This is a genomic window from Paenibacillus sp. V4I7 (assembly GCF_030817275.1).
Classification (GTDB): domain Bacteria; phylum Bacillota; class Bacilli; order Paenibacillales; family NBRC-103111; genus Paenibacillus_E.
Genome location: NZ_JAUSZD010000002.1, coordinates 2709572 through 2767242, shown reverse-complemented (window position 1 = coordinate 2767242; position 57671 = coordinate 2709572). Strand labels below are relative to the sequence as shown.

At 44.8% G+C, this 57671-nt stretch carries 49 protein-coding genes (2 of these 49 running past the window's edge); 4 read left to right on the top strand and 45 right to left on the bottom strand.

What is annotated here, in order from left to right:
- From QFZ80_RS13735 to QFZ80_RS13720, 4 genes are all read right to left on the bottom strand, one after another.
- Window positions 1-211 carry the beginning of an ABC transporter permease gene (locus tag QFZ80_RS13735; protein ID WP_307559395.1) on the bottom strand. The gene continues 551 nt to the left of window position 1, outside the view, so only the first 211 of its 762 coding nucleotides appear in the window; the start codon lies at window positions 209-211; its stop codon lies off the left edge, out of view.
- A complete protein-coding gene (locus tag QFZ80_RS13730; protein WP_307546119.1) occupies window positions 204-1127 on the bottom strand; it encodes an ABC transporter ATP-binding protein in 924 nt (307 codons plus the stop codon). Before QFZ80_RS13730 ends, QFZ80_RS13735 begins: the two co-directional genes overlap by 8 nt.
- A gap of 88 nt (window positions 1128-1215) precedes the next feature.
- Window positions 1216-1905, bottom strand: a complete 690-nt coding sequence (locus QFZ80_RS13725) for a response regulator transcription factor (RefSeq protein ID WP_307555512.1) — start codon at window positions 1903-1905, stop codon at window positions 1216-1218.
- A gap of 100 nt (window positions 1906-2005) precedes the next feature.
- Entirely contained in the window at window positions 2006-2893 is an 888-nt protein-coding gene (locus QFZ80_RS13720) for a LysR family transcriptional regulator (RefSeq protein WP_307559394.1), read from the bottom strand.
- Window positions 2894-3005: 112 nt separating this feature from the next.
- Here QFZ80_RS13720 and QFZ80_RS13715 point away from each other — a divergent pair, with 112 nt between their 5' ends.
- Window positions 3006-4391, top strand: a complete 1386-nt coding sequence (locus tag QFZ80_RS13715; RefSeq protein WP_307559392.1) for an MFS transporter — start codon at window positions 3006-3008, stop codon at window positions 4389-4391.
- 137 nt (window positions 4392-4528) lie between these two features.
- Here QFZ80_RS13715 and QFZ80_RS13710 read toward each other — a convergent pair whose 3' ends face one another.
- From QFZ80_RS13710 to QFZ80_RS13675, 8 genes are all read right to left on the bottom strand, one after another.
- Window positions 4529-12154, bottom strand: coding sequence for an S-layer homology domain-containing protein (locus QFZ80_RS13710; protein WP_307559390.1), 7626 nt, complete (start codon window positions 12152-12154; stop codon window positions 4529-4531).
- A 238-nt stretch (window positions 12155-12392) separates the two neighbouring features.
- Window positions 12393-13325 carry a GNAT family N-acetyltransferase gene (locus QFZ80_RS13705; protein ID WP_307559388.1) on the bottom strand — a complete coding sequence of 311 codons (933 nt, stop codon included), beginning with the start codon at window positions 13323-13325 and terminating at the stop codon, window positions 12393-12395.
- A gap of 863 nt (window positions 13326-14188) precedes the next feature.
- The gene (locus tag QFZ80_RS13700) at window positions 14189-14722 is read right to left on the bottom strand and encodes a DinB family protein (protein ID WP_307559386.1); all 534 of its coding nucleotides are present in this window, start codon (window positions 14720-14722) and stop codon (window positions 14189-14191) included.
- A gap of 284 nt (window positions 14723-15006) precedes the next feature.
- A complete protein-coding gene (locus QFZ80_RS13695; protein WP_307546126.1) occupies window positions 15007-16536 on the bottom strand; it encodes an AMP-binding protein in 1530 nt (509 codons plus the stop codon).
- Window positions 16523-17446 (bottom strand): SDR family NAD(P)-dependent oxidoreductase, encoded by a 924-nt coding sequence (locus QFZ80_RS13690; protein WP_307559384.1) that lies wholly within the window; start codon window positions 17444-17446, stop codon window positions 16523-16525. The genes QFZ80_RS13695 and QFZ80_RS13690 overlap by 14 nt, the downstream gene beginning before the upstream one ends.
- A 249-nt stretch (window positions 17447-17695) precedes the next feature.
- Window positions 17696-19012, bottom strand: a complete 1317-nt coding sequence (locus QFZ80_RS13685; RefSeq protein WP_307559382.1) for a PASTA domain-containing protein — start codon at window positions 19010-19012, stop codon at window positions 17696-17698.
- 440 nt (window positions 19013-19452) lie between these two features.
- Window positions 19453-19971, bottom strand: coding sequence for an SRPBCC domain-containing protein (locus QFZ80_RS13680; protein WP_307546129.1), 519 nt, complete (start codon window positions 19969-19971; stop codon window positions 19453-19455).
- Window positions 19972-20041: 70 nt separating this feature from the next.
- Window positions 20042-20380, bottom strand: a complete 339-nt coding sequence (locus QFZ80_RS13675; protein WP_307564112.1) for an ArsR/SmtB family transcription factor — start codon at window positions 20378-20380, stop codon at window positions 20042-20044.
- 385 nt (window positions 20381-20765) lie between these two features.
- On the opposite strand from QFZ80_RS13675, the gene QFZ80_RS13670 reads away from it, so the two are divergent.
- Window positions 20766-22412, top strand: a complete 1647-nt coding sequence (locus QFZ80_RS13670) for a stalk domain-containing protein (protein ID WP_307546131.1) — start codon at window positions 20766-20768, stop codon at window positions 22410-22412.
- 142 nt (window positions 22413-22554) lie between these two features.
- On the opposite strand, the gene QFZ80_RS13665 is transcribed toward QFZ80_RS13670, so the two are convergent.
- From QFZ80_RS13665 to QFZ80_RS13615, 11 genes are all read right to left on the bottom strand, one after another.
- Window positions 22555-23097 (bottom strand): GyrI-like domain-containing protein, encoded by a 543-nt coding sequence (locus tag QFZ80_RS13665; RefSeq protein ID WP_307546132.1) that lies wholly within the window; start codon window positions 23095-23097, stop codon window positions 22555-22557.
- Between the two features lie 196 nt (window positions 23098-23293).
- Window positions 23294-24496 carry a multidrug effflux MFS transporter gene (locus QFZ80_RS13660; protein WP_307546133.1) on the bottom strand — a complete coding sequence of 401 codons (1203 nt, stop codon included), beginning with the start codon at window positions 24494-24496 and terminating at the stop codon, window positions 23294-23296.
- Window positions 24497-24832: 336 nt separating this feature from the next.
- On the bottom strand, window positions 24833-25033 hold the full coding sequence (locus tag QFZ80_RS13655; RefSeq protein WP_307559379.1) for a tautomerase family protein: 201 nt from the start codon (window positions 25031-25033) through the stop codon (window positions 24833-24835).
- Between the two features lie 138 nt (window positions 25034-25171).
- A complete protein-coding gene (locus QFZ80_RS13650; RefSeq protein ID WP_373460078.1) occupies window positions 25172-25690 on the bottom strand; it encodes a cupin domain-containing protein in 519 nt (172 codons plus the stop codon).
- Between the two features lie 126 nt (window positions 25691-25816).
- A complete protein-coding gene (locus tag QFZ80_RS13645) occupies window positions 25817-27493 on the bottom strand; it encodes a glycosyl hydrolase family 18 protein (protein ID WP_307559377.1) in 1677 nt (558 codons plus the stop codon).
- Between the two features lie 47 nt (window positions 27494-27540).
- The gene (locus QFZ80_RS13640; RefSeq protein ID WP_307559375.1) at window positions 27541-27999 is read right to left on the bottom strand and encodes a hypothetical protein; all 459 of its coding nucleotides are present in this window, start codon (window positions 27997-27999) and stop codon (window positions 27541-27543) included.
- 13 nt (window positions 28000-28012) lie between these two features.
- Entirely contained in the window at window positions 28013-28315 is a 303-nt protein-coding gene (locus tag QFZ80_RS13635; protein ID WP_307559373.1) for a hypothetical protein, read from the bottom strand.
- A gap of 254 nt (window positions 28316-28569) precedes the next feature.
- Window positions 28570-29316, bottom strand: coding sequence for a WecB/TagA/CpsF family glycosyltransferase (locus tag QFZ80_RS13630; RefSeq protein ID WP_307559371.1), 747 nt, complete (start codon window positions 29314-29316; stop codon window positions 28570-28572).
- A 96-nt stretch (window positions 29317-29412) separates the two neighbouring features.
- Window positions 29413-30201, bottom strand: a complete 789-nt coding sequence (locus QFZ80_RS13625; protein ID WP_307546140.1) for an ABC transporter permease — start codon at window positions 30199-30201, stop codon at window positions 29413-29415.
- On the bottom strand, window positions 30198-31103 hold the full coding sequence (locus QFZ80_RS13620) for an ABC transporter ATP-binding protein (protein ID WP_307559370.1): 906 nt from the start codon (window positions 31101-31103) through the stop codon (window positions 30198-30200). The genes QFZ80_RS13625 and QFZ80_RS13620 overlap by 4 nt, the downstream gene beginning before the upstream one ends.
- Complete coding sequence (locus QFZ80_RS13615) at window positions 31100-31339, bottom strand: PLD nuclease N-terminal domain-containing protein (RefSeq protein ID WP_307546142.1); 240 nt, start codon at window positions 31337-31339, stop codon at window positions 31100-31102. Before QFZ80_RS13615 ends, QFZ80_RS13620 begins: the two co-directional genes overlap by 4 nt.
- Before the next feature lie 190 nt (window positions 31340-31529).
- Between QFZ80_RS13615 and QFZ80_RS13610 the strand changes: the two genes are divergently transcribed.
- A complete protein-coding gene (locus QFZ80_RS13610) occupies window positions 31530-32075 on the top strand; it encodes a helix-turn-helix domain-containing protein (RefSeq protein WP_307559368.1) in 546 nt (181 codons plus the stop codon).
- Window positions 32076-32217: 142 nt separating this feature from the next.
- On the opposite strand, the gene QFZ80_RS13605 is transcribed toward QFZ80_RS13610, so the two are convergent.
- The 20 genes from QFZ80_RS13605 to QFZ80_RS13510 form a co-directional block, all read right to left on the bottom strand.
- Window positions 32218-32709, bottom strand: a complete 492-nt coding sequence (locus tag QFZ80_RS13605) for a cysteine hydrolase family protein (protein ID WP_373460077.1) — start codon at window positions 32707-32709, stop codon at window positions 32218-32220.
- Window positions 32710-32733: 24 nt separating this feature from the next.
- Entirely contained in the window at window positions 32734-33192 is a 459-nt protein-coding gene (gene tsaA / locus QFZ80_RS13600) for a tRNA (N6-threonylcarbamoyladenosine(37)-N6)-methyltransferase TrmO (RefSeq protein ID WP_307546144.1), read from the bottom strand.
- Window positions 33193-33391: 199 nt separating this feature from the next.
- Window positions 33392-34891, bottom strand: a complete 1500-nt coding sequence (locus tag QFZ80_RS13595) for a malate:quinone oxidoreductase (protein WP_307546145.1) — start codon at window positions 34889-34891, stop codon at window positions 33392-33394.
- Between the two features lie 448 nt (window positions 34892-35339).
- Window positions 35340-36572 carry an MFS transporter gene (locus QFZ80_RS13590; RefSeq protein ID WP_307559366.1) on the bottom strand — a complete coding sequence of 411 codons (1233 nt, stop codon included), beginning with the start codon at window positions 36570-36572 and terminating at the stop codon, window positions 35340-35342.
- 34 nt (window positions 36573-36606) lie between these two features.
- The gene (locus tag QFZ80_RS13585) at window positions 36607-37809 is read right to left on the bottom strand and encodes an enolase C-terminal domain-like protein (RefSeq protein ID WP_307559364.1); all 1203 of its coding nucleotides are present in this window, start codon (window positions 37807-37809) and stop codon (window positions 36607-36609) included.
- Between the two features lie 63 nt (window positions 37810-37872).
- Window positions 37873-38646: an SDR family NAD(P)-dependent oxidoreductase gene (locus QFZ80_RS13580; protein WP_307559361.1), complete on the bottom strand. Its 774-nt coding sequence runs from the start codon at window positions 38644-38646 to the stop codon at window positions 37873-37875.
- A complete protein-coding gene (locus QFZ80_RS13575; protein ID WP_307559359.1) occupies window positions 38643-39542 on the bottom strand; it encodes a hypothetical protein in 900 nt (299 codons plus the stop codon). Before QFZ80_RS13575 ends, QFZ80_RS13580 begins: the two co-directional genes overlap by 4 nt.
- Window positions 39536-41026 (bottom strand): glycoside hydrolase family 32 protein, encoded by a 1491-nt coding sequence (locus QFZ80_RS13570; RefSeq protein WP_307559357.1) that lies wholly within the window; start codon window positions 41024-41026, stop codon window positions 39536-39538. The genes QFZ80_RS13575 and QFZ80_RS13570 overlap by 7 nt, the downstream gene beginning before the upstream one ends.
- 319 nt (window positions 41027-41345) lie before the next feature.
- Window positions 41346-42752, bottom strand: a complete 1407-nt coding sequence (locus QFZ80_RS13565; protein ID WP_373460399.1) for an MATE family efflux transporter — start codon at window positions 42750-42752, stop codon at window positions 41346-41348.
- Between the two features lie 490 nt (window positions 42753-43242).
- On the bottom strand, window positions 43243-44004 hold the full coding sequence (locus QFZ80_RS13560) for an SDR family oxidoreductase (RefSeq protein WP_307546152.1): 762 nt from the start codon (window positions 44002-44004) through the stop codon (window positions 43243-43245).
- Window positions 44005-44031: 27 nt separating this feature from the next.
- Window positions 44032-44511 (bottom strand): carboxymuconolactone decarboxylase family protein, encoded by a 480-nt coding sequence (locus tag QFZ80_RS13555; protein WP_307546153.1) that lies wholly within the window; start codon window positions 44509-44511, stop codon window positions 44032-44034.
- Window positions 44512-44651: 140 nt separating this feature from the next.
- A complete protein-coding gene (locus tag QFZ80_RS13550; protein WP_307546154.1) occupies window positions 44652-45131 on the bottom strand; it encodes a carboxymuconolactone decarboxylase family protein in 480 nt (159 codons plus the stop codon).
- A 764-nt stretch (window positions 45132-45895) separates the two neighbouring features.
- Entirely contained in the window at window positions 45896-46801 is a 906-nt protein-coding gene (locus QFZ80_RS13545) for an RNA polymerase sigma-70 factor (protein WP_307559353.1), read from the bottom strand.
- A gap of 696 nt (window positions 46802-47497) precedes the next feature.
- Window positions 47498-49138 carry a sensor histidine kinase gene (locus QFZ80_RS13540; protein ID WP_307559350.1) on the bottom strand — a complete coding sequence of 547 codons (1641 nt, stop codon included), beginning with the start codon at window positions 49136-49138 and terminating at the stop codon, window positions 47498-47500.
- Window positions 49135-50712, bottom strand: a complete 1578-nt coding sequence (locus QFZ80_RS13535) for a response regulator (RefSeq protein ID WP_307559348.1) — start codon at window positions 50710-50712, stop codon at window positions 49135-49137. Before QFZ80_RS13535 ends, QFZ80_RS13540 begins: the two co-directional genes overlap by 4 nt.
- 115 nt (window positions 50713-50827) lie before the next feature.
- Window positions 50828-51646 carry a carbohydrate ABC transporter permease gene (locus QFZ80_RS13530; RefSeq protein ID WP_307546158.1) on the bottom strand — a complete coding sequence of 273 codons (819 nt, stop codon included), beginning with the start codon at window positions 51644-51646 and terminating at the stop codon, window positions 50828-50830.
- Window positions 51647-51685: 39 nt separating this feature from the next.
- Window positions 51686-52549 carry a carbohydrate ABC transporter permease gene (locus QFZ80_RS13525; RefSeq protein WP_307546159.1) on the bottom strand — a complete coding sequence of 288 codons (864 nt, stop codon included), beginning with the start codon at window positions 52547-52549 and terminating at the stop codon, window positions 51686-51688.
- Between the two features lie 105 nt (window positions 52550-52654).
- Entirely contained in the window at window positions 52655-53986 is a 1332-nt protein-coding gene (locus tag QFZ80_RS13520; RefSeq protein ID WP_307559346.1) for an ABC transporter substrate-binding protein, read from the bottom strand.
- A 255-nt stretch (window positions 53987-54241) separates the two neighbouring features.
- On the bottom strand, window positions 54242-54709 hold the full coding sequence (locus tag QFZ80_RS13515; protein WP_307546161.1) for a NanQ anomerase/TabA/YiaL family protein: 468 nt from the start codon (window positions 54707-54709) through the stop codon (window positions 54242-54244).
- Window positions 54706-55659, bottom strand: a complete 954-nt coding sequence (locus QFZ80_RS13510; protein ID WP_307546162.1) for an N-acetylneuraminate lyase — start codon at window positions 55657-55659, stop codon at window positions 54706-54708. The genes QFZ80_RS13515 and QFZ80_RS13510 overlap by 4 nt, the downstream gene beginning before the upstream one ends.
- A 165-nt stretch (window positions 55660-55824) precedes the next feature.
- Between QFZ80_RS13510 and QFZ80_RS13505 the strand changes: the two genes are divergently transcribed.
- Window positions 55825-56694, top strand: a complete 870-nt coding sequence (locus tag QFZ80_RS13505; RefSeq protein ID WP_307546163.1) for an AraC family transcriptional regulator — start codon at window positions 55825-55827, stop codon at window positions 56692-56694.
- Here QFZ80_RS13505 and QFZ80_RS13500 read toward each other — a convergent pair.
- Window positions 56679-56906: a hypothetical protein gene (locus tag QFZ80_RS13500; RefSeq protein ID WP_307559344.1), complete on the bottom strand. Its 228-nt coding sequence runs from the start codon at window positions 56904-56906 to the stop codon at window positions 56679-56681. The genes QFZ80_RS13505 and QFZ80_RS13500 overlap by 16 nt on opposite strands.
- A 705-nt stretch (window positions 56907-57611) precedes the next feature.
- On the bottom strand, window positions 57612-57671 hold the 3' portion of the coding sequence (locus QFZ80_RS13495) for a dihydrodipicolinate synthase family protein (protein ID WP_307559342.1). The gene runs 873 nt beyond the window's last position; the window shows 60 of its 933 coding nt (coding positions 874-933); its start codon lies beyond the right edge, outside the window; it ends in the stop codon at window positions 57612-57614.

Here is a 57671-nt window from a genome sequence, read left to right as displayed (position 1 = left end):
CGCAGAGCGCTATTTTAAAAATATTCGGGTTCCCTGAAATGGCATCCATGAACATCTCAATTCCTGTTGCTTGTGTCTCCCCATCCGCAATATGGTCAAAGTACTGGAACAATGGCCAAAATAAAGAGAGGCTCACTATAATAAGAATGAGCGTTCGGAACGACGGATCCATTCGCAGCTTATACCATTCTGATTGAATGAGATTATTCATTCTGCTCACCTCCAATTCGGCTGGTAAAGTAACCTTCCAAATCTTCACCCATCGGCATGAATTGTTCGATGACCAGTCCTGCAGCTGTTAATAGCACAGAAACTTTGCCAGGCGTATCTACAAATTGGTATAGCTTGATCGTCCCATCCGGCATAACCTCAAATTCAGAAGTAGCTAGCTCCTCTTCGATAACGGCAGCTGCTTTCCCAATATCATTCACTTTAATATGCAGGTAATGCTGACATTTCTCATTCAGATCTTTGGCTGATAACTGTTCTAGGAGCTTCCCTTTATGAATGATACCAAAGTGGGTAGCCAGTAGATGAAGCTCGCTTAGTATATGGCTGGAGATTAAAATGGTAATCCCGTTTTCGCGATTGAGCTTTTTGAGGAGCTCTCGCATTTCAACAACCCCCATCGGATCTAAGCCATTCGTCGGTTCGTCTAGAATCAGGAACTCCGGATCTCCAAGTAGGGCAATTGCCAGTCCTAGACGCTGCTTCATCCCTAAAGAGAAGTTTTTTGCTTTCTTCCTCCCCGTATCTTGGAGTCCGACTAATGTTAGGGTTTTCTCGATGCAAGCTTTGCCCGGAATCCCTTTTAGAAGCCTATGCGTCTCTAAATTTTCTCGAGCTGTCATATGCGGATATAAAGCCGGACTTTCAATGATCGATCCGATTCGTTTCCTCGCCTCGCTCAGTTCCTCTGCTTCCCTCCTACCAAACAATTCGATGGAACCCTCTGTCGGAAAAGCCAACCCACTGGCGATACGGATCAAAGTCGATTTGCCCGCACCATTTTGACCAATAAAACCGTAAATGGCACCTTTTTTAATGGACATATTCACTCGATTAAGCGCATGTTCCGCCTTGTAGATCTTAGTCAAATTATTGGACTGTAATACATATTCACTCATGATCTCACGACCTCTCTATGTAATAGCTTCATTATCGGAGGCAAGACATAAGTGATCATAAAGGGATTATTAAGAAAACCTTAAGTCTTCATTTGAGGCGGTACCCCATTCCCCATAATGTTTCTATGTAGTCCTCTTCGGGATTCGCTTTGGATAGTTTGTTTCTTAGATTGCTGATATGTACGTTGATGGTGTTGTCATCCCCCACAAAGGTGTCCTCCCATACGCTCTCGAATAAATTCGCTTTAGAGAATACTTTTTTCGGAAAGGATATGAAAAGCTCTAGAATTGAAAATTCTCTTGCGGTTAGTAACACTTCATTGTGGTTGATGGTTACGACCTTCGTATCTTTGTCCAAACTAATGTCCTTGTACTTGATTCGATTGCTTGGAGCAATGCTGGCCAAACGTTTGTACCTTCTTAAATGAGAATCAATTCTAGCCGATACCTCTTCGATATCAAATGGCTTCGTTATATAATCATCTGCCCCGATGCGAAGGGTTGCAACTTTCGTCTGTTGCTCTTCTTTAGCCGAGATTACGATAACAGGTATCGAATTCTGTTCGAGTATTTTAACAAGGAGCTCCTCTCCTGTCAGACCCGGAAGCATTAAATCAAGCAATACCATGTCCCATTCCTGTCTTTCCAAATAAATCAGGGCTTCCGTTCCGGAATAGGCAGCTTGAGGGAAATAACCGCTTTTCTTTAAAATTTTGCATAGTAGTTGGTTAATGTCATTATCATCTTCAACTACTAAAATGTGAATGATCTTATCCATCATTTACACCTTCTATCAGTAAGTTTACTTTCATTTATTTTACCATAAGCCATGTTAATCAGAAATTCCTCCAAAAACTGAAAGGAGTTGTGCAGCATGATTAAATTGTCTGTTTGGATAACGTCTCAAAATATTCTACAACGACTTCACGGAACTCCAGAGCAGCCCGCGAAATATATCGACTCCTGTGCCATAATAAAGCTATTTCCCGTACCAATTCGTGATTCTCTACTTGGAGATATATGATATGTTCCTGTGAAAACCTTGCCGTGCTTGGTATGAAGGCTATGCCAATTTCGGCTTCCACAAGAGTGCTTAGCCTTGCAGGTTCATCTCCCTCATACACATATTTAGGTACAAATCCAACCGATTTGCATATAGAGTCCACTAGATCGCGAGTACCGTAGCCTCTTTTTACACCGACAAACCATTCATCCCTTAGTTCTGTCAAGGATACGCTACGTCGGTCTGCCAGCCGATGCCCTTTTGGAACAGCTACAAGGATCGGGTCGATGAACACGATTTGACATTCAATGTCGTCCCCTTGTATAGGAGGTGAGGACAAGCAGAAATCGACCTCTCCTCTATGGAGAAGCGTAACCATTTCCAGAGTGGTCAGCATTTGCACATGAAATTGGATATAGGGCTGCTTTTTCCGAAACTCTCGAAGGATATTTGGTAACGTGCTTGCTGTGGTCACCGCCAATTCGAGTGTGCCGTATTCCGGGCTAGATAAATCGCTAAGCTCCTGCTTCCCCTGTTCTAATTCAAACAAAGCCTTTTCTGCACGCCGAAGGAATCTGCTTCCGAACTCATTCAAACGTAGCTTCCTCCCTATTCGATCGAAAAGAGGGACCCCTAAATCCTCCTCCAAGCGTTGAATCGTTTTGCTTAGTGACGATTGAGTAACGTGCAGACTTCGTGCAGCTTCGGTCACATGTTCCAAACGAGCTACCGCGAGAAAATATTTCAGTTGAAGAAGTTCCATTTTGCACCCTCCATTCATTCCCTCAAGTCAATGATATCATAACATAAAATGCGTTGGAATAAATAAACGATTTCAAGTACGATGACTTTAATACGCTTTGGGGGGACCAAAAATGAGTGTTCACAGCAGGTGGTTGATGACTTCCGTTGGACTGGGGGTACTATTGAACCCATTAAATTCTTCGATGATTGCTGTTGCTATTACAAGGCTGCAAAATGTGTTCCAACTTGACTTTACAGGTGTTTCCTGGATTATTTTTTCTTTCTACATTGCAAGTAGCATCGCTCAACCTGTCATGGGAAAGGCTAGCGATTTATTCGGTCGTAGGAAGATATTTCTTACTGGGCTTGTTGTAGCCTTCATTTCATCATTATTAGCTCCACTATCACCAAACTTTGGCTGGCTTATCGTGTTCCGCATTGTGCAATCCATCGGAACTAGCATGATGGTTGGGGTTGGAATGGCCATTGTTCGAATTCATATTACGGAGAAACAAGCGACTGCGCTGTCTGTTTTATCCATATTCCTATCAGGAGCGGCAGCAATTGGACCCTTTATTGGCGGGGTCTTGATTCACTGGTGGGATTGGCCTGCTATTTTTTTCGTCAATATTCCGTTCGTGGTGGCTAGCTTTCTATTGGCTTGGAGGACTATTCCAAAGGACGAACCGCCAACATCCGTTGCACTAGCCATGTCCTTTCGTAAATGGTTCGATTTGATTGATGCGTCAGGGATCCTGCTCTTCACAGTGGGTCTGGTTGCTCTGCTCGCTTCCTTACTCTCAGCAAAATCATCTGGGCATATCTCATTAGGAAATGTCATTGTCGGGCTGATAGGCCTCGTGCTACTTGTGGCTTTCGTACGACATGAGTTAAAAGCGACGTCACCCTTTATTCCTTTGCGCACATTCGCCAAATATCCTGCGATGACTTGGGTTAATGTCGAATTCATGCTCGTTAACGTACTTTTTTACTCACTCTTTTTCGGGCTTCCGTCCTACTTGCAAATGGTACGTCATGTCAGCGAGTTCCAAACAGGGATTCTCATGCTAAGCTTAGGCTTGTCCTCGCTAGTTACTTCTCCAATAGCAGGACGATGGATCGATAAATCAGGACCCAGGCCGGCATTGCTGGTGTCCGCAATGCTGATGACATTTGGGTCGGTGTGGCTCGTGACATTGAATCAAACTTCACCGGTTATCAGTGTGTGTTTGGCTTTGGCTGCATTCGGTATTAGCAACGGGTTGAACAATGTCGGTATGCAAGCGGCCTTGTTCCAAAGTACTCCAATAGAAATCATCGGTGTAGCATCCGGATTATTTAATACATCCAGATACCTGGGAACCATTCTCTCTTCCTTGTTGATTGGCATCGTAATGGGAAATAAGTTCAGCTTCGAGGGATTTCAAGTGCTTGGAATTATCCTCACGGTAATTGCATTGTCTTTGGTATTCATGAGTCGGCGGCTCCGGAAGTCAGGGCAATTGCAAGAGTCTTAGGTTCACCAAGTTCAAATTAAAAGGAGTATCGATCATATTCTAGACAGGTGAGAATGAGTTCCCATTCGAATTCACGCAGTTAAACGAATAAGCGTTCACCCCATAGAGTGAACGCCTAATTACTTCAAATTGTCTTCTTATTTGTCGGATTTACCCCACCGCTCAAGCAGTCTAACTAGGATAACAGCAGCTTGTGCTCTCGTTGTTGTTCCTTTCGGCATCAGAGTTGTCTCGGTAACTCCATTCATTATGCCTTCTTGAACCATAAGGCTCATAGCTTCCTCTCCCCAGCTTGCCGTATCCTCGCTATCTGCAAACTTACTGAGCAAGGAAGTTGGAGCAGGCGATGTCTCTGCTTTCAGAATTCGCTGTATGATAACAGCCAACTCTTCACGGGTAATTGGAGCATCGGGACGGAACTTTCCATCTTCACCTTCAACTAGTCCAAAAGCTGCAGCATCTCGAACGGGCTCGGCATACCAAGCTGTATCGAATACATCGCTGAAAGAATGCTCACTGTCATGCTGCTCCGGCAAGCGGCCCTCATGACGTAATAAATTGGTTAACAGCTTCGTTACTTGAGCCCGTGTGACTGGTGAATCCGGTGAAAAATGATGCTCATCCACCCCATCCACAAGATGGCGGCTGATCAGAACTTCCAACTCCTTTCGACTCCAGTGTACATTCAAGTCATTGAAACGCTTATCATAGGTCATTACTGTGTAAGTGCCCCAGCCATCAAGTTTTACCGATATCTCGTTCTGCCCTTGGCGTGCCGCTCCGCCCAAATAACGCCAACCGCCAGGCACTGTACGATCTAGTTTATAAACGGCAAGCTTTCGGGAATCGAAATCCTTCTTCTCGACCTGCGAGTACTTCCATGTCAGCTGCAGCGGTTTGGATAGCTGAGCCTCGGAGGTAATCGTTATATAATCAGAGTGTGCTTCATACCCTGCCGGCAAGGGGCTGGGAGATGTTTGAACACGGTTTAAATGGATCCTAGATCCTTCCTTTAGCGCACCCTTCGTCAAACGGATTCGAAGCAGCCCTTCAAAGGCATCATAGTGCTCTTGACCTTCCTTAATTTGTAGGGTCGCCGTATCTGGATCCTCCGTTGGCATTGGACCGCCGCCACCACCGTTGCCTGGGTTGTCACCTTCGTCTCTAATCGTCGCTGACACTGATACTCCATCAGCTAGCTTCCCTGATGCATCAATGGCTTTCAGCTCCACTTTATACTCGCCAGGCGCAGTTAAGCCTTCATACCGATACAGTTGAACACCTTTATCGACTTCAACCGAAGGCCCGAAAACAACTTCACCTGGTTTCTTAATAGAAACCTTAACCCCTCTTAAATCTGCATCGCTCGGATCTGTCCAAGCTAGTGTTAAGCCACCGTTTTCGATTTTAAGAGAAGCGTTTTTAACGATCCCTGGAGCTGGATTCTGCGAGACTTCAGGCTTAGTAAGCGTACTAACTGTCAACAGTTCACCCTCCGATACTCTGCCATCCAAGTCAACAGTGAGAAGCTTTACTTCATAATTCTTGCCGGGCTCAAGTCCCGTAATGGAACTAAGACCAATACCTGGCCCTACTTCTTCGAAGCCGAGCGGTTCTCCCGCTCCCGCCTCTTTCCACTCCATCTTTAAGTGGTCATAACGTGCAACGGCGTTCTCTTCCCAGCTTAGGGCAAGGGCATCCTGCCCGTGAATCAATTTCATACTTCCAGCCTTCACAGCTTCTGCCACAGGCCCAGGTGCTGTGATGTTCACTACCTGCATGTAAGGTTGTGTCATTGCCGTACCTGAGTAGCTTTGTACCATTGCATCCACATCCACACGATAACTCTGCCCAGCAAGAAGCGGCGTCTCAGGTACGATTCGGAATTGCTTAGCCAGCGGTTCCCCGCCTGGGCTGTTCTCCGGCTGTATAGGTTCGATTCGAATTGTAATCTGTTCAGCATCGACTCCATTTACAATGTGGGTCAGTGTAACATGGTCCGGTGTAAGGGTTGCCGGAATCATATACTTGGTGAAATATAGCTGAAGACCGGTTCTGTCGGCTTGTGGTATCAAGGCGTGAACAGTTGGGGCTGCTTTCGATACGATGCCGACGTTGACATCATAATGAGGCGGCAATACTTCAAGCACTTCGCTGCGTGCAGTTTCATAGCCTTCCTTTTCATATAGCACCTGCCATTTGCCCTCAGGCACATCCCATGCATATTTCCCTGCACGATCTGTCAGGAGAGGGTTTTGCTGTCCATAAATGCCTGCATCCCAAACCTTCCACGTTTGATCGTTAGGATCAAGGAACAAAGCCGTCGTTTTTACGCCTTTCATACGATTCGATTCAACAGCCTCGAAAACATAACCGCTTGGATCATAGATCCAATAAGGATCAACGATATCCTTTTCATCGGGATCACGAGGATCTTTCGGACGTTTTGGCGGCTGCTCATCTTCGTCCTCACACTCTGCATTGTTTTGATCAGTGGTGAATTGCTGCTGAAGATCAGCCAAATCACTTTCCCACGCTTCATTAAACGCATAATTAATCGCGAAGGATGTAGCTACGACACCTACGCCGGCGAAAAATCCGATTCCCACGCCTGCCAGCCCCATTGCCGCCATCTGTAAAGAATATTTTAAAAGTAATTGCTGAAAAAGTCGTTCGGCTAGATTCTGCAGCTCGTCATTATAATGTTTGATCGAGCTCGCCGATGTGCAACCTCCACCGACTTGATCCATAAAAGCATTCAATTCATTCATTTTTTGTTGATAATCATATCCAGCGTATATAGCTGAGGCAAGACCAAGTGCGCTTGGAGAACCTGGAGTCTTAAGTTCAAAACGGAAGTTAGCGCCGATTTCAACGTAAGGAGCTCCTGACAGACTTTGCAAATCACCTTGCAGGCTTTGTACAAATGGCTTTGCTTGCTCTACAGGAACAATCGCACTTACATGCATCGTCCCAAGCTGAGCATTGAACTGAGTCTTGAGGTTATACACAACCGGACCTTTCGCTGGAGGAGGTCCCGGATCATACCCGACAGGCATCGGAGCATAGAAAAACTGGGTCTCGATCTTTTCATCAGGTGAATCCGCACTTGTTAATACGACCTTATTGACATAAGTACGATCAGGCGCAGCCATTTCCTTATTCTCTGAAGCCACTTCCGCAAGTGGCAGCACCTCTTGCTTCAAGCTGCGAAATGCAGGAGGCATAGATTTCAGAATATTTTCATGCGAATCGACCGTTTGATACGGTTTAGGAAGGACGTCATAGCTTACCGCGATAGGACCCAGATGTCTTTGGCTTGTTGATTTTAACCCCTCATAGCGCTCCGTCAACGCATTGAAGGCTAGCGGAATTTCTTCACCTGCCAAACGAACCCGAACATGTTGGGCCCGCTTCGGCTCCCGGAATTGAAGTGAGAATGAAATCGGCTTTTGGGGATTTACGGCTAATGGAAATCGAGCGATCCCGTTGGTCAAATCGACATCCACACGATGATCAATCGCAGTAATACTCAAATGAATTGGCATAGGTTCATCAACATCCGTATATTCAACAAACACTTGCTTTGAACGCCATTCATTAGCTCCAAGAACCGCGACGGCCGAGAGAGCATGCGTGCGTCCTTGTGCTTGCTCATCGATCAGCGTAATACGTTGATTCCAATAGCCTCCTGGTGACGCTAATGTTTCAGCAGCCACCCTTACTCCATCGTATAGAATTACTCTGCTGCCGGGAACTGCCCGACCGCTAACCATAAAGGTGGTTTTATCCACTTTTGGCGGTGCATCCATGCTGATTTGCGTGGTCTGAACCAAAACTCTGGCGATTTCCTCTTCGTCAAAATCATCTGTTACTGATTGTTTGAATTTCATCCCTATATCAGCCGTCAAGAATTCGGATTTAATCACATTCACCTGCAGTTGGTACAGGACCGTTCCCTCTTCCCCTACGGCAAAATCACTAGGCAGCTTCACCTTGGCATGCGAATCGCTACCTACAGCTACATCTTCTACCGCGCTGCCATTCATTACGACACTATTAGGCACCAAAGAAGTACCTTCCGGAATTCGTATCAACAGGGTAGGTGTGATAATGGGTTCATGTGAGCCATTGCGATACGTGCCTCGCATGGTGACATGACTTCCTTCAGCAACGGGACTATCCAAAGCCTCGAGCCCGTTCCCGCCGGCTTGATTAAAATATCCAGACGGAGTAAGCACCAGGTCGCCTAGTTCCGTTAACTCTCCCTCGCGGACAGTGATGGTCTTCGTCACTTTCCGAACCTGGTTCTTTTCCCCTATTGCAGTAAAAGTAACGAAATAGCTTCCTGCTTTTGGAAGACTCAGATGGAACTTACCTGGCTGAAGCGTAGAGTACGTAACCGAATGACCGGTTTTCCCTTGATCATCCTTCTCGAAAAAGCCTGCATGGATGGTCCAGATTCCTTTTTCATCAAGTACGGTTCTGCCCGTAACCGCCAATTTCTCCTGTAAGCGCAGTTCAGCGGTCGCCTGCATGTGTTCATCGATCGTAACAAGCTCACAGACTGATCCTAATTGTCCCAAACGGTCTCGTAAGCAGACACGGAATTTTTCACCTTCGGCGGCTTTAAGGGTCAGACCATTATCAAAATAAGTAGGGGATAACGTAATTCCCCTCTCCGTTGAAATAGTCGGAACAAACAAATTTAGTTCGGAAATACTCAAATTACGAGCGATCCAATCCCCGCCAACAAGCTTGGTAAACAATTTCAGATGAATGGTGGCCGTTGACTCTTTGTACAGTGTCAGATGAAAAGTTTTCTCCTTCGATGCTTCCACCTGGAAAGCCTCAACATTAAGAGTACGACGGACAGTCTCTCCACCCAAATATCCGCTAATAATGGTTTTTCCCTCTGGCAATTGCTCGCTGAAAGCACCGTTCCCATCTGAAATTGCTTCGATTGATCGGTCTTCTTGCTTAATAGAAACAATCGCGTTCGGAAGCGGCAAACCGCTCGGAGCCTTGACTTGCCCGCTTACCGTGCCATAGTGAATCGTTGCTTGCAGAGAAACGTCTGTTTGTCTTCTCTCGAGTTTCAGTGATATAGGCTCAATCGCAGCATACGGACGAGGAACTTGGATTTTTACAACAATGTTATCACCTATGAAACCGGCAGGAAGCCCAATTTCTCCTTGCGCGTTCGTTATTCCTGAGGCAATCACATCTTTTTGCTCTGCACGTTGAATCCAGACCGCAACATAAGGTAAGGGTTTATCCCCTTCTGCTTTTAAGACTTTTATAGTCACTTTTGCAGGTACAATAACTTTCATAGAGATGGAAAGAATTTCCCCTTTGGCCGCAATAACCTCGGGTTTCTCTGCTAGAAGTGTACCATCACTTGCAAGGAGCGATAGCCTATAATCCTCTGCATCCGGCACTATGAGAGTGAATGACTCATTAGGGTGATAAGCAGCCTGCGTGCCTGTCTTCTTGCTTGGACTCCAAGCCACCAGACGACTGCCAATAAGTGCAGCACTCACATCCACATTTACTGTATGATCAGGATTCAGCAAGTTCGATAAATCAACCTTTATGCCGGCCGACACCGAAATCGGCAACCCCTCAGCCGAAAGAGAAATCATCTTCCCGTCTGCGTCCGCTACTTTACCGACAATGGAATTCAGGACAGTCATACCTACTTGAACCTCAAACTCACCTGTATACTTCCCTGGTGACTGTTCTACTAAAGTTAGCTCCCGGGATTGTGCTGTACCTCCTTGTAGATAGGTAATCGTTGCAGCAGCGTTTCGGTTCTCCACCCCTTCCACCGCGACAGTAAGTTGGCTACCCAGCTTGATATGTGCCCTTGACGCCATTGGCGCCTTCCAAGTCACCTTGTGAATCGGCTTATCCTGAGGGACCTCTTGACAAGTATTCGGACAAACGACGAAGCTTCCTGTACGAAAAAATCCCTGTTCATCAAAGCTATTCGTAGCTGTTGCAATAAAACCAACCTTACTGCCATCTCCATTGATGGTGCCCGACTTTGCTTCGGTTGCCGGATTGCTAAGCAGCCTTGGCGTCCTATTTGGGTCATTCAAGTCTACGACATATATACGGTAGCCTTGAAACGCATAACCCTGTGAAGGTTGAAACTCAAAAGCTGTAAAAATCAAATGCTTTCCATCACTGCTTATTTGAGGCTCAAAGTATATGGTCTCCCCGCTTACTCCTTGCACAATACGAGTATGCTTGTTTTCCTCACTTGCTTCGCGGTCGTAAATATATATCCCTTCATCCTTACTGTAAGCAATAAATCGGCCGTTCCCGCTGATGCTTCTTTCAAAGTAACCATCGGCAAGAAGAACCGTACCCCCATCCAAAGAAAGATCTTGAAGATAGAGCCTCTGAGTGTTACACTCCCCGCAACCGATGTAAAAAAGAACATATCTGCCATCACCAGAAAGGATAGGGTTCTGAATTTCCTGTCCATATAGCTCTTCGGTCAGCTTAACACGGGTTATTTGGTTCAAACTCCGATGATAAACGAAAATATCTGCATGATTATTCGTATCATCCACTGTCAAATTACTGGCCAAAGCGTTGAAAACAATATGCTCACCATCTTCACTCATGGAGGGCGGTCCCACATATTCGTTTGGTTTTTCCCCATCTATAGTGGGCATGCGCTTCGCTGCAGGAGCCCCTTCTTCGACGAACAGATTGTCATAGGTTCCCAGCACATCGGCATGGAAAGCAATGACTCTGCCATTCTCACTTATGTTTAGCGAGTTTATGCTGTCGACACCAGCAGGAAGCGGGAGATTTTTTACGTTTCCACTTTTCAAGTCTTTGACAAATAACGCGCCAATCTCTTTATTCCCCGCGCCTTCCACTAGATTGGTCGCGTTGGAAATAAAGACAGCTTTGGTTCCATCTCCGCTTAGTTTCACATCCCTCGAACCCTCATTACCCAATTCTCCTGATGAGGAAGTGTTTAAATTCTTTTGAGTGTGATGCGCTGTACCTGCAATAAATTCTAAAGGATATGAAAGATTGCCAGCAAGATCCTTCGCATAGATGCTATACGATAGAGCACTAAGCTCCCCTACCTCTCGATCCGTAAATTCCGTGTCTGCGGTTTCTTCGACAAACACACCGTTTCGTTCAATTCGATACTGCAAAGGTTCCGTTCCAGATTCTCCTGATGCCCACATCACTTTTACTTCATCGAGTCCTACAGTTTGCCATCGAAAATCCGATGGAGTTGATGGCCTTGTTTGATCTATTCGAACTTGAACTGCCGTCGATTCACTGCTTACCTCACCACCCAGCGTGGCAGTTGCCGTAATAAGATAGGTCCCTTCCCCTGTGAAAATAACCTGCGCGAGAAACTCACCCTTTGCATCAGCAATGACCTTTCCGCCTTCTGCTTTAGATCCATGAGCTTTAGTGACATAAATGGTAACCTCTGAGCCTGGCAGAGCAGTCCCTTTTACATCTAATGTTTCCGTATTTACTGCTTCTGGCAAAGGAGCAATGACAGGAGTCAAGCTTGCATTCTTATCGATGGCATATACAGCCTGAGTTACGGATTCTTTAAGGAAGGTTTCTGCGGAAATGACCGTTTTCAAATAATCAGATATGGCATCTTGCTCTTGAGCATACACAGCAGGAGATAACGACGCCGTTACCATGGATAAAATGATTGAGGTATTCACCGCCTTTCTGTACATACGTTTTAGAGTTCCAGTTTTCATTGGATACATCTCCTTGAAAAAAAATTTCACAAATTGAAAATGATACATTTTGTATCAGATCATGTATATACTAGCTCCGCTTTCAACTCTGCTCTCTGTTGTCAGCAATAAGCTTATTATATCAAGGTTTCTTTCCCGCTGGTTTGGGAATTCAATCCCAAAAATCGGGAAATTTAAGGGATAAAGTTATGTTAGTATCGTCCGAAACGTTGCTATCCAATTGGATGTGAAATGCTCATTATCCTTTGACGGTAAGCTCTTTCTGATATAGGGCCTGTTGAAAGACCGCCCTCATACCTAATTTCTCGTACAGCCGGTTGGCGCCTGTTAGACTGGATTCATCGACGCTAAGCCGGATATTACGGATCCCAAGTTTGTAAGCCTCCCGGAAAACATGCAGTAGTAGCGCGGAGGCAACCCCTTGTTTCCTCCAAGAGCGGCGAACTCCTAGTAGATCAACATATACATGATCCTTAAAATTTTTACTGATGATAAATCCGGCAAGCTCATTACCATCCCAAGCGGTAAACCAGAGATTCCACTCATAATGTTCTCCGCTCTTCCCTTCCATCCATTCCTCGTAACTTGTATCGTAAAACCGGTTTGTATCCTGGAAGGATTCTCGGTATGCTCGATAGACGATTTCTTCCATACCTGATTGAAAAGGTCTGATCTCAATACCTGCAGATGGCGGACTAATAACAGGCTCTTCTCTAAGGTCAATCATCATCCGACTATATAAGCGCTTAAAAGCATAGTTGTGTTCTTCCACGATGGATTGGGCCGATTCATTATTGGCAGGTATCACATTACATAACACCCAACCGTGCTCCGGATGGTCTGCAGCGTACTGCTTTGCTCTCTCTTCAATGCGTTGGACCAATTCTGTCCCAACATTCCTGCCTACATAGTCGGGATGGACATATCCAAACGACGTGAGCGCGCCTTCCCCTGTCACTTCCACAAAGGCAAACCCGATGATTCGTTCCCCGGAACGAGCTACCCAGGTATCCTTTTCCAAATCCAAAGGTCCTAGAATGTCCAAGAGATCTTCTAATACAAAATCAGGCTGGCCGAAGTCCGCAATATCGCAGGTGATGACGAGTGCGGTAATCTCCGCAGCTTTATCCATAGTTGCAGGAATGATTTCAAACGATTTATTTTTTGTCATAAGTTGTTTTCAACCCTCTCTATTTCTTCTTGCGATTCTCATAAATCCACTGAACCATTTCATCATGTTGATTCTATTCCAATCCACTACGCCACCATCATTATGCAAATTCTGCGGCAATAACACCATAATTTGATTGCCTTGGGGGTCGGGGAAACGAAAAAAGATCCCGTCTGGCTGAACATACAGCCTCCGCGCAGGGATACCACTGGATTTGACCTTCTCCCAGCCTTTCTACTTCTATAATCCTAAGATATCACGGAGTACGAAGGCGCATAATTATCCCATTAGATACAAATAGGGTATACAAAAGTATACCCCCAACCAAATTTGCATCTATACTACTGAAGAAGCTTCTGGACAGAACTCCCATCCTGGCACAAAATACGCTGTTCTTGATTGGGTACGGTCGTAAGGCACAGAAAAGATAAATAACCCGTACTGGATTGCACCAGTAGAAGGTTATTTCCACATTATATGCCATATGAAATCATCTTTTTCATAGGATTTACCGTAATATGATCAGGTTAACAAATGGATCAAACAAAAGATGCCTCCGGCTTCACAGATCCCACGTTTACGAATAGGGTTGCTGTCATTGCCGTTCCCAAAATCCATTTTCTACGATTGTTTCTTACCAATTTCTTTTCCTCCAATATTAAATAATATTTTGCTTTGATTCGTTTTGATATCTAAGGGATCAATTCTTGGTTGGCCCCTATAAGAACTATAAAACAAAAATAAAAATCTCTATATTATCCTTATGGATATATTTTGGCATCCTTTGGTTTCCTGTCAAACAAATTAGGTAATGCATCTGCTGAGAGATGACAAATAAACCTCGCGTATTTCCACTTTATTAATCAATGATACTGTCTTGTTATGTGTTCATTCGAATCTTTCATTAATTTGGAGAGTAGCACTATTTGCCCAGCATGATACCCGTAGTGTACAGCAACCTGAACAAGAAGCCGACTGATTACTCTCACTTCATAGGTTTCATCTTCTGAAGCGTTAACCCGAAGCATTCTGTTCCAATCCTCCAAGTCATAGCGGATTATGACTTCCCTTTTTAAATCCTCCTCGGACAAAACGGATAGTATACTTTCCGATTCGGATCGAGTCCTCAAAAGAAGACTACTCAATTCATCCTTCGATATGCGACTTTTAGAATTAAATTCTCGAGTGCGTTCCCGAATGAAAGGTTTGTTTCCGATTGCACTTATGAGGTTCTGATACTCGTTTCCTGCTAAATGTAAGCAAAGGTTTCCAATGCTGTTCATGGAATCCTTCATTTTTTTCCAAATCAAATCATCATCAAGTTGGTCTAAGCTCTTTATGATTCGATCGAGCTGCTTGTTCATGTCTTCGATTACGTTTTTTGTCAGGTCTGGCACGACTATTTCCCCTCTGCAATTTAGTAAAAATGCACGTATCACTTTTTTAATAATTCGCTTAACTCATATAAATGTCTACGCAGATCCCAGCCTCATAACAAACTAATTCTTCCTTTTCTAAAAAAAACCTTCATCTGATTACTAACTCTACTTCACTGAAATCAAAAAAGGAGCTGCTTCAATGCAGCTCCTGAGTTCTTCGTTAGCTTAACAACAACTCCGTTACTTTTGATGCATATCCTTCTCTCCTATTTAGATCCTGCATGGTTTTATCGACTCCTACTTCATTTAAGCAGCTTTTTATCCAGTTTACCTAAAGGGGTATAGGGCAAATGATCGACGAAGATGATTTCTTTTGGTAGCTGAAATCGTGCCAATCTGGAGCGCAGCCATTCAAAGAGCTCCTCTCTTGTCGTATCATTATAAGGGGCCAGAAGGACAAAAGCTTTCAACCGCTGTCCAAAATGCTCGTCACGAATCCCGATCACGGCCGCATCCTCTACCCCCGGGTGAGTGAGTAGAACCTGTTCCACTTCAAGAGGATAAACATTTTCCCCCGCTGAAACAATCATACTATCCGCTCTCCCACACAAAAAGTAATAGCCCTTCTCATCTCGATAGCCCAAATCACCGGTTTCGATCCAGGCAACGTTTCTCATGGACCACTTGTTCTTAATGCAAAATTGACCTACCCTGCCGATTTCAACTTCCTCTTTAAGATCATCCACAATTACTAAGCGAACGCCCTCAATCTTTCTGCCGATCGTGTGTGCGGAATAGATCAAATCCTGTGGATCCGCGATGATATTCAAGCCCGCTTCTGAAGTACCATACAGATTGTACAACACATCTCCCAATTGTCTCAAAGTCTCTTTTGCCAGTTTGGGATTGAGCTCTGCACCGCCTGAGGCTATACAAGAAAGGGATTTCAAATCTTCCGCATTGCTTTTTAACATTTTATGTAACATTAAGGGGACAACCGTTACGACATCAACCTGGTGCTCCCGAATCAAACGGCAAGCTTTCTCTGCATCGAATCCACGATGAATAACCATTTTCTTTCCCAAAGCGCAGAATAAGAGCAGTACCGCTACTCCATAACCGTGATAAATAGGCGTCGCAATATACGCAGTATGATAATTTAGAATTTTTAATCGAGTAAGGAAGCCGGAAAAAGGATCCAAATAATTGAATAGCGAAGGTTTATGCGCTGCTTCTTTGGCATTTCCAGTGGTCCCGCCGGTCAGAAGCACAAGTTTCCCCGAGGAAGTCCGATGTCGTTTTTGTTTTTCGTAAATGCTTGCAGAAAGTAAGTTGTTTATCGCTGGAAATGTATCATGATAACTCAACATTTTGGCTTTCGTATACGAAGTTTGCTCAAGCAAGGAACTTAGTTCCTCATCATAGATCAGGAGGTCAAAATGATGGCGCTCTAGGATGTTATTCAACTGCCCCTTGCTCATTTCTGCATTAAGCAGATATAGATCCGCCCCCGATAAAGAAACCGCAAAAATGGCTCTCACCAAAGAAGCATGGTTCTTACACAAAAAACCCGCTTTCTTGCCCCTCGCAAGATGGTACCTTCCCCTCAAAACTACCGAAAGCCCTTCGGATTGTGCAAACAATTGTTTATAGGTTAGGGTCTCTTGCTCATCTACTAACGCGACATTTTCCCCGTAGGTTCTGGCTGAAAAATTCAGCAGAGCCATCAGATTGATCCCATATTTATAGATGGCGGAAGTTAACTGGAACAAGGCTAAGGGGGAAAGAAGTCGGATTTTATATAAAACATAGATCAGTTTATACGCCTTCATTGCCGTTACCCTTTTTCCTTAACATTCTCGGTATTGAATATTCCCAACACCTTCTGAAAAGTACGGAGGCCAACTGTCCGAAAATCAACCACCACGGTTTGTATGTTCTCCTTTTGGTATAGATGGAGCTGCATATAATCTTTGCAACGTGTTGTGGGGTCATGGCCGGTAAGTTTTGATAAGCAGCGGTTGGCAGGATCATGGGTGTTCTAACTAACGGAAGATAGATCGAGGTGGTAGAGATCCCCATCATGTTCAGCTCGGGAGCTGCAGACCGAAACCAGGTGTCAGAAGCAGCCTTCGAAGCCTGATAAGCTGCCCAATGGGGAAGGGGAAGCAAAAGAGCATTTACTGTTGAGACGTTAATGATATGCCCTTTCTTTTTTTCAAGAAGAAGAAGGGTAGACAAGAGCAGCTGAACCGGCGCAAAATAATTGATCGCCATCGTGCGAGTAAAATCATGATAGCGGTCCAAGGAATGATAAATCGATCTGCTGATGGAATGACCCGCATTGCTTATGATGATATCCAACCCATCCGGAAGCTGATGGAGAAAGGTGAGCAATCCCTCCATCTCCTTCTGATTTCGAAGATCGGCCGGGAACACACTTATTTGAGCTGCTTTCGTTTCGATTTCGCTTTTCATGGCTAAAAGCTTGTCCTCTCGTCTGGCCACTAATATCAGATGAACCTTTATCTCGGACAGTAGATAAGCAAGCTGTTCCCCTATTCCGGAACTTGCGCCCGTTATAAGAACAATCTTTCCTTCCAGTTGATGCCCTAGCTTCTCTCTATTCAAGAATGTCGGAGGGAATAAGAGATGTTCGAAAAGGCTATAGGTATGCATTTGAGCTCCTTTCTTGCCTGAAGGACGACCAAACAGGCTAGCTCTCATGTTCTTCGACAGCACAGGAGATATCTCCTTTTTACTGTATGGCAGATCGACACAACAATCCTACCCGGGAGTTCACAAAACGGCAGCCATGAATGAGCTGCCGTTTCTTCGTATTTATTCAGCTATAGTTCGTCGCTTGCGTAACGATCAATCTCGTTTGCCAGACAATAAACTCAACCAAAAACTTATCTTATCTGGTTCTAACTTCTCAACTCTTTTGCTAAATAACTGCATTTGTGACAGGACTGGACTCTTGCCTTCGAATTAATTTCCTTTGCTCACCCAAAACGTGATCCGGTCACCATTTTTGACGGCAGTTCCGGGAGTGAGGTCTTGCTTGAACACGACCCCCTTAGCTGCGGCGTTCGATTCCAAGAAAAACTGGTATCGAAGTCCGGAGGCAATTGCCATTTTCGCGGCATCCTCCCTTGTATGAGTAAGCAAATCCGGGACGACGCCAGCCTTGGCTTGTTCCGCGCCATCGACTGTTGCGTCTAAAGGCTTAGGCATCGGCGCGGCCGTTTGAGTCGGCATCGCGGATGCCGATGCGGAAGTCTCAGAAGTCTCGTTACGATTCACCGATACCTCTGTGGAAGCGGGCGTCGGAATTGTCTGCGGCCTAGAACCGTTCACTTGGTCCAAGTGCGGACGCAGCGACAGACTGAGCAGTAGTACGAGCACACCGAAGGCAGCGGCAGAATACAGATGCCATTTGCGCAGCTGGTACGATCTGCGGAACAGCTCGCTAAGTTCCGACATTTTGCGGCCAGCAGCCCCGGTTTTAGGTTCTACAAAATCATGTGACTCATGTACGGCGGATTTCCGCTTTAGTCCCCTTGACGACATCCTATCGTAAGCCGGTACTGCCGCTGTAAGAAGTGGTATCTTCCTATCGCCACTGATACCGAGCAGTACTTCCAGCTCCTGTTGAAAATCGGCAAGCGTGCATATCCCTTCATACGCTCTGCAGGCCAAAGCTACGGCACGTTCCCGAGTTACATCCGACAAATCCGCAAACGACCGATTCAAATCAAATGAGTATGCACTAATAGAAGATGTCGGGATATCCGTTTTGGCACACAGTTGGTACAGAAGTAGAGCGAGCCCCGGAACACCGCGTCGTCCATTCTTCCCTTCCGTCCAATAATTCATGATCCGCAACCGGCCATTATCTTCAATCCATAGATTTTCCGCGTCAACCGAGCATTCTAACAGTCGATTGCGGCGAGTTTCTCGAATTCCCTTGGCCAGCTCGTACACATACGTGAGCGCCTTGTGACCCGTTATGTCCAAATCGTTCAGCCGATCGGACAAAGGACTTCCCGTTAACGCTTGAAGAACAACGAACAATGTTCCGTCTTCTGAACCTGCATCTAGAATGTGCATGAAATGCTCGTCGGACATCTGAGACGCTTTTCTCATCCATCGCAAAGTTTCCTGATGCAACGAATCGTCGATCTCATGGAATGTATACAGGAGTACTTCACGTTTGAAGGTTAGATCCATCCCTCTTAACCACTGCCCGTTCGCCATCCTCTTAAGCGGTTGATCGAGCATGTAGCGGTTTCTGATGTTATCCATGGACGTTTCCCCCTTATACGCATAGTTATTCGCCTATCATCCATTTTTTGCGTCACTAAAGGTTGTAATTCCCAAAAATTATTCGCGTGGCTAGCCATTTTGATAAACGGGTTGGTGGTTTTACGATTTAAGCCGTTATATTATTGGAAAGAGATTCTGATGGTTACCATTTTCTGCTAAAGCTTCTCTAGCGGTCTTTTAGAATTTGGAACTACCTATCTGTTCCATCATCAGAGAAAACAATAAAAAAAGGTCTGTCTGCTAGAGCAAACTGACCCTTTATATTCAACAATAGTTGCTCGTTATCGTTATTGTCACGTGTTCATGCCATAGTTCCATATAAAAATAATCAGAGAAAAGATCAATCACCCTAAGTGGAATGATCTTTTTCTCTTTTCCTTGATGCCTGTGCTTCGCGTTTCCGCCAGATACTTTCCCCTTTAACCGCTCTTCTGGATCGATTCCAGATGCTCGACCAGTCTGTTCCAAGTATCTGTGATGCCCTCCAGCATGCCCATATCTAACACCTGCTGCAGTCCTTCAGCCGTTGCATATTCCGCGCGGTTAATGAGCTTTGTTCCGTTATCCGTTTCGATGAAGGTCAGCGTGACTAATGTTTCCGGCATATTTTCCGCCACGTTGCCTTCCGCATCGGAGAAATAATCCACATACACGATCTGCTCCGGCACGACGATTTCACGGTACACACCCTTGCCCCATGATTCCATGCCATAGTAATCGCCTTGGTTCTTATCCTCGCACTTCATGCAATAATGCCAAACTCCGTCTACGCGGAAATCAACATGGCATACCGGAAGCGTCCAGCCTCTCGGACCCCACCAATGCCTCAGATGCTCCGCCTGCGAGAACGCCTGGAACACCAGCTCGCGAGGGGCATTGAATTCACGCTCCAGAATAAGCACTTTTTCCTCTACATTGGATACCATTTGATTTGTCATCTTTAACTTCCTCCTCGATTTCATTACTTGGTCAAAATAGTGCTGTCACAGCGTTCACATAATCCCAAACTCAGTCTTGCTGCTCTTTCCGTATTTCATTGCCCTGCAGCTTCTGTAAATAGTCATCCAGTCGGTCGAACCGCTTCTCCCAGATGACGCGGTAGCTCTCCAACCAATCGTCCAGCTCCCGGAAAGGATCCGGCCGCAGCCTGTAGATCCGGCGATTCGCGTCTACCTGGGCTTCTACGATTCCAGCCTCACTTAAGACACGCAAATGCTTCGATGCTTGAGGCTGGCGCAGTTGCAGCCGTTCGGCGATTTCCCCTACGGTGAGCGGACGTTCGCGCAAAAGCTCAACAATCTGCATGCGGTTAGGCTCTGCCAAGGCACTCATGACGTTAGCATTCATGCTCTTCATCCGTTCTCTTGCTGTAATTGTAGGCGTCCTAAGTTAGTGTTTAGAGGTTGTATTTTTTTGCTGAAATCAATATACCACATTAGGAATATTCCTGTAAAGGAATATTTATAACGATTTTCGCCGCATAGATTCACTACCGTGGTGTCCTTCTATTTTAGTATTTCACACTTTGCCTATTAGCTTATTAAAGAAAGTGAGCAGCTGTGGTAGCAAAATGCTCCTTGTTGTTCAACTATAGATCTACGTTTGTTTAATAATGGAAATAGAGGCTTTTTTCGAAAATATCTTTTAAAATTCCATATTTCCCCAAGGAAAAAGATGACAATATGGCGAAAGATAACTTGTAAGATATTAGATTGGTGGGAGGATCAACGAAATGCGAAACATGAAATGGTTAACAAACATCGCGACGATCACCTGCAGCCTGCTGCTGTCGTCCTCAGTGGTGCTCGCTGCCGAAACGGTCAAATCTGACATGATGCTGCAGATTAATGGAAAGGATGCCACATTTGCAAGCCAAAGCTTACTGGTTGACAGCAATTTATATGCACCTTATGAAGCGGTAGCCAAGCAACTCGGCGCGGATGCGAATTGGAATGCTGATACAAAGACGCTGAAGCTCCAGAAGGAAAGTAACTCCCTAGAGATGAAAGACGGTGCCAATTCATATAAGGTCAATGGGCTTGAACTCACCGCGACCACTTCTCTGCAGATTATTGACGGTGCAGTGCTCGTTCCTGTACGCACTGTGTTTGAGGCATTCGACTACCAGATCAAGTATGACAGCAAAACCCGGTCTGTAAGCATGCTATCAAATACCGATAAGAAGCCTATGATTAAGGTACATGGGGTATCCCAGGACGGTTACGTCATAGGTAATGAGCTAAAGGTTTCCGTCTATGCTTTCAACCATGCACTGAAGGATTTCGCGCTAGCGAAGGACGCTAAGGCCGGAGAGGGACATATTCATCTGTGGCTTGACACCGATAAGTTGGAGGAACAGACAGCGGTTGAGGCTTTTAAGAATGAGCCGGTAGTCTTCAAGGATCTGAAGCCGGGTGAGCATACGTTGACCGTTCAACTTGTCGGAAACGACCACAAGCCGGTGCAACCGGAAGTGAAGCAGGTCATCAGGTTCAATTCCGCCATCTTGTCCATCCTGAAAGATTTGGATCCGAACAGTGCGACGGGCCTACGCATTGAGGGCGTTATTGCAGACGAGAAGCATCGCGTATACACGGTGGAGACGACGAGCAAGAAGCTGTATCGAATTATGAGCGATAGCGGCAAAATGGAAGTGCTGACCGAGTTGCCACGTCCTGCGACAGGTATGGCATTTGATGCTGACGGAAATCTGTTTATTGCGAGCGGCGGTATGGAAGGCGTTATTTTCAAGATCAATGCGAAGGATCTAGTAGGTGGACCTTTCGATACGTCGAAGGTCGAGACTTATGTCAGCGGCACGCAAGGAGCAAACGGACTGGCGTTCGACTCCAAGGGCAATTTGTATGTCAGCGGTGGTGCAAACGGCAACATCTATATGGTGACGAAGGACGGCAAGCTGAGCACCTTCAAGAGCGGCATTATTCCGGAACGTCAGGTGCAGACGATTACAGTGAACGGCATTGCCTTCGGCAAGGACGGTAAGCTTTACGTTGCCAACACGAGCTCAGGCGAAGTCAACCGCTTTGCGATGAACTCAGACGGCTCTCTCGGTGCAATAGAACTCGTAGCCCAAAGCCCACTGATGTACGGCGCAGATGGTCTGAACTTCGGTCCGGACGGTGCGATATATATCGCTGCGAATGAGCGCAACGCCATCGTGCGTATATCCGTAGACGGTACGATTACGGAGGTTGCTCATAACGGCAACAATGGGCCGCTTGAGTTCCCAGCAAGCCTTCATTTTGTAAGCAATATGCTGTATATCAGCAATTTCGACCAACCACGCGGCGCTAACCTTCCTAATGAACCGGGCATTGGGGCTTCCATAGTGAAGATGGAGTTTGGTACTAAGAAATAACGCGTTAGAAGCGAGGAGCTTTTGCTCCTCGCTTATTCGTTGTGCCTTAATTTGTTTCCTGCCCGTCCCTTGTTTATAAGGGTTTATCTCACATATACTCTTTATGATATTTATTCCGAAAGTTTTAAATCCATAGTTAAAACTAACTACTTTTTATGACTTGTGCATTAAGCCCCGACTTCTTGCGCACCGGGTATAGCATCGTAAAGTCGAATGTCTCGATTTCCGTATAGGGGATTGTGAGAGCGTTCAACGGTTCAAGCGGAACCGTCTCCATCCCGAGTACTCCTTCACGCCGATCGAGCTCATAATCTGGCGACTGCTCTAGCCACGCAAACATCGCATCATATACGCGCCACATGTGTATCTCATTCCCGTATACGCGGGCGCTCGCACAGAGCCCTCCGCGTACCTCCAGAGTCTCAACGCCATCCGGTACATCTCCGAACTCGCAAACCGCCAGTCCGACCCAGAGCGTATCGACTTGCTTGCTCCATTGCTCCTGTGGAATGAACACATACGCAGAAGGCCCATTAGTGAGTCTCGCATCCTTAAGGGGGACCTGCGCTGTAAGTGTGCTCCACGCCGCCCGCGTCCCGCTCTTGTCAGGTGTCATACCCGTCCGTACTGCCAAGGCCTTGAAAGGCGCCACTTCAACTAACTCAACAGCTATCGTCTTCTGCAAAATACCCTCTCCTCTCTTCACGATTATCCATGATGAAGACATCCTGCTACATATATTCGCAATTTGCCAGAAAAAACCTTTTTTATAAAAAAGATTAGGCTAGTATGATTGTATTAAGCCATGTCAAAAAATCAAAACCAGTCCATCACTAAGTTACAGTGCCAGACTGGTTTTCCATTTACCGCATGCTACTAACTTAAGCTGTTCCACGCGTGCTTCTTCTTACCAGAAAGAAGTAGGCCAGCATCGCTACGGTGCTCGTCAATAAAATAATTACGCCCAGCGGAACGGCAGTGTCTTCACCCGCGATGCCAACTAGCGGAGAGACGACCGCTCCGAGCAAGAAGGGAATGACACCAAGTAACGCAGCAGCGCTGCCCGCCATATGACCCTGGCTCTCCATTGCAAGCGGGAATGCTGCCGTGGATGTAATGCCGATTGCCGCTACGAAGAAAAATAACGGAATCACCAATGCGAAAAGCGGTCCATGGACGGTGGCCACCACTAAGACAACGACGCTTGCCAAGCAGGCAAGCCATAGGCCGAATAACAGAAAGGTGTGTTCGGATACGCGATGCGACATCCGCCCGACCAGTTGGGAGCCGATGATCAGGCTGATGCCGTTCGATCCGAACAAAAGAGCGAAAACGGTCGGCGTGGCCCCGTAAATATTTTGATAAATAAAGGGCGTTCCCGAAACATACGCGAAGACCCCCGCGATCATAATGCCCTGAGCCAGCATATAGCCGACAAACTGGCGATCTCGCAAGAGCGATCCGTAGTTCCGCAGCTGCTGCACGAAATTGCTGGGCCTGCGGCGATCAGATGGCAGAGTCTCCCGCAGCCTCCATTTTGTCATCGACAATAGGTAGATTCCCAGCAGTGCCAGCGCTATAAAGACTCCGATCCAAGTAGTGAAAGAAAGAACCCCACTACCGGCAACCGGTGCTACAAGCGGACCCAAATTACCGACAAGCAAGAGCAGCGAGAAAAATTTTGTGAGCTCGTTACCGCTGTACAGGTCGCGTGCGATCGCGCGGGAAATGACAATGCCCGCCGAAGCGGCAAATCCCTGCACGAACCGGAATGCGATCAACAGCCAGATATTTGGCGAGAATGCGCAAGCTAACGAGGCAGCGACATAAACGGCCATGGAGATAAGCAGCGGATTGCGTCTACCGTAGACGTCGCTCAGCGAACCCATGACGACCTGGCCGATGCCCAGTCCGAGTAAACAAGCGGTCAGGCTGAGCTGTACCAGCGAAGCCGTTGTATCGAATTGCTTCACAATCTCCGGGAACGCCGGTAGATACATATCGATAGTAAAAGGCCCGAGTGTCGAAAATAAACCGAGCAGCATAGCTAGTCTAAACACATGCAGATTGTTCTTGTTGGTCATAAGTAAGAGAATCTCCTATTCTTCATTCCATATCCAAGACTCTTCATCTCTATTTGTCGCTTCAAATTTGCACAAGATCCGGAAGCTGGCTTGTACGTTTCGAAGCAAAGAGTCTTTTTTCAGCCTATCACAACTGTACGGATTCCGACAACAAATTATGTGCGTGCGAGCTGAATCCTAATCTACGTTTATCCGCATCATATATCATCCATGAATCTTTTAAATTTCATACAAAAACCTCCGAATTCATCTCTTAGTCCATAGCTTCACTTGAATTGTGAGGTTTTAATCAATTTGATTTTTCACCGTGCTATCGTTCTCCGTTAGTCTAGTAACTCATCCTTCTCTTTTACGAAAGTCATCAGTTAGAATACCGCTGAAACCCCAATTCTCATCTTCAATTTCTTGAATAACAATGTGGATATGTTCAGGCTTTTTACCGAGTACAGTGACAAGTGTCTCAGTAAAATCCTTGACTATTCGGGCTTTTTGTTCACGGTTGGCACCCTTAGTTATTTGTAGATTGATATACGGCATCTTGATCCTCCTCAATAATTATGAAGCACGTCCGAATTACTTTTTCTCAATAAAGTATCCATGGGTCTCTATATGTTCTTCAAATTCTTTATAGATGTCTTCGATACTACTAGCTGGAGGGCTTAGCCTTCGAGATTATCATATTCGATATCGAAGAAACTCGGCTAGCCGTGCCAAGCCACCCAATAATACCGTTTGTACTCTTCGCGGTGGACCCACTATGTAACCATCGATACATTTCCAAGCGACTCCAAGCCATAATGGGTTTATCGGAACTCCCTTCTTGTTTAACTTACCCTCACATTCTAATTTATGAATTAACTTAAACATCTTCCAATGTTGTCCCGGGGGACGAACTTCGTGCAGTGCAATTAGCCGATTATCACTAACATTCCAGAACTGATGAGTCTCATTGGGATGAATGCTGACCCGACCTCCTTGTTCCACAATCGTTTCTTTGCCGTCTATCACAAATCGCATTCGTCCCTCCTTCACCGTGAATTTTTCTTGAAGAACAGGATGCCAATGGGGACCATTCATCGCACCTTGCTGAATAATCATGTGCTCAACTAACAGGTATTGTCCTTGGTCGTCTGTGCCACTGTCCAGTAATGTTACAGTTCTACCATCAAGATGAATGAGGGACTCTTTTCTCACACGCATCAACTCTGCCTTTCCGCTCTCAATTATTGTTCCTACAAAGGTTCGTATCCATAGCTTAATTATACTAAAAACAAAACGAAAAACGTCACCTTCTTTTCCAGAAGGCGACGTTATATGACGTTATCTTTTGGCTATCGTATCCCAGTCGGATGCGGTGAAATTGCCCATATGCCAGAGAGAAATGCCTTTAAGGTTATAGACTTTGGCGAGCCAGATTTTTTTGGCGATGCTTTGCGTGTCTTCATAATAAATTTCGTTCGCAGTGCTGCCATCCTGGTAATGAATTAACTTCAGGAAATACGGCAAACTCCAGGTTTTGGAAGCATTCGGGTCCGCGAGGCGTTTTTCCACCAGATCAATGCTCGGCCCGGCGGTTGTCGTTTTGCCATTCGTTGTAATCCACTGGTTCGCCTGCTTGGAAATGCCGAGCACAAGCTTGCTGGCAGGCACGCCCTGCCTGAGCGCTCTCTCCACCCCATCCCTGACGAGCGGCAGCGGCGCCGAAGGAAGGTTCGAATCATCGTGCGTAAAATCGTACGCCATCAGGTTAAGGGTGTCAGCCGTTTCGCTGAGCCCTTTTAAATCGTAGCCTTTATAATAATAATCCGTTGGTACGGAAACGGAGAGGGTTTTACTCCCTATGGCCGCATTCACGTCCCGGACAAATTGCAAGTAATTCGGCGCATCTGATGCATCCATCAACCCTTCAAAATCCAAGGAAACGCCGGAAAGCCCGAATGCCGGATCTCCGAGTTTGGTGACGAGCTGGTCGATAAACGCCATCTGCGCTGGCACGTCTCGCAAAAATGCTGACAGTTTCTTGCCATCGTTGTAAAAAACCATCAGTTCTTTATGGACATGGGCCTGATCGGCAGACTTCACCACGTCCGAGTACCCATCCGGAACTTTGAAGACGGTCGTATCCGTACCCAGTTTTGCCGTCCCCTCCGTATCGTATTCGAGATGGGACCATCCCATTACGACGTTGTCGACGAGCGGCATGCGGCCGATGGCAGGGCTCGATTTGATTGCATAGAATCCAGTCACTTCCAATTCCTTCTCTGCCGCTTCGATATCGACAAGGCGGTTGATCACGGCGGCTGCCTCGCTGCGGATCAATCCGCTTTTCGGACGGAAACCTTGGTTATCACCTTCCATGACGGTCCGGTTTACCGTATAAAACACGTACGGTGCTAGATTATCATTAATTTTTGAGCTGTCGGCAAACGCTCGTTCATCCCGTTCCTTCGACCAATCTCCCGATGTCCACTGAGAGCCGGCTGTTCCCACCTTGTCCAATAGATACTTACCGACGACGGCGGCCACTTCTTCGCGCGTAATCGGCTGCTCCGGCTTCAATTCGCCGGCCTCGTTCACCATAAAATCGATCCAGTGCCGCTCCGAAGCGGCCGCTATATATGGAGCCGACCAACGGCCGGTCGCGTCTGTAGGCACGATCCCCGAAGTATGGGAAATATCCAGTTTAGCCGTAGCGACCAAGAGCTTGATAAAGGCTTCCCGGGACAACGCTTCTTCGGAATGATAACGGGAATCCGGATACCCCTCAATAATACCGAGCGCTGATAAAGTGTACACGTAATCTTTTTCCCAAGCTTGGTCCGCCACATCCTTATATGTAACCATTGGGACATCGTAGGCATAAGTGTTTCCGGCTGTTGCGAACAGGAACACAACGGCAAACCCTATCATTTTCTTGTACATGTTTCTCTCCTTCTCTGTGACATCAACTCTACTAATTCGAGATAAACTATTATCTATCCTGCTGCAACGAAACAAATACAGCCGGCCTCTTAAGAGGGCAGGCTGTATTTGTTAATAGGATTTTAATTGGATGGAATGATTCGAATATCCTTATCCAAATTGGCAAGCATGATGAAATTGCGATTGAAAGTAAAGATGCGTTTTACCTGATAATAGGACATGGTCACAGCAGTGAATGCTTCGCTGAGCGAGAAACGGAGCTCGGGTCTGTCCATAAGCAGTCTGCGCGATTCCCCCTCCAATTCGGGGCCGCTGGAGACTAGCGCCAGCCTTCCTTTACTCACTGCTTTATCAATTGCATTCAGAAAATATTCCGCCTGCTGATAGCTGTATTCATTGCGAAGCCATTCGTGAAGATCAAATATAATGGAGTTGGTCGTCATGTAATTACGTTCAAGATCATGCAAATCCAGAAACAGGGAACGGGCCTTCGCGTAGTGGGGGTCTTCAGGGTTCATTAAAGCAGCTAAAGCTGTTTCATCCAGAAAAATTGCATCCTGAACGTTCAAGTGGTTATCCATATGTCAGCACTCCTTAATCCTCTAGTTTGCAAATACCAACCAAATACAGAAGTGGGTTATCTTCCTTTTGATCCACTGAGATGGGGGTTGATTCGTATGGGGCGCTTGCCAGGTATTGGACAATGATTCCATTGACGATCGCTTGCACCGTCGTATGCTGCATATCGGCGATTGCTTTCAGTTCAACATAATATTGCGGATTGAGTTCTATAGTGCCTTCTTCTTGTTCTTCACTTCTTGAAGAAATGAATTCGGAAGCGGTAGACTTCGCTTTTTCGAATTGATTTTGAATGAAGCGTTTGTAATTATTCGCCATCGTGATTCACTCCTTATGCATAGCTTTTATAACAATTCGTCGAATTTCGTCGATTTCAGGGGGTAATGTCTTTTTCAAAGTCCATCCCAATCACATCCCAATAATTCATACTTATATTATTCGGAGTATGTTTTAATTCCCTTTTTCTTGTTGAAGTATAATTGCCGTTCTTTCAATGAAAAAAGAGGATCTGCCTCACGGCAAGCTCCTCCACTATCGTTTTCCCGTTAGTTAGATTTTTATTTCTTGAACAATTATTGTAAACGGTTATTTTCTTTAAACAACAATGCTTTCATTGCAAAACGAGGCAAAATTAATTGTCTTCGCCATCTAGAAGGTTGATTTATTAATCGGTACAGCCATTCCAAATTTAACTTTTGCCATATAGCTGGTGCTCTTTTTACTGTTCCGGCAATGATGTCAATACTTCCTCCTACGCCAATAGCAACCCTAACATTTAATTTATTTTTATACTTATGTATCCAAAATTCAGCTTTGGGGGCTCCGAGTGCAACTACTAAAACATCGGGACTCAAGGTCGCAATTTCATCTACAATTTGTTCCTCAACCTTCTGATCAAAAAAGCCATGTTGTCTACCTAAAACAGATACGTTTGGGTATCTCTTACTTATTTCTTCTGCAGCCTTTTTACTAGTTACCTCATTCGCGCCAAGAAGATAAAACGACCATCTTTTTTCGTTCCCTATCTCCAATAAATGGATTAGAAGATCACATCCTGTAACACGTTCGGGAAGTGGATTTCCTTTTAAACGGGAGACCATAACAATACCTGCACCATCCGCGGTTAGGTGACCAGCCTCATCAATTATGGAGCGGAGCAATAAATCATGTTGACTAGACATGGTGATTTCTGGATTTATTGTTACCACATGGAACAGTTCCGCTTTTTTTTCCGTTATTACTTGGTCAATTATAGTTACTGTTTCTTCCATAGTTACTTTTGGTACTGGAATTCCCATTATTTGCGAACAGTTCTCCATTGAATCCACCTTTGATTTTTAACCATATACTAACATAAAGGATTACTTCAGACTATCCTGTCCATCGTATTTTGAGGTCAAGGATTATCAACTGGGTTATTCATTGTTAAACTTTTTACTAGAAATCCAAAAGATCGTTACAATGATTGTTAGTACAATCCATATAAGTACCACTAAACCATTCCATATGACATTGGGGTTGACTGCTCCTGTAATTAATACTTCCATCGCATGTTTACTCATACTTGCGGGATTCATAAAATCTGTAAGAGTACTCAAACCAAGTACAATTCTACAACCTAGTAGGAAAACAATTGAAATTAATGCAATAATACCTTGGCTATTAAAAATAGTGCTTATCATCGTAGTGAAGGTTACCATAAACAGAACCCATAACAAGTAGAACAACGAAGCTATTATCACGTCCACAAAATTAACATTAGTAAACAACAAATTAACATACACATACGAAATCAAGTAACCTAACACCACAGAACAAGCAACAAATATGTAATTGGCAATTATTTTCCCACCTATGTACGATATTATAGCGACCGGTCTTGTAAGAATAAAAGCTAACATACCATTTGCTTTATCTGTCTGTAAGACTCCCATCATCGAAATTGCAATAATGATAACCCCCAACTGATCAAATTGAGCAGCTAAAGTACTTGCGAGTACTTCCCCACCTTGTTGAGCAGCCATACTAGGATCAATTGTGATACCTTGTGCTCCACCGAGTGTTTTTAATATAGAAGGTAAATAATGGCTAACAACGGGTTGAGTTACTCCTAAAAATATAAATACGAGAGGCAGCCAAATAACTTTAAATTCACGCCACATTTGAACAAACTCTTTTTTCATTAGCACATTTAAATGATTCATTTTTCCACCACCAATTTTATGAATATCTCTTCTAATGTATCGTTGGTGATTTCAAACTTTACGAGATCAACCTGATGTTCCATAGCACTTCTTAATAACATGTTCTTATTCAAACCTATATGTTCCACTTCTATTTTTATTTTGTTTCCTACTGCCTCTACATCCTTTACATAGTTCAAATTTCTCAAAACTTCCATCCATTTTTGATTGATAGACGTAACTTCAAAAATCATTTTATTTTGGCTATTGCTGTTTAACAAGTCGGAAATGGTAGTATCTTCAATTTTTTGACCATTCTTGATTATAATAAATCTTTCACATATTTCTTCAGCATCACTTAATATATGCGTCGACAATAAAATCGTCGTCTCTCTTTTGATTTCTTCGATTAGATTCAGTACTTCTCTTCGACCAATTGGGTCTAATGCCGATACCGGCTCATCCATTACAATCAATGATGGTTTGTGTAACAACGCCTGTGCAATTCCAAGTCTCTGTTTCATGCCACCTGAAAATGTTCCAACTTTTGAATTCTCTTCTCCACTTAACCCTACTTTAGATAATATCTCTGGGATAGCTTTTGTTAAATCTTCTTTTCTTAATCCTGATAGTTCCCCCATGAAAGCAAGAGTTTCTTGTGCAGTCATCCAATGATAAAAGTTAGGGTACTGTGGTAAGTAGCCAATTTCCTTTTTCATTTGCGAAATTTTCTTCCCGTTAAGCAATATTTCTCCCATGGTAGGATTAATAATATCTGAAATAACTTTGATGAGTGTAGATTTACCGGCCCCATTCGGCCCTATCAATCCCACACATTCTCCAGATTGCAGAACCATTGAAAAGTCATTTACAGCCGTTTTTTCTTTATATGTTTTAGTAACATTTTTGACTTCTAATTTCATGTTCTTTCACGGTCCTTTCTGCCAATAACAAAGTATAGTATCGGACCAAACGTGTTTAGAAAAATAATAATGAGACTCCACAGCAGTACATTTTTCCTCGTTTTCCTGTGCTTGTATAAATCCATTAATGCTATTAGGATCAAAATCACCCCTACAATAAGTACCGGTAAAATAACCGGTAACACAGACATGAAATCAATATCTTTTAATTCGTTCCACCCGTAATGCATTTGCAAATTAACCACTCCCCTAAAGTCATTATGAATAACATTATGTTATCATTATCGATAATGATAACATAAGAATGTAAAATGTTACACTTATTTTTTCTTTAAAGAATATTGTTTTAACTTTCATTGTTATTTACAATGAGAATATTATCATTATAGATAATTACGAAATCTTTTTATGATTGGGGAGAAAAAAATGATTAATAAAGCTGAAATTATCCTGCACCCAGTAAGGATGAAGATTTCTCAAGCTTTAATGAGAAACAAAGAAAATGGACTGACCCCACTAGAAATGGTAAAAATCATAAAAGATGTGCCTCAGGCAACACTATATAGACATATTCAAGTTTTGTTAGATGCTGGAGTTATCCGCATTATTAAAGAAAAAAAAGTGAGATCCATTTCCGAAAAATACTACACTTTAAATGAAGAAGAAGCCCGACTTAGTGCAGATGATTGGAAAAAGTCTTCTACTAAGGAAAAGCTGAATTATATTTCGTATTACCAATTATCGCTTATGACTCAATATCAAAACTATCTTACCAAATTAGAAGAACAAGATTGCTCAGATGATGGTTCTACTTTTTCACTTGTAGAATTAAAGCTTGATGATGAAAATTTTAAAAAGTTTCAAACTGAATTAAACGACCTGGTGATAAAATACTACAACACTGCTAACAAAAGTAATGATCTGGATGCACCCATTCGAACTATTGCGTTTACCATTATTCCAGAATCCTAAAATAGAAAATTTAAAAAAACATGATGCCGCCCTACAAAATTTAGGATACAGCATCCCAAATCCTTCAATGTCATAATAAAAACCCTTCCCAATATAAGTTATCTCTAGCTTTGCTAGAACTGGGAGGGTTTATTCTTTGTTTCTATAACTGAACCATGAACTCTATTACCGGATAAGAAATCACATGGCGGTCGCGGTATGCAAGGGCAATAAGATCTTCTTTTGCACTCAATATTCCACGCTGTAAAATGGCTGCCTTAAACCCGCGTTCTATCGCTCCATTGTATGTAAATAAGACGCAATTCCCGGCGTCAAAGCCTGCTACCACGACAAGGCCAATCTGACGATTGAGCAGAATTTGTTCTAATTCCGTTTTCCAGAAAGCATTGGAGAAGGTCTTCTTCACAATGAGGTCATCATTCTCCACTTGAATCTCTGGAATGAAATCCAGCAGTTCTGGACTAACAGCTTCGGCATCTTCTACATCTTGTATATGAATGACGTGATGTCCGCTTGATCGCAGAGTTTGAGCAACATGATTAATATACTCGCATGCGCTTGCCACGGGATGGTCTTGCAGGGAATTTTTTTGCATATCGACGATCAAAAGTGCAATTTTCATCGGTTTATCCATATTAAATGCTCCCTTCTTCACAAATTATTCCCAGTATTCTTTCATAAGGTCTGATACCCAGTCTGGCTGCTTGATCTCTCCTTTCGGGGCAAATTCCTTCATTACAGGCTTCAAGTCCAATACTGGTGTCCCGTTTATTGCATCAAGACCTTTTATGTAAATAATTTTTCCCTCGCGCTTTAAAACCTCTACTGTAGTTAACCCCAGTTTGTTCGGTCTATTCTTACCCCGCTGTGCAAAAATCCCTACTTTAGGGTACTCTATATTATTTCGAGGGTGTCTGGCATCGAATTGAATATGATCATCTTGCACTTGATTAAAGTAGAAAATGACTTCTAGATGGGAAAAATCTTCGATCCCCTGAACGCTCTCTTCGCTAAATTCGCTAGTAAGTTCAATAGTCGATACAATATTACCCCAATAATCATCTTCTATTGCTTCTCTACTGTTTCTGATATATGCGATGGGTTTAACGCTGTACATAGATTTCCTCCTATACACTGGATAATTGCGCGCGTTTGTCCGACTCCTTCGAGCCTTTCTTTTTTAAATTTAAAAGCGCGATGCTAAAATAACATCGCGCTTTTAATGTTTGGGCCAGTTCCTATTCAATCCTGGAATGCCGCCTGTTGAAAAATATTGCTTAAACTTTATCATCAAACACCTTTGTTTCTCCAAAGAATTAACTATAGACTAGCTCTTTTTCGTTTAGACCAAGCGTCTTTGTTGTTGAAGTATGAATTTCGTGCAGAAGCTCTGGATTTTCCATAAGTGACACGCCATATGAAGGAATCATTTCTTTAATTTTCGGTTCCCACTCTTTCATATGTTGCGGGAAGCATTTTTTAATTACCTCAAGCATAACGTGAACAGCAGTAGAAGCACCTGGAGAAGCACCTAGTAATGCTGCAATCGAGCCATCAGTGGCACTAATAACTTCTGTACCGAATTGAAGTGTACCTTTGCCGCCAGCTTCAGTATCTTTGATAACTTGCACACGTTGGCCCGCTACTACTAAATCCCAATCCTCACTTTTGGCGCTTGGGATAAACTCTCGCAACTCTTCCATGCGCTTTTCTTTCGATAACATGACTTGCTCGATCAGGTATTTTGTCAATGACATATTTTTTGCACCTGCCGATAACATAGTTACGAGATTATCCGGTTTTACGGAAGTTACCAAATCAAACATGGAACCGGTTTTTAAAAACTTTGGTGAGAAGCCGGCAAACGGTCCAAATAGCAACGATTTTTTATTGTCGATAAATCTTGTGTCAAGATGCGGAACAGACATTGGAGGAGCTCCAACCTTAGCTTTTCCGTATACTTTGGCATGATGCTGCGCTACAACATCCGGATTTTTACACACCATAAATATTCCGCTTACCGGGAATCCTCCAATATGTTTTCCTTCAGGAATACCGGATTTTTGCAGTAAATGCAGGCTTCCTCCCCCGCCACCGATAAAGACGAATTTTGCAGTATGGCGTTCGACGTTACCGCTGTCGTTTCGTACTTTCAATTCCCACGAGCCATCGCTAGTACGTTTAATATTATCAACGCTATGTTTGTATTTAATATCGACGTTTTTACTCTTTAAGTGGTCAAACAAATTGCGCGTTAAAGCACCAAAGTTGACATCAGTTCCAGAGTCAATTTTGGTTGCCGCTATAGGTTCATTCGATGGACGATCTTGTATAATAAGCGGAATCCATTCCATCAGTTTTTCAGGGTCATCGGAAAATTCCATCCCTTGAAATAAAGGATTATTAGACATCGCTTCAAAACGTTTCTTTAAAAACGTTACATTTTGTTCCCCTTGTACCAAACTCATATGAGGCAATGGCATGATAAAATTCTGCGGATCACGTATCAGCTTGCTGTTTACAAGATAAGACCAAAATTGCATTGAAAGCTGAAACTGTTCATTAATTTTGATAGCTTTGCTAATATCTATAGATCCATCAGATTTTTCGTCAGTGTAGTTAAGCTCGCACAGTGCCGCATGCCCTGTTCCTGCATTATTCCATTCGTTAGAGCTTTCCTCTCCTGCATTTTCGAGCTTCTCAAACACTGTAATTTTCCATTCCGGTACTAATTCTTTGAGAAGTGTCCCTAAAGTCGCACTCATGATTCCGGAACCAATTAAAATGACGTCTGTTTTAGTTTCTCTGTTGCTCATTTTTACCATCCTTATACCCTGAAATTTGCAGAAAGGATGTAGGCGCTCCTGCTAGAGCGTCACACCAAGATAAGGCGCGACCAAGTCACACACCTTTTCTGTTTAATTATAACAATATCATCGTGTTTTACAATTATTTATAGATTAAAATATCTACTATTATATGATAATTATAAGCTATTTAAAAGCTGTAAAAAGTGAGAATGGCATAGTCTGTCATTTCAGCACTCATCTTTACGCAAATTCTGCAAATTTGGGTAAATATTCGGTTACTCAAATTGAACTCATCTCCTTTTACCTCTTTTATAAATCTATCAAATAACGGATATTTATAATCGCAAAACGATTTGGAAAAAATTTTCGGAACCCAATTCCCCGGATGCAAAAACGCCATTAGCGGTTAGGCCAATAGCGTCTTTATGAGATTTCCGAACAATGGTCGGAGATTTCATCTTCTCTTCGTAGATTGTTCCAATTCATCCATCAGAAAGAATAATAAGAATTGCGACGCACATGATCCAATGACGACCCAAGGCAACCATGGGGCATTCAAATTGCTAGAAAGAGAAATCAGTAGAAAAACTGTCGCTATCCTACCTGCATCCCAGCTTATTTCACGGACGACCATCGACTCGATTCGCAGCTTGCCCTTCAGAGGTAAGGTGCCAATTAACCGATAAAAATAGGAATCAAATGCATTGGACTTCAGAGGTCCGAACAGCGTCTGCAGGATCATAAAGCTGATTACAATAACTGGCGACAGTTTGAACAACAGAAGAGAAGCCGCAATCATATAGCCAATGACGGACCAAAGTAAATATTTTCGCTCGTGACGTTCCCTTGCCAGTTTGGAGAATAATATATTGATTAAAATTGTCAGCATCGAGAGGAAAGCTCCAAAATAACTGACGAAAGACTCTTTTTGAAAGACTGCTATCAGAAGGATTTGCGGCAGAAACAAAAAGACTCCCTGCATAATTCCTGTGATTAAATTGCCGTACATCGCTTTACGCCATGTTTTGTTTTTACGCAGCAGCAGCCCCATATGCCCGAGATAGTAAGCTTTGCGGTGGCTTGGAGCTTTCGGCACCAGCAGGCTCAAGACAGCCGTCAATAAAAATACAACAAAAGCGATACCAAATACGATTGTATAGCCGCGCAAGCCTCCTACCGCGTTGAAGATCACCCCCGATAATAGCGGCCCGGACATCGCAGCAGCAGTCGAGAACGCTGAGCTGAGCCCCAAGAACCGCATGCGGTTCCCATCGTTCGAAACATCATATAGCAGTGTCCAATAACCTATCCAATAAAACCCGCTGCCAATCCCGGAGAATACGGCGAAAAGTATATAATATTCGGCTACATGCACCTTCGCCAGCAGGATACAAAGGTAAAACAAAGCAATGAGTGTGATTCCGATTCGGTACACGACCATACGGTCCAACTTCTTTGCCAGTTTACCGCCGATTACGAAGCATACGGCAATGAAAGCATTGGAAACAATGTTGTAAATCCCGTTAATCCATAAACTTTCCGTCAACCGCCACAGATACAGGTTCAGAAAAATGCTGGACAGTGATGAACCGAAGGTGAATAGTGACTGAAGAGCTAAGGTGATCGCTGCCTCTCTGTCCAGACGTTTATCTGGTGGTATGCGATTGAACAAAATGGGAATCGCCATGTCGGTTTAAACTCCTACTCGAAGGACTTGAGTTTTATGGTCGCACTGGAGAACCGTCGGGAATGCGAGAAAGCGTCCACTCTGGCAGACGATTATGGCAGGGATAAAGCGATGCTTTGCTCTCGTCCAGATCGACACCCAAACCAGGCTTCTCATTCAGATATACATAGCCGTTTCGAACCACTGGACAGCCCGGAAACACTTCGCGCATTTTGTCGGAAAATTCACTCCACTCCTGAACGCCAAAATTCGGGCTGCTCAAGTCAAGATGAATATTAGCAGCCTGACCCACCGGAGAGATATCATTCGGTCCATGCCAAGCTGTTCGTATACCAAACGCCTCACATAGCGTCGCCAGCTTCTTGGCAGGCGTCATCCCGCCGATGGCACTGATGTGGCAGCGAATGAAATCGATCAATCTTTCTGTCACAAGCGGCATCCATTCCGCAGAATTGACGAACAGTTCGCCCATAGCGAGCGGCGTAGCGCACTGACTGCGGATTTGCCGGAACCAATCCAACTGCTCGGGTGGAAGAGCATCCTCTAAGAAAAACAATCGATATGGCTCAAGCTGTTTGGCCAACCGTACCGCTTCAATAGGCACAAGACGCTCATGAATGTCGTGCAGCAGCTCAATTTCATTACCGAGCTTGCTGCGCAAATGCTCAAACAACCGCGGCACACTTCGTGTGTATGCATCTGGGTCGAAATAGGACCCTTGCTGCGCGTTCTCCGGTGAATGAAACTTATGGCCTTTCCCGCCATACCCACCCATTTGACAGCGTAGGATGCGGTAGCCCTGCTCGATATACTTGCGTACATTTTCTTCTACTTCTTGTTCATCCCGACCGTCAGTATGCCGGTAAACGACCGCCGCTTCTCGGAGCTTTCCGCCAAGCATCTCATACACGGGCATGTTCGCGAGCTTGCCCTTAATATCCCACAGTGCCATGTCCACACCTGAAACAGCATTATTCAGCACTGGTCCGTTGCGCCAGTAGGCACTGACCATTGAGGTTTGCCAAATGTCCTCGATTCGGAGAGGATCCTTTCCGATGAGGAATGGTTTCAAGTATTGATCTACAGCGGTTGCCACGGCCAAATGACGCTGTGTAAAGGTTGCACAGCCCAAACCGTACAAGCCGGGCTCATTCGTTTCTATTTTAACGACAACAAGGTTAACACCATCTGGTGCAGTTAAAATCGTCCGCACATCTCGGATTTGTAATTGTGACATGTTAGGCGCATCTCCCATTTCTGAAGAATTTATATAAGCTGATTGCTGTGGTTTAGAACTCCTCTAGCTCCAACCGATACCTTCCTCCGTTTCTGGCATCCCTGGCAGAATGAGTCCGCCATCGACGCGAATGGTCGTTCCCGTTATATAGGACGCCTCATCTGAGGTAAGCCATACAGCGGCCTTTCCTATATCTTCCGGTGTACCAGGACGTTCCAGAGGAATTCGCTGACCGAACTTGCGATAATAGTCACTTCGATTGTCATTTGTTTGAATTGCCCCTGGAGCAATGCAGTTCACGCGGATCCCATATGGCGCCAAATCCAGTGCAATCGAAGCTGTTACTCGAGTCAGCGCCGCCTTGACACCGCCGTATACAGCATCTCCCGGATAAGCCCTCTCTCCCCGAGTTGAGGTGATATTGAGTATGCTTCCACGGACCCCATGTTCGATCATATGACTAGACACCGACTGCATAAGAAGTAATGGAGCGCGTAAATCGAGGTGGAGTAATCGATTGATTTTTTCTAGCTCCATATTGGCCGCATTCTGAAAAATCGTAACACCGGCATTATTAACGAGAACGTCGAGATGACCCAGCGTTCGAATGGCTTCCTTCGCTAATTTAAGAGGCTCCTCCTCCTCCTCTAAGTTCCCTTCAAATACAACGCATTGGCGGTTTAGTTGGTTTTCAATCTCCCTTGCCGTGAGATGAGCGTTATCTGCATCCTTCCAATGACAGATCGCGATATCATAACCCCTGGTTGCCATGGCCAGCGCAATCCCGCGACCGATTCCACGACTTCCCCCTGTAACGAGTGCTGTTTTCCCGCTCATCCGCCCGTCCCTCCATCCATATGGCGCTCGAAAAAATCAAACTGCCTTACCCAACGAATCGTTTGACCCGAATGCGCGGCAATCTCCATAAATACCTCCGGCGAGATCACATGAGCGTCCCCCCAAAGCGCGATGAATGCAGGGGAAAAATCAACGGATTCACGCATCCCTACACCGGACTTATGCGTCAATTCCCATTGCAAGCCTGGAGGAAAAGGTCCGCTTAAGCGTGAGTAAAACGGTTGTTCCGGCGTATAAGCCCAGGTCATATGCCCATCTTTGAAATCAAATAGAGAACTAGGCTCGCTGGGGAACGTAGGTGTCATTGGCAACTTCAGCCGATAGTCTGGTCCGAGAGGATTTCCGTTTAATGCTACGAAATTATGGCAGTATTCATGCGTTACAATTGTTTTTTCACCCAAATTGACTAACTCGTACGCAATGGAAAGCAAGTTATCTTTCACAGATAAGGTTTTAACGAGCTTTGCCGCGTATCCATTACATGGGTGCGCGTGAACGGTGAACGTCACTTTCGAATCGTCTGCCTTTGTTTCTATGAAGAAAGGTTCAACCATGTACGGACGGGAGAATTTATAGCTCGCTTCATCCGGACGGGTCAAGAGACCGACACCCAGCTTCGGGAACCGCCCTCCTGGAAGCGTTTCCTCGTAACCAATCGGCTGAAAAATGCCAAATTCATTGCAGAGTCCAGAACCACCCGTTCCCTCACCTGGCGTCAACGATTCATCCTCACAAAAAGTGTGGCGATTGTGCAACGTAATGCTAGAGACCCAACCGGTCCAATCAAATCTCGAACCGTTGTAATTGGTACCTGGCTTTCGAACTGTGACCTCCAGACTATGGGAGCGCAGCACGATCGGTGCAACTTCTACCATATCGCGTTTAACTTCCAGATCGCCAAGGATTCAAACTGGATGCATCCTTCCTCGGCAAAAACGCTGATTCCTAAGCTTTGCGGATCTGGGTAAATACGGAAGGAAGCCGTCGTTTGACCGTCATTCGCGAATAACTCCAAAGAGGAACGATCCAGGAATATTTGCAGCTTCAGTTTTCCATTCGCCGCCGGCATCGCCTGAATAACTCTTATGCCCCCGTCTACAATACCCGATCTCGTTCGATCCACGATCAGTTCGCCGTTCATCAGACAGCAGGTAATAACAGTCTCTTGTGAGCTATCTGCAGAACGCCGCAACCGAAATCCGAAGCGATTGGCATCGCTTTCATTTATATGTATAATGGCTTCTATTTCAAGACAATCTCCCTTGACCTCATCGAGCAGATCCGTTTGCTCAGGCGACAAGCGGAAGGCACCAAATTGTTGCTCGTTGCTCCGAAGCTGCTGAAGCTCTGGCGCTGGCGTGAATGCAAGCTTTCCATTCCCGTCAAGTGTAACGACACGCGGAATGGTCATAGCCCCCGTCCATCCGTAGGCTTGTGTCGGCATCGGATTCCACCACATATCCATCCAACCGAACAGGATAACTCTACCGAGGCCGTCAATCAATGTCTGAGGTGCATAAAAGTCAGGACCGAGATCTATATCCCCATCTGAAACTAGGGTAAATCTTCCCGTCTCATAATCCATTTGGCCAATCATGTAAATATTGGTGCGGATATCCCGCTCTGTTGGCGACACTGCTGGGGAAGCAAGAAGTACATCCACTCCGTCCAATCGGAAGAAATCCGGGCAGTTCCAAATTCTCCCTTGTCCATCAAGGCCGTTGGCCATTACGCTGACATAAGTCCAAGCCGTCAGATCGTCTGACTTGTATAAGAGTGCATTCGCACGCCCATCCTTTCCTGAACCGACAGCCATATACCAGACATCCTCATGCATCCATACCTTTGGATCTCGGAAATCCTTTGAACCCTCCTCGGGAAACTTATCGATAACTGGATTGCCAACATATTTCCGAAAATAAATACCGTCTTCACTGGAGGCGACGCATTGCACTTGTACTTTATCCGGGCCATTCACATTACCGGTATAAATAATTGTCATCGTTCCATTGTTATCAACCGCACTGCCTGAGAAACATCCGTTTCTTTCGAATTCTTCGGTGGGTGCAAGAGCGATAGGCAAATGCTCCCAATGAATAAGATCTCGGCTTTTTGCATGCCCCCAATGCTTCAAACCATTTTGAGCACTAAATGGATGAATTTGATAGAACAAGTGGTATTCCTTACGAAAATAAATCATTCCGTTGGGGTCATTTATCCAGCAGGATGGCGAAATAAAGTGATAGGCCAGCCGGTGCGGATCGTGGGATACCCCTACAGCTAGCAAATCGATTGATTCCTGCGCTTTTCGGATCGCTTCCAGGTGACGGGTTTCCAAGTGTTCGGATGTAAGCATCATCAATCTCCTTCCTTTTTTAGAGGGTTTTCGAAAGATTATGAAGGATCTTGGTTGTCGCTTTCATTATAACCTACATAATCCCAAAATTAATAGTGGTATTTTGTTGTTTGTTGATCAAAAATTTGTGGGAATCCGAACGATTCACTTAATGAACCAGAAGAAAAGAAACCACCTCTATTTGTACGCCAGTGTCAAAAACATTGATTATCAGGAACTTTTTCATATTTGTTGAGAATTACGCATACCTGCCCGTTAACGTAAGAGGCTGCCAATCAAGCTGGCAGCCTCGTCCTGTGTTTATATGATTTATATTCCCCTATTACTTCCCGCTCGCGGGCTCTACCAGGCGGTGCTTGTACCACCGCTCCCCGCGATAACGCCACAGGAAGATTGCACCGCGAACGCCCCACTCCAATTGCATAGCCGCCCACACCCCGAATACCCCGTAGTTTAGCGTGATACCAAACACATAACCGAGCACAACCCGGAACAGCCACATGGTCAGCATCGAAGCGATGGAGGTGAAACGAGAATCCCCCGCTGCACGCAACGCGCCCGGTAGCAGAAAACTGATCGGCCATAGAGGGATTTGGGCTAAAATATTTACCAGCATAATGAGATACAGATCATCCATGATTTCGACCGGTGGGCGGAACAGACTAACCAGAGGCTTAAAGAACGGGATCAAAATAAGCCCCGTCACCACAAGGGAGCCAGACGCCAGCCACAGAAACGACCTCGTAAATTTGCGGGCATCCTGAATATTCCCCCTCCCTATGCATTGCCCTACCACCGTGACTAGTGCTGTAGACAATGCGATGGCGGGGATTTGTAAAAGCATAGCGAGTACGGAACTGATGGCGTTAGTTGCAATCGCATAAGTGCCTAGACTGACGATGTAGATTTGGGTTAACATTTTTCCCCCGTTAAAGAACAACTGCTCCGCAGCGAACGGCAGCCCGATGAACATGATTTTCTTAAACATGGAAAAATTCCAGTCCATCAAATCCTTAAGGCGAATTCGCAGGCTGGCATCCATACGGAGCAGGTAGTACAATGCGCATACCGCTGCCAAATAACGGGAAATATTCAAAGCCACGCTCAAACCTAGTACTCCCATTTCCAAAAAATGAACGAACAAGACGTTCAGCAATACGTAAGAAAGGTTCAGGATTAGGGACAACGCCAATGTCACTCTAGTCCTTCCAATCCCCCTCAGCGCTCCGCTGACTCCTTCCTTGAACGCGATTCCGAGGTAAGATACAGCGCTTCCTACCATGTAAGTGCCGGCATGGTCGAACACCTCCGGATCCGCCGTTCCAAAGAGAAATTTCAGGATCGGATGATAAAATAGGAGGACGACCAGGCTGAGCGTTACCGCAACCAAAGTCACCGCGGAAAGCGAAGCTGCCGCCGCCTTGGATACCATCTTTTCATTCCCGCTGCCCTTGTACTGCGCCACAACCACCGTGCCTCCGGTCGCCAAGGCGACGAAGACATTAACCAGGAAGAGATTGAACGAATCGACCATACTTACCGCGCTGATCGCCGCCACCCCTGACGAACTGATCATCGCGGTATTCACCAAACTTATGCCGACTAGGAACGCTTGGTCGATGAGGATCGGAAGAAGCAGCGATATGACCTGTCGGTAATCAATAGATTCCCCTGAAAGATATTTGTTCAAAATAGCATGGCATCGAGCCTTATAACGAAACGGAATCATACTAGGTTCACTTCCCATCCGAGAACGTCCGAAGTCGCCGCAACTGCGGGAACAAGTACAACCAATGGTTCACTATAGATCAAACCACTTTCTTGAGTTCTCGTTCCCCATTAGATTGAAATCATACCAAGCAATATTCAACAGTTAACCCCGCTATCCTGCCCGGTCGTAGTTGAATAGCAAAAAAAGGACCACAGCACGGGCTGAGGGCCTAAGTTTTATATTTCTGTCTTGTATTTCACCACTATCATGATATTCCCATCGGAAGCATTCAACAGTAGAGCTTAATGATTTGATAAATTGTGTCAAGCTTCCAATACAAAAGATTGGGCTTTCTCCCGGTATATCCGGCTAACGCATCCCTCCAGATAAGCTGAAACAATGAAAAGAAGACCCGTAAACGACCGGATCTCCTTTCATTTACATCTTGATTCTCGTGGGCAACTGCTTCGCTATACGACAACCTAGGCGTCGATCATGCTTTGCTGAATTACCCCTGAGGTGCTGAGCGGCTAAGCCAATCATGGAAACGTGTCGTAGTGATGCGTGCGTTGCTATCGCTCGGAACGAGAGATTGATCATTCACCTCTACTGATCCGAAGTAGAGCGCGTTGGCGTCTGTGACAACCTGACGTGGGTCTTGATTTGCGCTCAAGTATTGTCGAACAAGTTCGTCAAGACGAATCTGATCTGGACCAGCTACCTCGACAATTCCATTCACTGGCGCCCCAAGTGTGAAATCGACCAACGCGGCTGCAACATCATCCGAAACCATAGGCTGCGTAAGGGCAGAAGGTAAACGAACGGTTTCCCCTTCAGTAGCCACATAGGCGATGCTGCCGACGAACTCGAAGAATTGCGTCGCGCGGACGATCGTATAAGGAACCTTGGAAGTCTTGATTAGCTCTTCTTGGGCCATTTTCGCGCGGAAATAACCACTTTGGAGAAGTCGGTCGGTACCAACGACCGACAGCGCAACGTGATGACTTACTCCAGCGATTGCTTCAGCAGCAAGAAGGTTCTTATTTGAAGTCACGAAGAACTCCATAACTGCCTCGTCCTCAAACGAAGGCGAGTTTGTCACGTCGACGACAACCTGAGCGCCGCTAAGCGCTTCAGCGAGTCCCTCGCCAGTGATCGTGTTGATGCCTAAGGAAGGTGATGCCGCCACTGCCTCATGGCCAAGCACACGAAGGTTTTTTACAAGTTTTGATCCAATGAGTCCACTTCCACCAATAACTACAATTTTCATATTAATTCCTCCTAGATTTGTAACTGATTAGCTCAGGCCAGCTTTCGTCAATCCAAACGCTGCGTCAGCCGAACCCGGCACAGTCTTGAAGGCTACGTTAATGCGATTCCATGCATTAATCGCCATTACTGAGAAAGTCAGATCTGAGATTTCTTTTTCAGACAACTGTCCTCGAACGCGGTCATACAATTCGTCGGGCACACCTTGCTCAGGCAGTTTGGTCAGGATCTCGGTCCATGCCAGCGCAGCCCGTTCTCGTGGAACAAACAACGTCGATTCCCGCCAAATCGAAATGTGATAGAGGCGAAGCTCGCTCTCACCGTGGATTTTTGCTTGCTTGACGTGCATATCCAGACAGAACCCGCACCCATTCATTTGCGAAGCTCTAATGTGAACGAGATCGAGGATCTTCTCTTCAATTGCACTTTCCTTCTCGGCGTTGCTGAATTCCATCATTTTTTTGAAAAGCTCTGGTGATTGCTGCATATAGTTTAATCGTTGTGTCATAACTGTGTACCTCCTATTTTTTTGACACTAATAAGGCAATTGGCGACTTCAATGTGTGACATAAAACGTTTCTTTTTATTTTTACCCGGAACTTAGCTTGCGTGGCAAGACACGCGAACTGTACTTTGCTTTGTAACTAATTAGCTCAGACCAGCTTTCGTCAATCCAAACGCTGCATCAGCCGAACCCGGTACAGTCTTGAAGGCTACGTTGATGCGATTCCATGCATTAATCGCCATAACTGAGAAAGTTAGATCAGAGATTTCTTTTTCAGAGAACTGTCCTCGAACACGGTCATACAATTCGTCGGGCACACCTTGCTCAGGCAGTTTGGTCAGGATCTCGGTCCATGCCAGCGCAGCCCGTTCTCGTGGAACAAACAACGTCGATTCCCGCCAAATCGAAATGTGATAGAGGCGAAGCTCGCTCTCACCGTGGATTTTTGCTTGCTTGACGTGCATATCCAGACAGAACCCGCACCCATTCATTTGTGAAGCTCTAATGTGAACGAGATCGAGGATCTTCTCTTCAATTGCACTTTCCTTCTCGGCGTTGCTGAATTCCATCATTTTTTTGAAAAGCTCTGGTGATTGCTGCATATAGTTTAATCGTTGTGTCATAACTGTGTACCTCCTATTTTTTTTGACACTAATAAGACAATTGGCGACTTCAATGTGTGACATAGAAACCTAAAATAATCATTCAATCGGAACCCCAGAGAAATATATCAAAGCGATTACTGCATCCAAAAGCCAAATTAGCAAGCAAGAAGTACAAAATGGTTGAATGGCAACGTTGCCAGTCTCTCCAAACTCTCCAATGCCACACCACAACTAAAAATGAAAATCACACAACATCTTTTCATTATTTAACAAATCGATCTGAACAATTCAAATGTATAAAAAACTGACCAAACCTCTAACAAAATGTCAGAGTTGGGTCAGCTTTTATGGATTGACTATTGGATTGACTTATACACTTTGTAATGCTTGATGAACTTCCTGAACGATAGATAATGCTACACTTCGTTTCACCGCGGTAACTTCGCGCAAGCCTTGATAATGCTTATCAAAGAGGGCTTCCATCTGCATAATTTTCTCATCCAGGTATGTTTTGCGTTGTTCATCACTATCAAAGCAATCCTCTGAAGCAACTGTGCGCCCTCAGGTACAAGAGTATGATCGGTAGCGGAAACGTCGCTGATAAATATCGTCCATCTCATCGCTTGCTACAACTAAGAGTCCGTTTCTTATCAGCTTCTTTTACCTTCGTCTACATTATCATTCCCTTTGATTTAATGGAGTATAGGCAGTATACACCAACGCCGTAAAACGTCGAGTCTCAATTAAGCTGGTTTACTTAGTCCCAGCGAGTTCTATGGAATTCAGTTTAAGTGCTGTAATTTATCGGGATTCACTATAATGTAAATTCGTTGAATGGTCATCGTTTGGGCATCCCATTCAAAACAAATGACCCCGGTTGGAATACCATCTTTGGTTAACAATATTCCTGGTTGATCATTGACCTCGACCAACTGTGCCTTAGATTCGGGAAATCGAGTTGACGAAAGGGCGTTCAAAATGGTGAGCACTCGTTCTCTACTATATATAGGATGGATTGCGGCGGACACTTTTCCTCCACCGTCGGCAATCAATATGACATCCTCTGTTAACATGTCCACCACTGATTGAATGTTACCATTCGAAAGAGCAGAAATGAAACGAGTCACCAATTCATTTTCTTGCAGAAGATGCGTTGATAGCACATCATTTTTTTCTGAGGATAAATCTACTTTTTTCTTGACACGACTGAATATTTTACGGCAATTGACTTCTGACTTGTTAACCATTTCTCCAATTTCACTATGTTCATAGGCAAAGACTTCTCTTAAGATAAACACAGCTCGTTCCAACGGCGTAAGTTTCTCCATAAGAATAAGAAAAGCATAAGATATCGTATCATGACGCTCAACGCTATCTAACGGACTACGATCGTTGAATCGCACTGTGGGTTCTGGAAGCCAATTACCTACGTAACTTATTCTTTTTTTTCGTGCAGATTTTAATTCGTTCAGACAACGATTGATCATCATTTTGCTCAAGTACGATTTGATATTATTAATGTTGTCATTTAGATATCCATGTATACTTATAAACAAATCTTGAACCATGTCCTCTGCATCTGATTTAGAACCAAGCATACGGTAAGCAATTGAAAATAAATGAGGCTTGTAGGTTTTATACAAATCTTCAATGTTATTAAATGATGGATCAATTGTATAACTTTGCATAATATCCACCTTTCTATCATTCGAAAAATCTCGCACATATCTACTTATTATTAAACAAATCGAAATGATCCATTCCATTAAATAATTAATTTAGGTAAAATAAGCACTTTCGGATTTTGTTTGTAAATTATTATGTAATTTCATTGTTGTTTCCTTCATTTTTTTGGTTTTGTCACTGATAAGACAATTGGCGATGCCAATGTGTGACATAAATCTCAATAAATCTTGAAGAGACGTGTCCCGTGATCCAATATACAAATGAAATTATTCAACGCGTGTTGATTATTTGTCATTCGTTGATAGCGACAAATACGATTTACTAGATAAATGCATTGATGACCATTTGAGCAGCCTGATCACTTTTTGTAGTATAAATGAAGAAAATCGGGGAATAACAAAGCTAACCAGTGAACTTAAGCCAGTATTTGTTTATTTCGAGGAAACTAACTGTTCTTCACCGCCAACTGAATGCCCAATTTGTGGCCTCGGCTTCGTTGGTATCGAAGAGTTGTAGATCCGGCATAAAATGCCGCATTCCCCTGAGTATATGGCGGAGCAGCTTAGGAGATTGATTGAGAGAAATGATATCTATCCAGTGAACAAATAGAAAGTCTGCCCTCCGTAAATCGATGACAGCCAAATAAAAAATGCAGTCCATTCTCCGATTGGAGTTTGGGCTGCATTTGTTTGTCTTGTTCACATCAGCGGATGGCGAATCGTCGCTTTGCATCCTCCATGTTCCCTCTTGGTCAACGACACCCCATACTTGGTGCCAAAGCGAATATTCAGCCTGCGATTGACATTATATAGTCCAACCCCCCCAGTCTGCCCTGAAGGCAGATCTGGACTGCTCATTCGAGCTTGCCATTCTTCCGAGCACCCAGGTCCGTTATCCTCCACTGTGCAAACCAGCTCATCGCCTTCGATAAAAACGCGGACGAGAATTTTCCCCTGTCCAGTCGGCAGCTTATTGACCCCATGCCGCACAGAATTCTCTACAAGCGGTTGGATAATTAATTTCAATATCGGCACATTCAAGACACGAGGCTGAACATTCATGATGACTTGAAACGTATCGTGGTTTCGCAATGACTCAATACTCAGATAGCTTTTGACGTGCTCAACTTCCCGCTCGACTGTCGTGAACTCTTCACCGTTATTAATACTGTATCGAATTAAATTGCTTAACGAGGTGACCATTTCCGCAATCGTTACTTCCTTCACGTGATCTGCTCTCCATTTAATCGCGTCGAGCGTATTGTAAAGGAAATGTGGGTTAATCTGATGAATCAACATTTGCATTTCCGTTCGAGACTTCTCGGACTCCATCTGTTTCGTTGTAACGAGCAGTTCCTCTAGGCTGAAAATTAAGGAATTGTACCCTCGTGCCAGCTGACCGATTTCATCGTTGCGTTCTCCATACCTCTCGCTTGGTACTAGCTGTCCCAACTGCGCCTTTTTCATTTGACCGACTACATATTTAATCGGGGAAATAAAACCGTTTGTAATCAGAGCGAGCAGCATCGAAATCAAACCAATACTTACCAGAACGAGCAGTATGGAGAAACGTTTGATCGTCTCCACTGGGCCAATCAAATCCTTCTCAGGGATGGCGGCGACTAGTTTCCATGGTGCATTGGATAGTGGAATATCGGATATGAACATATCTTTTTTCTGGGAAAGTTCCCGATCCGAGCCTGTGTACAAAACGGTTCCGAGATCGTCATCAACGATGTAATGCTGAAAGTTTGGGTATTCCGCTGGCGACAGAAGCTGCTGGTTCACTAATGCTGCCGGAAAGCTCAATTGGATTACCGCCAGAGGCCTTAGATCGGACATCTGCCGAATCATTCTTGCGAAAACGAACGTATCGTTCTGGAAATACCAAAAGCCCCTGCCCTTTAGTCGAATCGCTTTTTGTATCCACTCCGAGTCGGGCGATTTCACTCCTGATTGAATCAGTAAAGAATACGTTTTGTACCTCTCTACATCTGGTGGGTAAATAGACAGCTCATAATTTCCCTTTAATTCATTCATTAACGAGAGTGATCTGCTTAAGAACAAGCGATCCTCAATTTGATTATCAAGCACCTCCAGTTTCTGAGAGGCGATAATCGATTCAGAATGGAGCTCCGTCTGCCAGAAGAATTGCTCGATACGCATTCGATTCTGCTGCAAATTTTCCGTGAGCAAGGCTGATGTAATATGCTCGATTTGTTCGCTGGATTTGTCAAAGTACCACACTCCAAGAATCGCAACCGGCACCGAAACGGACAAAAACAGGAGAATGAACATTTTGACAAATAAGGTGAGATTCCTGATTCTAAACGCTTTCATTTGCCTGATCTAAACTCCTTTGGAGTCATATTCGTTCTCTTCTTGAACAGCTTACCGAAATATTGGATCTCCTGATAACCGATCATTTCAACAATTTCATAAATTTTCAAATGTGTGCTGCGCAGCAAATGCTTCGCTCGTTCGATGCGGATTTCGGTTAAGTAATCCAGAAAATTTTGTCCCGTTTCTTTCTTGAACAGCCTGCTCAGCCATACCGGGTGAATACTCAACTCATCAGCTACGCTCTGAAGGGTAATGGCTTTTCCGTACTTCTCATCGATGATCTGCTTCGCTTTATCAATGATGAAATTCGGCAAGCTAGGATGCTGCTGCTCAGCTACGAGCTTCATCAGTTCGTAAAGATGATCCCGCAGAAGCCGCTTTAAATCATCCACTGTCGGGCAGCGCTCCGCCTTTTCCCAAAGTTCCAGCGTAAAATGGCTGATTTCCATTTCAATCTTCTCTGCAAGATAGGAATGAATTTCCAGGATCCATTCAAAGCATTTGAGCGTCAAATCGCCAGTCTTGTTCACATCCCTGTCTAGCATGAAGTGATGGATGGTTTCCTCCATATACCGGTTGATTAGCTCCGTGTCCCCTTCCAGCACCCCTTCAGCCACCCATTCACTGATAGGTCCTCCATCTTCATAACCGATCCGATCTGTGATATCCGCATAACTGGCGATCCCTCGACTGCTGTTTAATAAGGCAACCTTGAGCGCCTTGCGCGCTTGCTCATAAGCTTCCGAAATGGCTTGAAAAGAGTGCATGCGATTGCTAATTCCAATAGCGGGACTGATATATTGATATTTCAATACCCGTTCATGGATCTCTTCAGCAACCGACTGCTCATGTTCCCATGCAGTAAGGATGACCCAATCATGGTGAATACTGCGGATCATTACGGATGGATGGTAGTTCTTCAACACTTCCTCTGCTATATTGCCAATGGCAAAGAGGTCTAGATTTATATCCTTATCTTCCCTGCCTCTTATATCCTCCCTGTTTATACTTAAAGAAATAGAAACGTAGGACTGTGTCTCCAACCATTGCAAGTTCCACACCTGAAGACGATGATGAATATGCTCCTGCAGCGAAGTCTTTTGCATACACAGCCCCAAAACGAACTTTTCCTTAAGCGCTTCCGTGCCAAGACGTGCGAAGACGGTTTGATTCTTCAGCCGTTCCTGACTAACGAGCTCACGCTGAACCATTTCATATACAAGACTGATTTTTTCGGTAAGTTCCTCTTTAGGTGACGGTTTGAGGATATAATCGACCGCTCCCAATTGAATACTGCGCTGGGCGTACATAAAATTACTGTAGCTGCTGATTACGATCACTTTTGGCAAATAGTCGAACGCTTTTACCGATTCCAACATATCCAAACCTGTCATTTCAGGAAGCAAAATATCCGTCAAAATGATTTCCGGCCTGTATTTTTCGATTAGTAGGAGTGCTTCCTCTGCGGTAGTTACAGCGAAGACTTGGTTAAAAAGCAGCCCACTGTGTTCGATGACCTCTTGAATTCCCCTTAAAATGTCGACCTCGTCCTCTACAACAATGATATTCATGTGATCACCCCCTCAACAATTATAACCTAAGATGCCATGAGCCAGAACACCTATCCGCAAGAAGAAGACCTATATAGCAAGCTACAGGTCTTCTTTCCTACTTTAGCCGATCCGCTTATCCCTTAACCGAGCCTAACGTGATTCCTTTAATAAAGCTTCGCTGCAGCAGCAGGAAGAAAATAATCATGGGAACAGCCGCCAAGGATGCTCCAGCCATTGCATAGCCATAATTCACGTTGTTCTCCGAATACGTAATCGTCGAAATGCCAAGTGGAAGCGTTAGCTTTTCCTTGGACTGCAATATAATAAGCTGCCACAAATAATCATTCCAGGTGTGCATAAATGCGAAGATGGACAGTGCCCCAAGTGCTGGAAGTAGCAGCGGAAGCACAATGGTTGCAAACATTCGGATTTCCCCAGACCCATCGATTCTGGCCGATTCTATAATTTCATCAGGAATTGATTTGGCGAACTGCCGTACAATGAACACCCCGAACGGGAAGGCGATCGCTGGTAGAATAACTCCCAAGTAACTGTCGATCAACCCAAGCTCCCTGCAAATAATGTACAAGGGGACGAGTGTGACTTGAGTCGGCATCATCATCGTCGCAATCACTACAATGAACAATACTTTATCGCCAGGAAACTTTTTCTTGGCATAAGCATATCCCGCCATTGCCGAGAAAATAACAACAAAAACGACGGTTACCAAGCTTGTGAACACACTATTAAACACCCAAAGCGGTGCAGGAGTCGTGGAGAAAATATGCTCGTAATTGACAATCTTAAGCTGGTTCGGAAACCATTCGGGAGGAGTTGCCCAGATCGATACTTGGGATTTAAAAGAGCCTGTAAACATCCAATATAACGGAAAAATAAAAACGATCGAAATGATCAAAAGAAAAGCGTACCTGGAGACAACATGTAATTTCATCCGCTTCATATCTCCTCTATCAAGTCTGCGCTGATGGATTTAATCCAGTTTTGTTTTCATGAGTCGGAATTGCAGCAGCGAGATAATCAAAATTATAAAAAACAGGATAACGCTTTGAGCTGACGCTTTACCGAATTCCAAAGATACGAACGCCGTCCGGTAAATGGTGTACACAAGCGATTCCGTTCCATGAAACGGGCCGCCCCCTGTAATTAAATGGATAACAACGAAAATTTGGAACACACTAATTGTCGAAGTGATCACGATTAATAGCGTCGTATGTGAAATCATCGGAAGTGTAATGCTGAAAAACGTTCTCAGCGCACCTGCCCCGTCAATTTCAGCGGCCTCGTATAGATCCTTTGGCACGCCGTCCATCCCCGACAAATACAGGATGATTGGCTGACCTACCATCCAGGTGACAACGATACCGGAAAGCGCCAAAATCGCGCTTAATTGTCCTGAAAACACATCGACTGAACCGAAGCCAAGTACCTCGGAGAAATACTTGATGATGCCAAAGCTAGGATTGTACATCCAGGCCCACACCAACGATAACACGACCGGCGTACTAACGACTGGCAAATAAAATATAAGCCGAAAAAAGCTTTTGGAAACCTTATGGAATCCCTGCATGAACGCTGCGATGACCAGTGAAATGACGATGACGCAGGGAACGATGATCAGAACAAAATAGAATGTGTTCACGAATGCTTTACGAAACAATTCTTCCCCAAACAAATTGCTATAATTGTCAAATCCAATAAAGACGGAGGAATAAATATCGGCTTCAAAAAAACTTAAGTAAAACGTATAAAACAACGGAAATACTAAAAATACGAATAGAAACAATAAGTTAGGTCCGATAAAAAAGTAACTCCACAGCCATTCGCGAAGCTTCATTTGCAAAACACCTCAGCTATTCCTCATCATGTCGTTAACCGTATAAACATTTTCGTCCCAGTACTGTACGACAGACTAGGACGAAATAATTCTACACCTGTATTCTTACTTCTTAGCTGCCAGTTCGTTCGCATTTTTAACGAAATCGTCTAGCGCCTGCTTCGGGCTCTTCGCCTTCAGGAAGGCTGCTTGCATTTCTGGATAAAACTTTTGTCTTAGCGTTGAGAAGTAGGCTTTGTTTTTACCCAAGTCGACAATTTCCAATTTATTTAACTGCTCAAATACCTCTGCGGCGTCTTTATTCGTAATCTCATAAGTGCCTGATTTACGCGCTGAGATCCCATAAGTTGCCTTATTAATCGCTTTAATGTTCTCCGGTTGGGTCAAGAACTTTACGAACTCGACAGCCATCTTCTTCTTCTCTGGATCGTCCTGTTTAAAGATTGCGTACCCGTTCTCACCTGTAACCGTGATTCGCGGGGTAACCCCTTCTTTCACGACGGGGATAATCCCGAAAGCTTCTACGGACGGATCAACCGCTCCGTTCTTCTTACCTGCTTCCAGATCGCCATAAACTGGGGAAGTGTGATTCAAGATGGCAAGCTTGCCCTGTTTGAAGAGCTCAAAGTTCCCGTTCACATCCATTGTAGCGGTACCCGGAGCAACCAGTCCTTCCTCCTGCAAGCTCAGCATAAAGGAGAGGGCTTCAACACCTTCGGAACTATTGACGGTATATTCCGTGATATCCTTGTTCGCCCACTGGGCTCCTGCGGCAAGCACATTGCTGACCATCAGTTGGTCTGCTTGCTCGTTTTTCGCGAAATAGGCGATGCCATACGTATTTTTGTCAGCTACCTTTTTCAAGGCATCCTTCATTTCATTCCAAGTCCAAGAACGATCCTTAGGTACGGTAACTCCTTTTTTCTCAAAAATGGTTTTATTCAAAAAGACGACCTGTGGAACGCTGCCTAATGGCAGTGCATACAATTTTCCATTGATCGTTCCCATGTTGAGAAAAGCTTCCTTCCAGTCTGCTTTATCATCTTTGACTACATCATCAAGTTCGATCAACACGTCTTTTCGTGCGTGCTTGCTGATCCGGATCGGAATGTTGTCATATAAAATGTCTGGAGGATTGTTCCCCGCTACAGCCACATTCACCTTCTGCTCAATATCTGAGAAAGGAACGGATTCGACTTTAACGGTAACGTTCGGATGAAGCTTTTGAAATTCCTGCGCCTTCTGCTTTTCCCAGTCTCCATAGTTCTTGCTTTCGTAACCTTCTATATCTTTAAATCCCGTGCCTGCCCACATGGTTAGCGTGATCGGCTTAACGTTCCCTCCAGCTTGCGGCTTTGGATCCTGATTCGATGCACAGCCCGCTGCAACACCTGTAATTAATAAAATAGAGAGTCCTTTTTTTACGATCTTTTCCATGTATTCACCCCTATATCTTTTTGGTAACAAACACGCTGATGTGATTTGTTACTTTGATTATAAAGAAAAACGCAGATCAGTTTAACATGCGTAAATTAGCATTTTACAATACAAAATTAACTTCCTTGGAGACAAACCACCTTCGCTCATCCATAAAACGTTAGACACGACTTGGCAGGAACGCAAAAACATCCCTAACCAAAGTGCTGATCTTACAAACCAGCTAGGTTTCGGGATGCTTTTGTCGCTTTACATTTAAAACAAATCGCGATGGATCTTGACGACCAGCTTCACTAAATGCACGCTGCCCTTAGGATGGCAGTTCGGGCGGTGAACTTCCCCTGGCCAAAATATGCTAAAGTCGCCTGGACGGAGCAAGATGCGTGTCTCGTTCTCGACATGCTCAAACAGCGCATAATCGCTCTCTTCCAGCCGATCCTCCACCATTCTGTTGTTCCCAGTGGCAGAAGCAACGCCCTGCCATTCCTCTCCTTCTACCACGAGATGGATGTCCGCATGCTGCGCGTGAATCTCAGCCAGCTTTTCCTCAAAGGTTCCGGTCGTTGGCGACTGCTTCATAACGAACATTCGCTTTCCATCCATCTCGAGCAAAGAAGGCATGTCAGCGACATTAACTTTCGAGATATAGGCGAGAGCGCGCCGCACGGCTTCACCGTACTGCCCCTGGTTTTGCTCCCATTGGCTGATCCTATCAATAATCAAATCGATCCCTCACTTATGGCCTGCTTTCTGTAACGTTTCAGCACTTCACTCTGTGCATAGAACGATTCAATCTGCTCACGCTCTTCTGTAGTAAATTGCTTCAGCGGCTGCCGGACGGTTGGCGTTGCCAAAATGCCTTGAAGATACAACATATACTTCTCATAAGCGATGACATCGAATTGAATCATATGCGCGATTGCCTCGTTGGCTTCCGCCTGCATCGACTGTATAGACGCCATACGAGGTCGATCCTCTGACACGATTAACTCGTACATTTGAGCGAATAATCCGGGCATCATGTTGAATGTGCTGCCGATGGCGCCGTTCGCACCTGCATATGCACCTGCCGAATACACTTCATCATGTCCATTAAATATGAGAAAATCTTGACCGCACCTAGCGCGGATTTGCTGCATTTCAAACAAATTAAGCGATGTAAATTTAACACCGATACATTGTGGATTTCGACTCATTTGCTCGTAGAAGTCCATCGACAAGCTGACTCCTGTTGCACCTGGAAAATGATAGACGATCATCGGCAGAGACACTGCCGCCATAATAGCTTCATAATGCTCGCGTATTTCTTTCATTGAAACTTTATAATAAAAAGGAACAACCGCCGATACCGCATCGACACCTTGAAGCTCGGCATGTTTGGCTAGATTAATTGACTCCATCGTACTGATGCAGCCTACATGCGAAATAATTGTCACGCGACCGGCTGCTGCTCGTACAACTACTTCCAACACTTGCTTGCGTTCCTCACTTGTCAAAATAAACCCTTCGCCTGTACTGCCACCTACATAAAATCCATGAATACCTTGTTCGATTTGATGCTCAACCAGACGTGTCAAAGAATCAAAGTCAATCGCACCATTCTCGTACATTGGAGTCAGAAGCGCTGTAAAGATGCCGCGAAACGAATCGCGGTTTTTGATTGGATTGGTCATTGGGTTCGCCCTCTCTCATGCGCTGCGGCGCATCTATAGTTTGTTTGTGATGACTGTATTGTAGCTCGCTGGGCGACAGTGCATAGTTCATTTTTTTATAAAACCTTTCATTTCTTTACGAAAACGAAGCAAGTATAATAGAGCTAGGAGGCGAAACAGCATACCATGTATCCACAATACCTTTTCGAATACCCAAATATCGATTCGGACTTTCCTTTTCATATGAAAAAAAAGAGATACACCTCTGTTCCCTCCCATCGTCACGATTTCATCGAATTTTCATTCGTCTTGGAAGGAAAAGGCATAGAGCGAATTAATGGGACCGAGCATGATCTGCTCCCTGGCACGATCGTGCTCCTGCTTCCTTACCAGATTCACGAATACCGGGCCCATACAGATGAGACGCTGCAGATGTACATCTGCAATTTCGATATGAAGCTGCTCACCGCAGGTCCCGAATCCGCTTGGGGTTTGCATGAGCTTTTACTAGGCAGAGACAACGCTCAACCGGCCTATATTCACTTACAAGGCAAAGCCTATGAGGAAGGACTGCAGCTGTGGGAACGGCTATATCAGGAGCATGAATCATCGCTCGCTTGGAGGCCGATCATGCTCAGAGCACTGCTGCTGGAGGCATTGTCGCTGTTTGTCCGAAACAGTGGTCAACACGACCAGAACCAGACCGAGAAACAGCGTTCTGTATCTTCAAACGGCATTTGGCCGGTTGTGCAGTATGTCTACGACCATTACCTAGATCCATTATCGTTAACGTCATTATCCGAGCGTTTTCATATGCACCCAACTTGGCTAAGTACACAATTTGGAGAAGCACTCGGCATCAATTTTGTTGATTTCCTTCACGAACTTCGAATTCGGCATGCCTGCAGCCTGCTGATTTCCTCCGACCTGCCCATTTCACAGGTCGCATTTGAGTCCGGGTTTTCCTCATATCCCACATTTTCTCGCGCGTTTCTTCGCATTAAAGGGATGACCCCGCGTCAATACCGGGAGCAGCAGGGTCAAGTACGGCATTGAAGCAGTGCTTGACCCTGCATATTGTCCTCTACGACGATTCCGCCGACAATAAGAAATCGTTGAGAGAAAGACCGTTTGGTATGATCATGACGGAGACTGCCGGATTTGCTCACCAAAGTGCCAAACATACGATCGATTTCGCTCATCCAAATCGTGGCGCTGCCGTCTTCGTGTTCCTGCTTCTTCAGACGCCTCAGAAACTTTCGCTCCATTTGGGCCCCCGAGACTACCCTTTATGCCTTCTCTGGGACGCAAAACCCGCTAACTTGCCTTATCTCAGCAGCTTAGAGGTCCTATTCAGACGTCTCGCGCCACTTTCGCTGCATTCGAGCCTCCGAGACAGCCTTTTCTGCCTTCTCACGACGCAAAACCCGCTAACTTGCCTTCTCCCAGCACCTGAGAGGACCTTTTCAGACGTCTCGCGCCACTTTCAATGCATTCGAGCCTCCGAGACAGCCTTTTCTGCCTTCTCAGGACGCAAAACCCGCTAACTTTCCTTCTCTCAGCACCTGAGAGGACCTTTTCAGACGTCTCGCGCCACTTTCGCTGCATGCGAACCTCCGAGAAAGCCTTTTCTGCCTTCTCAGGATTTACATACTACTTTACTTAGAGTATCTGAAAAGAGCATTTTTGGCCTCTCACTCTATGGAGGTTCCAGAGGTATCCTCCGATTTATGCGTTTTCTCACTATCAAGTCACTCCCACGCATTCCCCGCACTTTGCGATGAATACATCCGTTTCCAAGGCATCCCAATAAGAAGAACCAGCTCAGTCTTTGGTTGAGAGTGTTTATAAATGTTGATGCAAAGCAATCTAAACGCGAGAAAAACATAGTTACGTACTTGGGAATAAACCGACACTTGGCCAACGCCCTGCAGGTGTATATCCGATTTCATGGTAAACCTTACGAGGAAGGCTTAAGCCTTCATAATCTCCGGAATCAATTCGTAAGCGATAGACCGCAAACGCTCAGCTTC

What these genes read in the sequence shown, in the direction of transcription:
- QFZ80_RS13500 (WP_307559344.1), bottom strand. Translation starts at nt 56,906, where the DNA reads ATGGAGCGAAAGTTTCTGAGGCGTCTGAAGAAGCAGGAACACGAAGAC.
- QFZ80_RS13595 (WP_307546145.1), bottom strand. Translation starts at nt 34,891, where the DNA reads ATGAGCAACAGAGAAACTAAAACAGACGTCATTTTAATTGGTTCCGGA.
- QFZ80_RS13505 (WP_307546163.1), top strand. Translation starts at nt 55,825, where the DNA reads ATGTATCCACAATACCTTTTCGAATACCCAAATATCGATTCGGACTTT.
- QFZ80_RS13635 (WP_307559373.1), bottom strand. Translation starts at nt 28,315, where the DNA reads ATGGCGAATAATTACAAACGCTTCATTCAAAATCAATTCGAAAAAGCG.
- QFZ80_RS13570 (WP_307559357.1), bottom strand. Translation starts at nt 41,026, where the DNA reads ATGATGCTTACATCCGAACACTTGGAAACCCGTCACCTGGAAGCGATC.
- QFZ80_RS13575 (WP_307559359.1), bottom strand. Translation starts at nt 39,542, where the DNA reads ATGGTAGAAGTTGCACCGATCGTGCTGCGCTCCCATAGTCTGGAGGTC.
- QFZ80_RS13580 (WP_307559361.1), bottom strand. Translation starts at nt 38,646, where the DNA reads ATGAGCGGGAAAACAGCACTCGTTACAGGGGGAAGTCGTGGAATCGGT.
- QFZ80_RS13530 (WP_307546158.1), bottom strand. Translation starts at nt 51,646, where the DNA reads ATGAAATTACATGTTGTCTCCAGGTACGCTTTTCTTTTGATCATTTCG.
- QFZ80_RS13630 (WP_307559371.1), bottom strand. Translation starts at nt 29,316, where the DNA reads ATGGAGAACTGTTCGCAAATAATGGGAATTCCAGTACCAAAAGTAACT.
- QFZ80_RS13725 (WP_307555512.1), bottom strand. Translation starts at nt 1,905, where the DNA reads ATGGATAAGATCATTCACATTTTAGTAGTTGAAGATGATAATGACATT.
- QFZ80_RS13705 (WP_307559388.1), bottom strand. Translation starts at nt 13,325, where the DNA reads ATGACAAAAAATAAATCGTTTGAAATCATTCCTGCAACTATGGATAAA.
- QFZ80_RS13560 (WP_307546152.1), bottom strand. Translation starts at nt 44,004, where the DNA reads ATGAAAATTGTAGTTATTGGTGGAAGTGGACTCATTGGATCAAAACTT.
- QFZ80_RS13585 (WP_307559364.1), bottom strand. Translation starts at nt 37,809, where the DNA reads ATGTCACAATTACAAATCCGAGATGTGCGGACGATTTTAACTGCACCA.
- QFZ80_RS13545 (WP_307559353.1), bottom strand. Translation starts at nt 46,801, where the DNA reads ATGCAAAGTTATACAATTGATCCATCATTTAATAACATTGAAGATTTG.
- QFZ80_RS13535 (WP_307559348.1), bottom strand. Translation starts at nt 50,712, where the DNA reads ATGAATATCATTGTTGTAGAGGACGAGGTCGACATTTTAAGGGGAATT.
- QFZ80_RS13730 (WP_307546119.1), bottom strand. Translation starts at nt 1,127, where the DNA reads ATGAGTGAATATGTATTACAGTCCAATAATTTGACTAAGATCTACAAG.
- QFZ80_RS13670 (WP_307546131.1), top strand. Translation starts at nt 20,766, where the DNA reads ATGCGAAACATGAAATGGTTAACAAACATCGCGACGATCACCTGCAGC.
- QFZ80_RS13660 (WP_307546133.1), bottom strand. Translation starts at nt 24,496, where the DNA reads ATGACCAACAAGAACAATCTGCATGTGTTTAGACTAGCTATGCTGCTC.
- QFZ80_RS13710 (WP_307559390.1), bottom strand. Translation starts at nt 12,154, where the DNA reads ATGAAAACTGGAACTCTAAAACGTATGTACAGAAAGGCGGTGAATACC.
- QFZ80_RS13520 (WP_307559346.1), bottom strand. Translation starts at nt 53,986, where the DNA reads ATGGAAAAGATCGTAAAAAAAGGACTCTCTATTTTATTAATTACAGGT.
- QFZ80_RS13610 (WP_307559368.1), top strand. Translation starts at nt 31,530, where the DNA reads ATGATTAATAAAGCTGAAATTATCCTGCACCCAGTAAGGATGAAGATT.
- QFZ80_RS13680 (WP_307546129.1), bottom strand. Translation starts at nt 19,971, where the DNA reads ATGACAAATCAAATGGTATCCAATGTAGAGGAAAAAGTGCTTATTCTG.
- QFZ80_RS13555 (WP_307546153.1), bottom strand. Translation starts at nt 44,511, where the DNA reads ATGACACAACGATTAAACTATATGCAGCAATCACCAGAGCTTTTCAAA.
- QFZ80_RS13675 (WP_307564112.1), bottom strand. Translation starts at nt 20,380, where the DNA reads ATGAATGCTAACGTCATGAGTGCCTTGGCAGAGCCTAACCGCATGCAG.
- QFZ80_RS13640 (WP_307559375.1), bottom strand. Translation starts at nt 27,999, where the DNA reads ATGGATAACCACTTGAACGTTCAGGATGCAATTTTTCTGGATGAAACA.
- QFZ80_RS13655 (WP_307559379.1), bottom strand. Translation starts at nt 25,033, where the DNA reads ATGCCGTATATCAATCTACAAATAACTAAGGGTGCCAACCGTGAACAA.
- QFZ80_RS13605 (WP_373460077.1), bottom strand. Translation starts at nt 32,709, where the DNA reads ATGGATAAACCGATGAAAATTGCACTTTTGATCGTCGATATGCAAAAA.
- QFZ80_RS13550 (WP_307546154.1), bottom strand. Translation starts at nt 45,131, where the DNA reads ATGACACAACGATTAAACTATATGCAGCAATCACCAGAGCTTTTCAAA.
- QFZ80_RS13720 (WP_307559394.1), bottom strand. Translation starts at nt 2,893, where the DNA reads ATGGAACTTCTTCAACTGAAATATTTTCTCGCGGTAGCTCGTTTGGAA.
- QFZ80_RS13510 (WP_307546162.1), bottom strand. Translation starts at nt 55,659, where the DNA reads ATGACCAATCCAATCAAAAACCGCGATTCGTTTCGCGGCATCTTTACA.
- QFZ80_RS13525 (WP_307546159.1), bottom strand. Translation starts at nt 52,549, where the DNA reads ATGAAGCTTCGCGAATGGCTGTGGAGTTACTTTTTTATCGGACCTAAC.
- QFZ80_RS13620 (WP_307559370.1), bottom strand. Translation starts at nt 31,103, where the DNA reads ATGAAATTAGAAGTCAAAAATGTTACTAAAACATATAAAGAAAAAACG.
- QFZ80_RS13715 (WP_307559392.1), top strand. Translation starts at nt 3,006, where the DNA reads ATGAGTGTTCACAGCAGGTGGTTGATGACTTCCGTTGGACTGGGGGTA.
- QFZ80_RS13540 (WP_307559350.1), bottom strand. Translation starts at nt 49,138, where the DNA reads ATGAAAGCGTTTAGAATCAGGAATCTCACCTTATTTGTCAAAATGTTC.
- tsaA (WP_307546144.1), bottom strand. Translation starts at nt 33,192, where the DNA reads ATGTACAGCGTTAAACCCATCGCATATATCAGAAACAGTAGAGAAGCA.
- QFZ80_RS13695 (WP_307546126.1), bottom strand. Translation starts at nt 16,536, where the DNA reads ATGAAGGCGTATAAACTGATCTATGTTTTATATAAAATCCGACTTCTT.
- QFZ80_RS13685 (WP_307559382.1), bottom strand. Translation starts at nt 19,012, where the DNA reads ATGGATAACATCAGAAACCGCTACATGCTCGATCAACCGCTTAAGAGG.
- QFZ80_RS13565 (WP_373460399.1), bottom strand. Translation starts at nt 42,752, where the DNA reads ATGATTCCGTTTCGTTATAAGGCTCGATGCCATGCTATTTTGAACAAA.
- QFZ80_RS13625 (WP_307546140.1), bottom strand. Translation starts at nt 30,201, where the DNA reads ATGAATCATTTAAATGTGCTAATGAAAAAAGAGTTTGTTCAAATGTGG.
- QFZ80_RS13590 (WP_307559366.1), bottom strand. Translation starts at nt 36,572, where the DNA reads ATGGCGATTCCCATTTTGTTCAATCGCATACCACCAGATAAACGTCTG.